Genomic DNA, 55,669 nt, shown 5'->3' with positions numbered 1-55,669 from the left:
CGAAGAATATGCAGGAAAGCAGATTCATCTGATCTGTGTTTTAAAAGGCGGCGTATTCTTTATGTGTGAATTGGCGAAGAGGATTACGGTGCCGGTTTCCATGGATTTCATGAGCGTCAGCAGTTATGGAGACGGAACATCTTCCAGCGGGGTTGTAAAGATTGCCAAAGACCTGGATGAATCTCTGGAGGGAAAAGATGTACTTGTGGTAGAGGATATCATTGATTCAGGAAGAACACTGTATTATCTGTTGGAGATCCTGGCAAAGAGACATCCGAACAGTATGAAATTATGCACGCTTCTTGACAAGCCTGACAGAAGAGTCAGAGATGTGAAGGTAGATTATGTGGGATTTGAGATCCCGGACGAATTCGTTGTGGGATATGGACTGGACTATGCACAAAAGTACAGGAATCTGCCATACATCGGGGTTGTAGAAGGTGTAGAGTAGAAAGGGGCTATAAACATTGAATGATAAGAGGGCTAGAGGATTAAGCGGAGTCACACTTTTGACATTTGTAATATTCTTATTTGCGGCGTTGTGGTTCACGAATCAACTTGACCAGAGAGAAGAAGAACTATCCTGGAAGGAATTCCAGAGTCTGATCGTGAGTGATGATGTAAAAGAAGTTGCGGTTACTCAGAATAAGAATGTTCCGACCGGAAGGGTAGAGATAGAACTGAAAGGAAAGGGTGACGAGCGGGGCGAAGTAAGAAGCCTGTATGTATCCGATGTCAACGAACTTCAGGACTACCTGAAGGAGAACGATATCGAGTATAGTATGTCAGATGTACCGCAGGATAACTGGTTTGCAACAACACTTCTGCCTACGATTATCATGCTTCTTGGCGTGATGTTCATCTTCATGATGATGAATCGGCAGGGGGGCGGAGCGAATGCGAAAGCGATGAACTTCGGGAAAAGCCGCGCGAAACTCAGTACGGGCAACGAGGCGAAGGTGACATTTGCCAAGGTTGCAGGTTTACAGGAAGAAAAAGAAGAATTAGAGGAGATCGTGGATTTCTTAAAATCTCCGAAGAAATATATCCAGGTGGGTGCAAGGATTCCGAAGGGAGTGCTGCTTGTGGGACCTCCGGGAACCGGTAAGACTCTGCTTGCCAAGGCGGTTGCCGGCGAGGCAGGAGTTCCGTTCTTCTCCATTTCAGGTTCAGACTTTGTGGAGATGTTCGTCGGCGTGGGCGCTTCCCGCGTACGAGATCTGTTTGAAGAGGCGAAGAAGAATGCGCCTTGTATTATATTTATTGATGAGATCGATGCTGTCGCAAGACGGCGTGGAACCGGAATGGGCGGCGGTCATGATGAGAGGGAGCAGACGTTGAATCAGTTGCTGGTAGAGATGGATGGCTTCGGTGTCAATGAAGGCATCATCGTGATGGCTGCGACGAACCGTGTGGATATTCTGGACCCGGCAATCTTGCGTCCGGGACGTTTTGACCGGAAGGTTATGGTCGGAAGACCGGACGTTCAGGGCAGGGAAGAGATTCTGAAGGTTCATGCGAAGGGAAAACCATTAAGTGAAGAGATTGATCTGAGACAGATCGCGCAGACGACGGCGGGATTTACAGGAGCGGATCTTGAGAACCTGCTGAATGAGGCTGCAATTCTGGCTGCAAGAGAAGACAGGGTATATCTGAAACAGGAAGATATTAAGAAGGCATTTGTTAAGGTAGGAATCGGTGCTGAGAAGAAGAGCCGCGTGATCTCTGAGAAAGAGAAGCGTATTACCGCATTCCATGAGGCGGGTCATGCCATTCTATTCCATGTTCTTCCGGATGTGGGACCGGTCTACAGTGTATCGATCATTCCAACCGGAGGGGCTGGCGGATATACGATGCCGCTGCCGGAGAATGATGAGATGTTCAACACGAAGGGCAAGATGCTGCAGGATATTACGGTTGCACTTGGCGGTCGTGTGGCGGAAGAAGAGGTGTTGGATGATATTACCACCGGCGCTTCCCAGGATATCAAGCAGGCAACCAGCATGGCGAAATCCATGGTTACTAAGTTCGGTATGTCTGAAGCAGTTGGTCTGATCAATTACGATAATGATAATGATGAAGTGTTCATTGGACGGGATCTTGCACATGCATCCCGTGGATATGGCGAGGGTGTTGCTACCGTGATCGATCAGGAAGTTAAGAGAATCATTGATGATTGTTATGAGAGAGCGAGACACATTATCCGGAAATACGATGATGTGCTCCATGCGTGTGCAGATTTGCTGTTGGAAAAAGAAAAAATATCCAGAGAAGAATTTGAATCATTGTTTACTGGAGAAGTATCTGAAGCATAATACGAAAATGATGAATTAGAGAGGGATTAAACAGCATGAAGGAACAAGCGTTATTTTGTGATGGAACCGCGAGTTATGTAATTCCGCAGGAACCACAGGAGAACGAGACTGTGAGGCTGCGTTTCCGTACCGCGAAGGATGACGTAGACAGAGTACGTCTGATGACTGCTGTCGGCGGATATGATATGGAGAAGGTCAGCACTACTGGCGAATTCGATTACTACGAAGTTACGTGGCGGCTGAATGAAGAGCCGTTCCGGTATTGCTTTGAGATCCAAGGTGGAGAAGAGGTCTGCTATTACAGCAGATGTGGCGTGTCAAAAGAGATTGTAGAGTTCTATGATTTTGTGATCGTACCGGGCTTTTCCACGCCGGATTGGGCGAAAGGTGCAGTCATGTACCAGATCTACACGGATCGTTTTTATAATGGCGATCAGTCGAATGACGTTGAGACGAATGAATATTATTATATCGGAGATTACAGCCAGAAAGTAACCGACTGGAATAAGTATCCGGCTACGATGGGAGTACGGGAATTCTACGGCGGAGATCTCCAGGGAGTTATTGACAAATTAGACTATCTGCAGGACCTTGGTGTAGAAGTTCTGTACTTTAATCCATTGTTTGTATCACCATCGAATCACAAGTATGATATTCAGGATTATGATTACATTGATCCTCATTATGGGGTGATCGTAGATGACGGCGGTGAAGTCCTGGCGCCGGGAGTTACAGATAACAGTCAGGCAACGAAATATCAGAAGAGGACGACAGGGATTAAGAATCTGGAGGCGAGCAACCAGTTGTTCATCAAACTTGTGGAGGAACTTCACAGGCGTGGCATGAAGATCATCCTGGATGGCGTGTTCAACCATTGCGGTTCGTTTAATAAGTGGATGGATCGAGAGAGAGTCTACGAGAATCAGGCAGATTATGCGCCGGGTGCGTATATTTCCCCGGACAGCCCGTATAAAAGTTATTTCCGATTCTATAAAGAAGGGCCGGAGAATTGGCCGTATAACCATAATTATGATGGCTGGTGGGGGCATGATACCCTGCCGAAACTGAACTATGAAGATTCGGTCAAATTAGAGAATTACATCTTATATATAGGAAGAAAATGGGTATCCCCACCATATAATGTGGATGGCTGGAGACTTGACGTAGCGGCAGACCTTGGAAGGAGCAATGATTATAATCATCAGTTCTGGAAGAAATTCCGTCGGGCGGTCAAGGATGCGAATCCGAATGCGCTGATTCTTGCAGAACATTATGGCGATCCAAGCGAGTGGCTGCAGGGAGATGAGTGGGATACCGTCATGAATTACGATGCTTTCATGGAGCCGCTTACCTGGTTTTTGACGGGTATGGAGAAGCATAGTGATGAAGCGAGAGAAGAACTGCTTGGCAATGCGGATAACTTCGTAAGTTCTATTTCTCATCATATGGCGAATATGCTGACACCGTCTCTTCAGGTGGCGATGAACGAGTTGTCGAACCATGATCATTCCCGTTTCCTGACCCGTACGAATCATATGGTGGGAAGAGTTGACCACTTGGGGCCTGAGGCTGCAAATGAGTATGTAAATGTTGCAGTGATGCGGGAAGCGGTTGTAATTCAGATGACATGGGTCGGCACACCTACCGTATATTATGGAGACGAGGCAGGTGTCTGCGGCTTCACAGATCCGGACAACAGACGTACGTATCCTTGGGGGCATGAGAATAAAGAATTGATTGCGTTCCATAGAGATATGATCCGGATTCACAAGGAACATCCGGCGCTTCGAACCGGATCGCTGAATATGCTGAACTGGGATGAGAATATCCTGTCGTATGGACGTTTCCTTGGGGATGATAAACTTGTAGTGATTATCAATAACCGCAGCGAACTGACGCAGGTGACGGTTCCGGTGTGGAAGGCAGAAGTACCGATGAAATGCAGAATGAAGAAACTGCTGTATTCTTACCAGGAAGGATATTCTACGGATTATGAGGAATATCTGGTCGTGGATGGAGAAGTGGTCGTGAATATGAATGGGCATTCGGCATTGGTGTTGGGAATGGTTGAGTAAGAATTCTTTTGGGGTTATATCAAAAATTTATACAGTGGACGCAGGTCCAAGAAAAAGCATATCCCACGTAAACGGGGCAACACTTCGGTGAACTAACGGTTAACTGTGACTAAGGCACTCAAGAATGCTTTCGTGCCTAAGTCTTCGTAAGCAGTGGATTTCACCTCCATTAAGGACGCCCCTGAATTGTTTGCTTAGGGATATGCTTTTTCTTGGACCTGCTGGTTACTGGATGAAATTCAGGATAGTAACTGTGGGGAGAATGGAGAGCGCTCTTGCGGTGTGTGATGGTATAATATAGCGGAGTTGACTTTTTTGGGCATGTCAAAGACTTTTGACAACGAAAAAGGGCGATAAACCGTGGATGTAAAATCCATTTGATAGACGGATTATCTTTTTTTAATTAAGATTTTTTTGAGGAGACAGAAGAGATGGAACTAGGGAAACAGATTAAGAGGTATCGAAAAGAAAGATCATTGTCCCAAGACGTTTTGGCTGAGAAGGTATATGTGTCCAGGCAGACGATCTCTAACTGGGAAAATGATAAAAGTTATCCTGATGTAAAGAGTCTTGTTTTGCTTAGTGAAGTTTTTGACGTCTCTTTAGATCAATTAATTAAAGGAGATGTGAAGATGATGAAAGAACAGATTAACAAAGAAGACCAGGAGGGATTCGGGCATTTGAGTTGGATTTTTACGGTAATGCTGCTGGCAACGATGCTTACGCCGGTTCCATTGGTACACTTTTTATCTTATGTAGGGGTTGGGATTTGGCTTGTTATTTTCGGTGTGGCCATGTATACGGCTGGATTGGTTGAGAAGGCGAAGAAAAGGTACGATATCCAGACCTACAGGGAAATCCTTGCATTCATGGAAGGTACGAATCTGGATGAGATCGAGAAAGCCAGGGAAGAAGGGAAACGGCTATATCAGACGATATTCATGGCTGCTGCCGCAGGCGTAATCACCTTGATTGTTTCGATTGTATTTATGTGGATTCTGGGCTTTTGAGAATGGTAATCTGAGCGGATGGAGGAATATGGATAGAAAGTTAATTGCACAGGAATATTTTGTGTTAGCAACGGATGTGAATGGAAACATGCCGGTCATGCGTAAAGACGAGTCGAATGCCGGGCGCGTGGCGGCGGGAGTTATGGATCTTCTGTTAAATGGCATTATTACAATGGAGAGAAAGAAGATTGCCGTACGGAAAGCGTTGCCGGGTGAATTTGGATGTATGATATCGCTGTACGAATATTTGAATGAAAAACCACGCACGATCAATAAACTGATGAGTGACTATCTGGTATCGACCAGCAGAAGAATCAACCAGTTGAAAACGGCGATAGGGGAATCTATATAGACAAAATACAGGAGGGAACTTTATTCGTTCGGATGATGCTCCCTCCTGTATTTTATACATTTGGCGGACAATTATCTGGTTAGAACTTCTACGCCTGTCTCGGTAATCAGTACCATATATTCAATCTGAGCAGAGAGACCGTCGTCGATGGTATATACGGTCCAGCCGTTGTCTTCGTCTATGAAGAAGTCTGGGCTTCCTTCGTTGATCATCGGCTCGATGGTGAACATCATCCCCGGAACCAGAACCATCTCGCTGCCCTTTGGTGTTACATAACTGACGAAAGGCTCCTCATGGAACTCAAGACCGATTCCGTGACCGCCGATTTCTTCTACGACAGAATAGCCATTTGCCTGGGCATGGGAATTGATCGCATAGGCGATATCTCCAAGGTGTCCCCAAGGTTTTGCGGCTTTCAGCCCGAGTTCCACACACTCCTTAGTGACCCGTACAATCTTCTCTGCCTCAGGAGAGATGTCCCCAATGGTAAACATACGGGAAGCATCAGAGAAATATCCGTCCAAAATGGTCGACACATCGACGTTAATGATATCCCCCTCTTCCAGAATCTCGTTCTCATCCGGGATTCCATGACAGATTACATTGTTAATAGAAGTACATACACTCTTCGGGAATCCTTCATAATTAAGCGGCGCCGGAATCCCGCCATGCTCCGTTGTAAAATCATAAACCAAACGGTCAATCTCAGCCGTACTCATACCTGCATGAATATGAGCAGCCACATGATCCAAAACCGCGGTGTTCAGCGCGGCACTTTTCTTAATAGCTTCAATCTGCTCCAGTGTCTTCAATAAGGAACGGTCAGGAACAATCTGCCCCTTCGCCGCCAAAGACCACAATCTTATATCTAACTTATCCACAACATTTACCTGCTTTCTATGTTAATACCTTCAATCTTCATTATAACACCCCTGTCAAGTGGGACTATTTTCGGGGGATTTCGTTAGGGTGGGATTCAGTCGCTGACTAGTGCACACAGCAGTTCTGAGATCCGGCATATATCTAAGCAAACAATTCAGGCGCGCTTTTAATGGAGGTGAAATCCACTACTTACGAAGACTTAGACGTGAAGGCTTTCCTGAACGTCTTAGTCGTAGTTAGTAGTTAGTTCACCGGAATGTTGCACCGTTTGCGTGGTATATGCCGGATCTCAGAACTGCGTCCACTGACCAGCAACCGAATTCCAGCATTTCAAATTCCCCCACCCCAAACTATTGTATGATAATAAAAAATGGGGTATAATTTCATTATATTGTGTGTTGCCAAAAGACATCACACCCAATCATAATGTACGAAAAAGATGTGAAAAAGAAAGGAGTAGCGTATGTTAAGAATAGGAATGCTTACAAGCGGAGGAGACTGTCAGGCACTAAATGCAGCGATGCGTGGTGTTGTAAAGGGGATTTGTTCTAAGAGAGATGATGTAGAGATCTACGGATTCCAGGAAGGATATAAGGGATTGATCTATTCGAACTTCAAGATGCTGACTTCCAGAGATTTCTCAGGAATCCTGACGGTAGGAGGAACAATCCTCGGAACTTCCAGACAGCCGTTCAAGTTGATGAGAGTGCCGGATGAGAATGGTCTGGACAAGGTTGAGGCGATGAAGCATACGTATCATAAGTTGAACCTGGACTGCCTGGTAGTGCTTGGCGGTAACGGTACACATAAGACGGCGAACCTGTTAAGAGAAGAGGGTTTGAATGTGATCACTCTTCCGAAGACAATTGATAACGACCTGTGGGGAACGGATATGACATTCGGATTCCAGAGTGCGGTTGATATTGCTACGGATACGATTGACAAGATCCACACAACAGCAACATCCCACAGCCGTGTATTCATCGTTGAGGTTATGGGACATAAGGTTGGCTGGGTAACCCTGCATGCAGGTATTGCCGGCGGCGCTGATATCATCCTGCTTCCTGAGATTCCATATGATATCAATGTGGTTGCAGAGGCAATCAATAAGAGAAAAGCAGCCGGAAAGAGATTCACGATCATTGCGGTTGCAGAAGGTGCGATTTCCAAAGAAGATGCGAAACTTTCTAAGAAAGAACTGAAAGAGAAGGCAGCAAAGAAGAAATATCCATCCGTAGCATACGAAGTGGCTGAGAGAATCCAGAAGAAGACGGATCAGGAAGTACGTATCACAGTTCCTGGACATACACAGCGAGGCGGATCTCCGTGTCCATATGACCGTGTACTTTCCACAAGACTCGGTGCAGCAGCCGCAGAGGCAATTTTGGATGGCGATTTTGGAAAGATGATGGCTGTTAAGAAGAACGATATTGTACGTGTTCCGTTGGCTGAAGTAGCAGGCAAGTTAAAATACGTAGATCCGAAGTCTGATATTATCAAAGAAGCAGAACTGACAGGTATCAGTTTCGGTGTAAAATAAGACGAAGTAGACAGGGAGTGTAAATAGATGTCATATACGGCATTATACCGGAAGTTCCGTCCTGATGAATTCGAGGATGTTAAAGGGCAGGACGCCATTGTAAAAACGTTAAAGAACCAGATTAAGGCTGAGCGTATCGGTCACGCCTATCTGTTCTGCGGAACGCGGGGGACGGGGAAGACCACCGTGGCGAAGATATTTGCAAAAGCAGTGAATTGTGAACATCCGGTAGATGGAAGTCCATGCGGCGAGTGTGCCATGTGTAAGGCGATTGCATCTGGTGCGTCCATGAATGTGATCGAGATTGATGCGGCATCGAATAACGGTGTGGATAATATCCGTGAGATTCGGGAAGAAGTGGCATACCGTCCCACAGAAGGGCGATATAAAGTCTATATCATAGATGAGGTTCATATGCTCTCCATAGGAGCGTTCAATGCACTGCTTAAGACACTGGAGGAGCCGCCGGAATACGTGATATTCATTCTGGCGACGACGGAAGCGCATAAGATTCCGATTACCATCTTAAGCAGGTGCCAGCGGTATGATTTCAAGAGGATTTCGATCGAAACCATTTCCGCAAGGCTTCGGGAACTGATTGAAAAAGAACAGTGGGATGTGGAGGAGAAGGCGGTCCGCTATATTGCGAAGATGGCGGACGGCTCCATGCGAGATTCCCTAAGTCTTCTGGATCAGTGTGTGGCGTTCTATATCGGTGAGAGACTGACTTACGATCATGTGTTAGAAGTCCTGGGAGCCGTGGATACGGAAGTGTTCAGCCGGCTCCTTCGGGAATTGATCTCTATGGATGTGCATAGAGTGATAGAGACGGTGGAAGAACTGGTGATGCAGGGGCGGGAGTTGTCCCAGATGGCGTCGGATTTTACCTGGTATCTCCGGAATCTTCTGCTGGTGAAAAGTTCAGATAATATGGAAGATGTATTGGATGTGTCGTCAGAGAATCTTGCGCAGTTAAAAGAAGAGGCGCAGATGATTGACAACGACACGTTAATCCGTTATATTAGAATCTTCTCAGACCTTACCAATCAACTAAAATACGCAACCCAGAAGCGGGTTCTGCTGGAGGTCACCATGATCAAATTGTGCAGGCCGGCGATGGATACGAACCAGGATGCGCTGCTTGACCGCATTCGTGCGATTGAGAAGCAATTAGAGGAAGGGCTTCCGGAAGTCTCTGCGCGGGAAAAGATCGTTTATGTAAATGGAGATCAGCCGCAGAAGGAGAAGAAGCCAAAACCGGAACTTCCTAAAGCGCTGAATGAAGATGTCAAAGCGGTTGCGAAGGATTTTCGGTCGATTGCAAATAACGCTTCTCCGCTTCTTAGAACGTATCTTAAGAAAGCGAGGCTCAGCGCCGGAGAAGGGAATCGTCTGCTGATTGTATTCCCGGACGAGGTGAGCGCAAGTTTCGTGGCGGCAGCGGAGCATAAAGCAGAGATTGAAAGCCTGATTGAAGAGAAGATTGGGAAGAAGGTTGAGACGGAGATCCGGCAGTTGGAAGAAGGCCGGAGATTTGAAGATAATTTTGTAGATCTTGAGAATCTTGGAGATCTGATCCATATGGAGATAACAGTAGAAGATTAGGAGGATATGAATTATGGCAAAAAGAGGTGGATTCCCAGGCGGAGGAATGCCGGGAAATATGGCGAATCTGATGAAACAGGCGCAGAAGATGCAGCGTCAGATGGAAGAACAGGCAAAAGAGATGGAGACGAAGGAGTTCAGCGCAACTGCAGGCGGCGGCGCGGTAGAAGTGACGGTCTCCGGAACGAAGCAGTTGCTGAAAGTGAAGCTGGATGAAGAAGTAGTAGATCCGGATGATGTTGAGATGTTAGAAGACCTGATCGTGGCAGCCGTCAATGAGGCGCTTGGCAAAGTAGACGAAGCATCCGCGTCCGCAATGTCCAAATTCACAGGCGGAATGGGCGGCCAGATGCCTGGATTATTCTAACAGGGAGTTAAGATACATGGATTACTACAGTAACCAGATAAGCAGATTAATTGAAGAATTATCATGCCTCCCGGGCATAGGATCAAAGTCAGCGGCAAGGCTGGCTTTTCACTTGATACATATGCCTTTGGAGGATGTAAAAAGGCTTGCTAATACGATGGTAGAAGCCAAAGAGAATGTTAGATATTGCTCCGAATGCTATACCCTTACGGACCAGGAACTGTGCCCGATCTGCAGAAATGAGAACCGGGATCACAAGACCATCATGGTGGTAGAGAATACGAGAGACTTGGCAGCATACGAGAAGACCGGGAAATATGGTGGTGTATACCACGTACTCCACGGGGCGATCTCCCCGATGCTTGGCATCGGACCGGAAGACATTAAGCTAAAGGAGTTGATCGAACGTCTGCAAGGAGATGTGGATGAAGTGATCATTGCGACCAACTCAAGTCTCGAGGGAGAGACCACTGCAATGTATATCAGCAAATTGATTAAGCCTACGGGAATTAAAGTCAGCAGAATTGCCAGCGGAGTTCCTGTGGGAGGGGATCTGGAGTATATAGATGAAGTAACATTGCTTCGGGCGCTCGAAGGTCGTACACAGTTATAAATTGGGGACGGGGGTTTTTGCAATTTCCCCCGTCCCCAATTGAAATAGCCGTGTCCCTTTTTGAATTTGCCCTGTCCCCAATTGAGGTAAATATAAAATGAAAAAGAAGAAAATTACATCTACAGATATTGCGAGAGCAGCCGGTGTCTCCCAATCAACTGTCTCCATGATCCTGAATAAGAAGTACAACGTCTCCTTTTCCAAAGATACCATAGAGAAAGTGGAAAAAGCAGCGAAAGATTTAGGCTACGTTCCGCCCAGGCGCAAGACCAGGAAAGGCTCGAAAAAAGAGAAACTATTGGTAGTGTTCTGCTCGAACCTGACGAATCCATATTATGTCATGCTGCTGCAGGGAATTGAATCCCGCGCCAAGGAGCAAGGCTTCGGTCTGTTCGTCTGCAATACGCAAAGGGACTTGAAGATGGAGGAGCGCTATCTCAAGATGATGTGGGAACTGAAACCTCTGGGCATTATCTATACCTGCAATCCCAGCCACTGCTTTATGGATCTGGTGCAGGAACTGTCGCAGAAGATACCGGTGGCGATTATTAATAACCAGAATGAGAAGATGGATGTAGACGCGGTGGAATTGGATAATTCCAAACTCGGCAGGATCATGGCGCGCCATCTACTGGAACTGGGTCACCGTAAAGTGGCATATATAGCACCGCCTCTTACTGCACGCCAGAAGCAGCGTTCTAAGAGAGTGGAAGGCTTCTTAAAAGAGTATGAAAAAGTAGGGATGAAAGATCAGGTAGTGATTAAGGCGGCGAAAGAAGAGATAGATCTGGATATTGCCAATATAGATTCCGAATATAAGATCGGATACGACCTGACGCGTGAATTATTGCAGGAAGAGAAAAATATCACCGCAATTGTAGGCTTGAATGATATGATCGCATTCGGCATTCTGGATGCACTTCATGAAGCAAAGATTAAAGTGCCGTCAGAGATGTCCGTTATGGGATGCGACAACACCTTATTTGCTCGGATGCACAAGGTGGATCTTACGACGATAGAGCACTTTGTCATCTTTAAAGGCAGAGATGCATGTGACATTATTATGAAGAAAATAGCGTCCCACCATACACCATATTCTGAGATCGAGCCAATCAGCACATATCATGTAGAATATGAGCCGAAACTCATTATAAGAGGAACAACATCTTATGCCAAAGAGCCAAGAAAAAGAGGAATAAAAAATAAAAATTAATGTATTTCTTAAAATTATTATTAATAAAAATGAATTCTGAGAAATACAGAAACGTCTAAAACACGGCGATAAAAAAATAGTCAATTAAAATTTGAAAAAAATATAACAATCTTGTGTTGATAAAATAGAATTATTAACAAAAGAAATTATTAATAAAAATCAGGCGCTATTGACCAACCTTCCCCCTATAAGTTATAATCCAATCATGAAGCAAACAGCGCAAGGTGAATCGGTTCACCGAATCAAAAGGAGGAAGAAAAATGAGATTTTTCATCGACACAGCCAAAGTAGAAGACATTAAGAAAGCAAATGACATGGGGGTCATCTGCGGAGTAACAACCAACCCATCTCTGATCGCAAAAGAAGGAAGAGTATTTGAAGAAGTTATCGCAGAGATCGCATCTATCGTAGACGGACCAATCAGCGGAGAAGTGAAAGCAACAACTGTTGATGCAGAAGGCATGATCGCAGAAGGAAGAGAGATTGCTAAGATCCACCCGAATATGGTAGTAAAGATCCCAATGACAGTAGAAGGCTTAAAAGCATGCAAGCAGTTAACTGCTGAAGGAATCAAGACAAACGTAACACTAATCTTCACAGCGAACCAGGCATTATTAGCAGCAAGAGCAGGCGCTACTTACGTATCTCCATTCCTGGGTCGTCTGGACGATATCTCCGTAAGAGGTACAGACCTGATCGCAGAGATTGCAGAGATCTTCAAGACAGCAGGCATCACAACACAGATCATCGCAGCAAGCGTACGTCACCCAATGCACGTAACAGACTGCGCATTAGCAGGTGCTGATATCGCAACAGTTCCATATTCTGTAATCGAGCAGATGACAAAGCATCCATTAACAGACGCAGGAATCGCAAAATTCCAGGCAGACTACAAGGCAGTGTTCGGCGAGTAAAATCATAGATTAGGAGGAACATCATGAACAAATTGGAGTTAATGAAGACAGCAAATGAGGTCCGCAAGGGCATCGTTACTGCGGTACACAGCGCCAAATCCGGACATCCGGGCGGTTCTCTGTCCGCAGCAGACATCTACACATATCTGTTTTTCGAAGAGATGAATATCGATCCGGCAGATCCGAAGAAAGCAGACCGCGACCGTTTTGTATTATCCAAGGGGCATACAGCACCAGGATACTACTCTACACTGGCACATAGAGGATTCTTCCCGGTAGAAGACCTTACCACACTTCGTAAAGTAGGTTCTTATCTGCAGGGACATCCGGATATGAAGCATATCCCAGGCGTAGATATGTCAAGTGGTTCTCTCGGACAGGGAATCTCAGCAGCAGTGGGTATGGCAATCTCAGCCAAATTATCTGGCGACGACTACAGAGTATATACCCTGCTTGGCGACGGCGAGATCCAGGAAGGTCAGGTATGGGAGGCATCCATGCTGGCAGCACACAGAAAACTGGACAATCTCGTTGTAATTGTAGATAACAACAACCTTCAGATCGATGGAGCAATCGATGAAGTCAACTCTCCATATCCAATCGATCAGAAGTTTGAAGCATTTAATTTCCATGTAATCAATATTGATGGAAATGATTTCGATCAGATCGATGCTGCATTCAAAGAGGCAAAAGAGACTAAGGGACAGCCGACAGCAATCATTGCTAAGACTGTAAAGGGCAAAGGTGTTTCCTTCATGGAGAATCAGGCTTCCTGGCATGGAGTGGCTCCAAATGATGATCAGTATGCAGTAGCAATGGCAGATTTAGAGAAAGTAGGTGAAGCATTATGTCAGAAGTAAAGAAGATCGCAACAAGAGAAAGCTACGGTAATGCTTTGGCTGAGTTGGGCAAAGAACATGAAGATGTAGTAGTACTGGATGCAGACCTGGCAGGGGCTACGAAGACAGGCATATTCAAAAAGGCATTTCCGGAACGTCATATTGACTGCGGAATTGCAGAGGGCAATATGATGAGTGTTGCAGCAGGAATCGCGACAACAGGAAAAGTACCATTCGCAAGTTCATTTGCAATGTTCGCAGCGGGACGTGCATTCGAGCAGGTACGTAACTCCATCGGATACCCGAAATTGAATGTTAAGATTGGCGCAACACATGCCGGAATCTCTGTAGGAGAAGATGGAGCGACCCATCAGTGTAATGAAGATATTGCCCTGATGAGAACCATCCCGGGAATGGTTGTTATCAATCCTTCTGATGATGTAGAGGCAAAAGCGGCAGTAAAGGCAGCTTATGAACATGTAGGACCTGTGTACCTTCGTTTTGGAAGGCTTGCAGTTCCGGTGATTAACGATAACGAAGATTATAAGTTCGAACTTGGCAAGGCAATCACTCTGCGTGAAGGAACGGACGTTGCGATTATCGCAACCGGTCTTCCGGTATCTGAGTCCCTGGCAGCAGCAGAGAAACTGGCAGCAGATGGAATCAGTGCAGAAGTAATTAATATTCATACTATCAAGCCACTGGATGAGGAAGCAATCATCGCAGCAGCGGCTAAGACGGGCAAGATCGTAACGGTAGAAGAGCACTCCGTAATCGGTGGACTTGGAAGTGCTGTATGCGATGTGGTTGCAGAGAAAGCACCTGCTAAAGTACTGAAGATTGGTGTGAACGACGTATTTGGCGAGTCAGGCCCGGCAGTACAGTTGATTAAGAAATACGGATTAGATGCAGACAGTATCTATGAGAAAGTAAAAGCATTTGTATAAGAAAATGTTTTGATATGAGAGCGGCGTTTTGCGGATGAGGGATCATTCGCAGAACGCCTTTTTGAACTTCGTGGATAATGTGAATGTGGGAAGAAGGTAGGACAATGAAACAAAGGCTTAGAAGAAAACATCGTGAAAAAGAGAGGTTCTATGAGGCAATCAAAGATATTGCCGCGCACCCTGTCGTGCTGCGCATGAAACTCTATCCACATCATGGAACCACCAACTGTTACCAGCACTGTATGAATGTTGCTTATAACAACTACAGGCTATGCCGATTTCTGCATCTGGATGCCCGTTCGGCGGCAAGAGCCGGGATGCTTCATGACCTTTTCCTATATGACTGGCATACCCATGCGGCGCGGACGGGTAAGCATTTCCATGGTCTGACGCATCCTGTGGAGGCTTATCAGAATGCGAAGAAGTTCTTTGCGCTTAATAAAATAGAAAAAGATATCATCTTGAATCATATGTGGCCGGTTACGTTTTACCGACTTCCGAGAACCAAAGAAGGCTGGATTACGACGCTTACAGACAAGTATTGTGGAGTGTGTGAGACAAGCCGTCGAAAACGACCGTAACATGCCGGAAATTTCCTGGGACAAGTCCCACCGATTGATAAAATACGCAGATTCCATATGCTATCATTAGCAAAAATATAACAAGATGAGGTGAGAGTATATGGAAAGACAATTTCCCAAAAATGTAAGACAGATAGGAAACGTAAGCGATGAGCCTAAGATATACGTAGAAGATTATGTGGATATCTATCTGAACCAGTTAAAACAGCAGGCGAAAGAAGAGCCTGCAGGCGTTGTGCTGATCGGTGAATTATTGACGCAGGAAGGACAGGCTGTGGTATATGTCTCCGGCGCGATACAACTGAAGGATGTTCAGGCTGGCGGCTCGGAGGTTGTAGTAAAAGAAGAGATATTAAAAGAAGCAGAAGAAGAGAGAAAGAAATATTTCCCATCCGGAGATGTGATTGGATGGTGTCTGATTGAAAGCGGACATCCTATGGGACAGAATCGGGAGATTACAAAGATCCATAGCAGGTCATTTCCAAAAGAGCATACACTGTTCGTCTGGAAGGATGCCCAGGAGAATGAAGAGATCTACTATGCCTATAAATACGGAGAACTCATGCAGATGGGTGGGCATTACATCTATTATGAGAAGAACCCTGCCATGCAGAATTATATGATCTCCACACGCAAGAAGAATGGCGTGACTCCCAGCGAAATGGTTGAGGATCGAGCTGCAAAGGATTTTCGTAGTGTCGTAAGAGAGAAGATGGAAGACAAGGAGCAGCGGCAGAATTCGAGGCTTGTGTATCTGACAAGCGTGCTGCTGGTTGTAGTGGTGCTTGCAATCGGTATCTCAACCGTTAATAATTTCGATAAGATGGAGGCTGTCCAGAATTCTCTGGAATCGTTGTCCCAGTCGGTGAACCGGACGGAGAGTCAGACCGGAACAGTCAGTGAAGAAGGAGATGCCATAGAGGCGAACGGAACCGTTGAAAATGTGGATACAGCAGATGCCGGCAGCGGAGGAGCAGTCCCGGAGACATCCACCATTCAGGAGCAATTAAGCGAGGATGATTTCTATATGGTACAGAAAGGTGATACATTGGATAGCATCAGCGTGAAACTATATGGAGATACATCTCATGTAGATGCCATTTGCAAGATGAATGGTCTTACAGACGGCAATCTCATCTACATAGGACAAAAATTACTATTACCTTAGGGGAAATTGTGGTATAATCAGCACAAATGAAAAACAACAAAGGGGAGACGGATGATACAGCGAAAGAATAAAAACCTTCATGTTGTCAGAGACCAGAAAGACTTAACGGACAAGATCGTAGAAGATATTATCAAAGAATTGAATAGTGAAGATGGTACAGCGAATGACCTGGAGGAGCAGATCAAGAAGCATAAGGCTGAGCGAAGGCGCAGAATTGTGATTATCACGGCAGTGGTGCTTGCGGCTGCAATTGGTGTATATCTTCTGGTTAATCTCCAGACCTATAGCCAGGCGAGGACGACAGAGGTGTATGCCAGCGAAGGCGCAGCGAATAATAACTACGCTCAATTCGCGAAAGGCGTGTTAAAATACAGTCGTGATGGCATTTCCTATCTAGATCAGAAGGGAGAGGAGAGGTGGAACCACTCTTACCAGATTAAGAATCCTTTTGTGGATGTGAGAGAAACATGCGCGGCAGTCGCAGATAAAGGTGGCAATGACATCCTGGTGTTTCAGGAGGATGGGATAAAAGGTGAGATTCACACCACGATGCCGATAGAGAAGATCAGTGTGTCGGAACAGGGAATTGTAAGTGCGATTCTGAAAAATGATTCCTCTGCGAAGATTATGTGTTATGATACTGCGGGCAATATCCTTGTCGAGCACAAGACCTCCCTGACTGGGACGGGCTATCCGCTGGATGTGGCTTTGTCTGAGGATGGCGAGATGATGCAGGTGCTTTACCTCTATACACAGGAAGGCAAGATTACTTCCAGAATCGCTTATTATAATTTCGGTGAGGCAGGAGAAGAAGAGACAGATCATCAGGTTGTCGGCAAGGACTGTGAAAATACCATTATGGCATCAGGTTTCTTCCTTAATAAGTCTACTTCCGCGGCGGTCGGTGATGACTGTCTCGTCATATACCGGGGGGACAAGAAGCCGGAGGAAGTAACAACGATCACGATTGAAAAACAGATTAAGAGTCTGTTCCATAGTGATCGGTATATTGGCATGGTTTTGCAAAATGAAGGAAAAGAAGGATATGAATTGCGACTTTATAGTGCCAGCGGCAAGGTGGCTATGTCTGAAGATTTTACAGGCGACTACGATAATGTAAAGATCTGTGGTCAGCAAGTGATCATGTATGATGGCAAGAAGTGCAGTATCTTCATGCGAAGCGGCATACAGAAATTTGACGGGGAGATGAACAACAATATATTAGAGATATTCCCGATAGCAGGAGTGAATAAATACATTGTGATGAGTGCAAACGGAATGGAGAAAGTCCGGCTTGTAAAATAAGGAGAACATATGAATTGGTTATTAATAACGGTTGGCGTGATCTTTCTGATATGTATTGTGGTAGGAATTATTAGGGGAGCAATTAAGATAACGGTGTCTTTGGCAACAACACTGGTTACACTTGTGCTGGTGTTCTTTCTGACGCCATATGTAGCTGATGCAATCGCGAAATTCACGCCGCTGGATGACATGATTAAGAGTCAGGTGGTCAGCACGATGGCGAATGCAGCCGTGGGTCAGGTCACTGGAAACGAAGGCGGGATGTCCGCAGAAGGCGTGAGAAAGGCTCTGAACGCGGCAGGTGTCAGCGAAGAATTATTAGCGCAGTATGGAATTACAATAGATGATATAGTAAATGGCAATATCAGTAAGGACGATCTGGCGCAGTATGGAATATCCGGAAGTGTGTTGGATGGCGTAGGTGCCAGCCAGCAGCAGAGCATAGAAGATGTGATAGAGGGAGCGGATATTCCAAGAGATCTGCAGATAGCAGCGATCCAGAATGCTGATCTGCCGGAAGTATTCAAGAATCTTCTGTCTGTTAATAATAACAGTGAAGTCTACCAACAGTTGGGAGTGGAGACATTCGCGCAATATGTGGGACATTACCTGGCGAAACTGATTGTGAATATTGTGGCATTCCTATGCACATTCGTGCTCATTACTATTATCATAAGAGCAATTGTATTTGCATTGGATATTGTATCGGCACTGCCGGGAGTAGGATTCCTCAACCGTCTTGCCGGGGGAATTATGGGAATGGCAGGGGCGCTGATTATTGTCTGGACGCTGTATATTATTATCACATTATTATATACAACCTCTATTGGAAAAGAGATGTTCCAGATGATACAGTCGGACAAAATTCTAAGTACATTATACGAATATAATCCTATTATGAAACTGGCGACAATTTTTCGATAAAATGTGAGGAAATCCCTTGACACATAAAATAAAAGATGATATTATAAAAATCCACCGCGGAAACGTGGTGGATTTTTAGGCGGAGAAACTTAAGGACAAGTTGAACTGCTTGAAAAAATAAAATGGATAGATAAGTTTTAAAATTAAATGCGACAAGAGGTAATAAGCCTCTGCCGCATTTATTTTTTTACCAGAAATAATAGTAAAAGCAAGGTGCGGTAGAGTGTAAAAAGCTCTATCGCACTATTTTTTTATCCAAAAATCAGAAAGGAGAGCGGGAACATGGCACGAAAGTACAAACGGTTAAGCTATGAGGACAGAAAGACTATAGAGGCTATGTGCCGAGCTGGGAAGAAAGCAGAAGAAATAGCAGCAGCCATGGATGTACACAGAGCAACGATTTACCACGAACTGCAAAGAGGCGGCGCTGGCGGTGGAAACAGGCAGCAATATAGTGCAGAGCTGGCGCAGAGAGCGATTTAACACGAGGATAACCATGGAAAACAAAGAAAACAATGCAATAGAGTTACTTAATATGCTTTGCGGTAATAGTGGTTGTGTAATTTCAGACAGCGGCGGAAAAGACAGTAGTGTATTAAAGCATATTGCAATGAAGACGCGAGAGAAATACAATTTTAATTTTTCAATACAGCATAATCACACCACAGTAGACGCGCCGGAAACTGTATATTTTGTAAGAGACGAAAAAAGAAAATACGAAGCGGCAGGAATAAAATACAACATACTATATCCGCAGCGTAGCATATGGCAGTTGATTGTAGACCATTGCACACCACCAACGAGGCTTATGAGGTATTGCTGCGCTGATTTAAAAGAATATAGCGGACATGGAGAAAAGTTGGTAACAGGCGTGCGGAAATCGGAAAGCAAAAATAGAAAAGATAATCAAAGCATAGTTACTTTTCCAAAACCAAAACAAAAAATAAAAGAAGAGGCAAAAAGCAATAAAGACCTATCAGTGAATAAACAAGGTGGAGTTATAGTTTTAAATTTAGACAACGCAGAAACAAGGCAGCTTGTAGAAAATTGCTATAGAACAACAAAAACCTTAATTAACCCATTGATAGACTGGGAAGATGATTACCTTTGGTGGTATATACGGAAAGAAAACATAGAGCTTAACCCGCTTTATAGCTGTGGACAATGTAGGATAGGTTGCATTGGATGCCCAATAGCAGGGGATAAAAGGTGGGCAGAGTTTGAACGTTACCCAAAATACAAAGAGGCATATATAAGAGCTTTTGACAAAATGCTAAAAGAAAGAAAGCGCAAAGGATTACAAATTTTTGATAAGTGGGCGACAGCACAAAAAGTATTTAAGTGATGGATGCAGGACGATAATTGCGACGGACAATTACGTATGGACGAGTGGGGCAATATATACGAAGAATATACATAGGCGGCAACGCCGCCAGTAAGCGCCTTTAGCTCACTGGTTAGAGCGCCAGCCTTATAAGCTGGGCGTGGCGGGTTCGATTCCCGCAAGGCGTATTTGGTAGCAAGAATGGCGACTTGCAGCAGGGGCAGCAGGCTAATAGCTGACTACTGTATACCGCGAGAAAATAGCGGCGATCATACCAGCCAGAGAGTATGTGGACGGTCAACAGGTTTTCAGCGCTTTTTAATGTGAAAAGAGCCGACGCGGTAAAAATACGCCAGAGCAGGAGTGGGGCTGCCATGAGGATAAGAGCACCACCAAAGGAAGAGAGGCACACAATGAGAGTAATTTGCACCAATTTAGAAGACGCATACCAGCAGGGCTATGCAGATGCTATGGAAAGTGTAAGAAAAAAACGCAGGAAGCAGCAGGAAAAGAAAGCCCGCCGCCAGTATTACATAAAGCAAAAGCTGCATGGCGTAGCAATGCTGATTTTTACCGCGTTGGTAATACCCTTGCTGGACGGGGACGCGACAATAGCGCTATTAACAGTGCCCATGGGTTTAATACTGATTTTCAGTAAAGAAATGCTAATAGTAAATAAATACTATTGGGAAAACCAAAGAGAGGATTAAGGAAATGATTACAGTAGGCAAAAATAATTTGGATTTAAAGCAGATCGCAGAAAGCGGGCAGTGTTTTAGGTGGCAGAAGTTGGACAAAGCCGGGAATAAATACAGCATAGTTGCAAACGGGCTTTATTTGGAAGTGGAACAAATAGGAGAGTATACCTTTAATTTTTATTGTAGCGAGCAGGAGTTTACAAATTATTGGCATGACTACTTCGACATGGGCACAAACTATGCCGGGTTCTTAAGCACAGCCGAAAACGATAAGGGACTAATAAAAGCAGCTTCTAAAGCAGGCAGCGGTATAAGAATACTGCGGCAGCAGACATGGGAAATGCTTATAACATTCCTTACAGCCCAAAACCTTAACATAGACAGAGTAACACTGCTAATAGAGCGCCTTTGCAATGAGTACGGCAGTCTGCGAACGGCAGAAAACGGCACAGAGTACAGAACATTTCCAACAGCGGAGCAGCTGGCGCAAGTGAAGCCAGAAGAACTGCGGCGGCTGGGATTCGGGTATAGGGACAAGCAGATTATAAATGCAGCTAAAATAGCTGCCTGCAAAGCGGTGGATATTGAGCGACTACGGGCAGCAGATCACGATACAGCAAAGCTGGTACTTACTAATATTTTTGGAGTGGGCGAAAAGGTAGCAGAGTGTATATGCCTTTTCGGATTGCATAAGCTGGAAAGTTACCCGGTAGACACATGGGTTAAAAAGATAGAGGCGTATTTAGGCGGCGGATATATACAAAGCAGATACCCCGAATGTGCTGGAATTGTGCAGCAATACTTATTTGCATACGTGCGGCGGTTTGGCTTGCCGGAAAGCGAGGAAGAATATGGCAATATATAGAGAAGTAGAGACAGATGTATATTGCGACGTTTGCGGAGAGCACGTAATAGGTTGGCGAAGCGCAGGGCAGGGAGTGAGTAGATCATGGGCTGCTTATTATGCGCGGAAAAAGGGATGCACAACGGGCAAAAGAATTGTTTGCAAGAAATGCAGGATAGAACAAAGAAAAAGACAGTGTAGCTTAATAAAGAGATACGGACACCCACCAATAGAAAAGACTGGGGAGTGCTTGGGGTTTTCAAATGAAAAAGACGACGAGCCAATAGAAAAATGCAAGCGCTGTATTGCATGTAGTTCTTTTGACTGGGAAGAGGAAAGGAAAAGATTAAGCGTATGAAAAGAACGACAAAAAACCAGCGGCGCAGAGAAAACAAGCTTATCAAAGCATTAGTGCATATTGCGGTAATTATAGCGGTAAGCATTGTAGCTTTACTACTGCTTATTTGGTGCAGGACGCAGGCGCAGCCGCCCCGGACGGACGAGGAATTAGCGGCAGCGGGGCAGCAGGAAAAGCCGTTATCTATTGAAATGACAGAGCCGAAAACAGAGGGCAGCATAACGATATATACGCCGGACGGCGCGGTATATGGGTATTTTGGAAAAATCAACATAATAAACGACGGAACAGACGGACACCAGATAGAAATAGAGCTTAACGGTTGGTTGGTAGGCGAGTGCCAGCATGGAGAACCTGCCTACACCGAAGAAAGTGAGGTAAAGAAAAATGAGTAACGTTTATATCCGCAGCCAGAACAGAGAAAAACTGTATGTTTTCGGCATTTTATTTAATGCCATAGAGTACAGAGAACGGACAGTTAGCAAGCGAGGGAAAGAGGGAGAAATACGCCATATAATTTGCATTTCAGACGGCTGCTTAGAAGAGCTGGCAGAGTACCCAACAAAAGAAAGATGCTTAGAAGTGCTGGACGAGATACAGAAAAAGTGCGGGGAATACCTTTACGCAGCAGGCAGTATGGGATATTTAAAAGGCAGTACACCTATGCCGCCTTTTGCAGCAGCTATACCAAGATTATACGAAATGCCAAAAGAGTAAGAGAAAGAAGTGGCGGCTAATGACAGTTGAGGACTTTCTTAAAGTTATAAAAAATTCAGACAGGCTACGCATTATTGAAGACGGAAAAGAAGTTTTTACCGGGTACGTAGCCACATTATCCGCAGATCATACGCTAACGTACGAAGCCTATAAAGGCAAAGACGTAAAGGAATTTAGGGCAGTGCCGGAAATCCGGCATAAACGCTGGCAGGAGTTGGGGCTTATGCAACCGTTAGAGCCGGACAAGCTGCCGGAATACAGTTTTAACGATCTGCAAATGACACCATATTACACCATTCTTATTTAGAGAGGCAAATATGGAAAAAGATAATAAAGGAAAGCTGCTTGGAAAGTTGAGAGCGGCAAAGAATGACGTGCAGGAAAGCAACAGCTTTAAAATGTGGCACATGGTAACTATTATGGAAGCGCTTATATACATAGTGCGGAGATTATAAGAAAAGGAGTAGAAGACATGGAAGTAAGAAAAAGAGTAACAGAGCGGTTAACTTGGAAACAGGTAGGAGAGGCACTGGAAATCGGAAAAGCAAAGGAACTTTTAAAGGTGGGCGACCAGATCACAGTACAGCACAAAGATTTAGGGGCTGTAGTTTTCGACGTTCTGGACTTTGACAAGGAAGAGCTGATAGGCGATCAGAAGCACAGCATTACACTACAAATGCACAAGTTACTTTTGCCGGAAATGCCATTTGACGAAGCAGGGCGCAATAAGTGGGAAAAGTCCACGATCAGAGAAAAGTTTGCAAAGCAGGAGTTTATTAACGGTTTTGAGGCAGGATTTAGAGAACTGCTGGCAGCAGCACTTAAAAAGAATGACGACCGGGAGAAAACGGCAGATATTTTCTTTTTACTTTCCGTAGAAGAAATGACAGAAATAGACGAACGTTACGCATTTTACGACGACCGGGCAAATATGTGTAAGCAGAATGAGGACGGTTACGGAGATTGGTATTGGACTCGTAGTGCGAATCGCGGCAGCGGTTCCATTACGTGGTTTGTGTACTCGAGCGGCTACGTCTACGGCAACAACGCGAACAGCGATTATCGCTGCGCCCCGGCTTGTGTCATTGCAAAATAATATAAAAATGAGCGCCGCACGCATGGGGCGCTCGTAAGCAAAGAAAGGGTAAAAGAAGACATGGAAAGAGACAACGTAGTAGCGTTAATAGGAGTACTAAAGAGCGAAGAATACGTAGAAACAGTTAATGGAATGAGATTTAAGGGGGAAAGGCTGCTGGTAGAAACCGAACGGAAAAGCGGAGCAAAAGACGAAGCTATAGTACTGGCAGAAACCGAGACAGTAAGAGAGGCGTTAAGAGTAGGGGAAGCGGTAGTTATAGTAGGAGCTATGCAGACTTACAAAAACGGACAGACGGGCAAAGTGCTGGTTTACGTGCTTGCCGAGGAAGTGCGCCCGATCGAGGGGGAAAACTGGGAATACGAAAACGAAGTAAGGCTTATAGGAAGTTTAGGGCAGGGCATTACATACCGGGAGACACCTTACGGAAAACATATTACAGATATGTTTATTAAGGTGGATTGTATTAAGAAGCCAGTAAAATGCTTCATCCCATGTATTAGCTGGGGGCGTTATGCGAAAGTAGCGGCAAATATGGTAGAGGGCGACGAAATAGCCATAAAGGGAAGATTACAGAGCCGGGAGTATATTAAAACGCTGCCGGACGGAACAAAAGAAACGCGTAAGTGCTATGAGGTATCAGCTTACGAAATCGAAGAATAGAGGGAAAGCATGAGAAAATTACAGAGGCAGATACAGCGCCAGCAGAAACAGAAAACGAAAAGAGTCGCTACAGCAAGTGCGCTACTCATGCAGCACAAGATTAAGGCGGCACAGCAGGATAGAGAATTGGAGACGGCTTTCAGAGCTGCAAAAGAAAGAAAATGAAAAGAGACATAGAAAAAGCCCCTACAGTCCAAGGAACCGTAGGGGCTAAGCTATACAGCCATTATTAAACACAAGATAATTATACGGCATGGCATAGCTACAGTCAATGGTAACGCGAAGAAAGGCGCGTGTTGAGACTTGATAAAAGTATTAACTTACCGACAGGAACAGAAGAATAGGGGAAGATATTATGCCGTATGTCAAAAGGATAACCAAGGCAGGAAAGACAGTAGAGGTAGAATATTACTACACGTCCCGGTACAACAAAAAGGGCGGGAGTAGATCAGATAAAGTAAAGCCAACAAAAGAGCAGCAGAAAAAAATAAATACAAGACAGGCAGAAAGAAAATTACGACTTTTAATAAATAATAATTTTGGATTTGGTGATTACCATGTAGTGCTTGACTATATACGAGAAAAAGGGAAACCCGATAGAGCAAAAGACGAAATGAAGAAAGACATACAGGTTTTTCTAAGAGAGTGCCGGAAACTCTACAAAAAGCAGGGGCTAGAGTTCAAATACATACACGTTATGGAGATTGGGAAGAGGGGAGCGAGGCACCACCACTTAGTAGTAAACCATATAGACGTTAAGGTATTGCAGCAAGCATGGTATAAGGCTTACGAGGGGCACAACAGAGTAAAGGTGTTTCCGCTGGATGATACAGGACAGTACGCAGATTTAGCAGCATATTTTATAAAATATTCAGATGCACATTTGAAAGACGACAAGGAAGAGCGGCTGCAAGGGAAACGCTGGGCAGCAAGCAAGAATTTAGCAAAGCCAGAGCCAGTATACGAGATCGTAACACATAGGAGCTGGTACAGGTGCGAGCCTAAAGCTAAGAAAGGCTATTACATAGACAAAAAGAGAACTGAAAAAGGGATTACAAGCCCGGAGTATTACGGGTACGGGTATTTCAAGTACACCATGGTACAGCTCGAATAGAAAGGGGTGAGAAAATGAAGATTGCAGTAATAGCGCTGATCGCGTTTATACTGGGCGAAATTGCAGGAGTAATTATTGTGAGTCTAGCAGCGGTGGCGAAAGAGTCAGACGAGATAAGAGAACGGGAAGCAGAAGAAAGGGGAAAGTGATGTATAAAGCAAGAGACGGGATTTATTACAAAAACTTTTTGTATAGAGTGCTGGGGATTGCGTCACCAAGTTTAAACATGGCACATGGCGGAATGTGGGCAATAAGGCAGAAAGCGTGCACAAAAGCAGAGAGAAAAGCGCGAAATGTGGAAAAGTGGGAAATCCGAAGAATGAGACGAAACAAGGAAAACGTAAGGTATATGGGAACCGCAGAGCGCAAGGGCATAAAGTATGCAGTATATGAGTGCCAAGGAAAATATTACAAAACAGAAAGGGCAGAGTAAATGGCAAGAAATGTAAGAATAGACTACGAGAGCGGAGCACAGGAAACGCTATTTAACTGGATAGAATGGCAGTTAGAAAAATATCCAGAGTTAGAGCTTGCTTTTCACATACCGAATGGCGGGAAAAGAAATGCAAGAGAAGCAGCAAACCTTAAGAGGCAAGGCGTTAAAGCTGGCGTGCCGGATATTTGCTTACCTGTAGCGAGAGGCGGCTACCATGGACTGTACATAGAGTTAAAAGTGGGAAACAATAAACCGACAGAAAAGCAAAAGGAATGGCAGAAAAAACTTAACAAGCAAGGCTATTTATCCGTAGTTCGTTATGGCTGGCAGCAGGCAGCGCAGACATTGACGGAGTATTTAGACATGGGAACACTGAAAAATGCAGGAAGAGAGTTTGCACCAAATTTGGAAGAGGGCGTAATGATGCCGTTAGCATAAAAGTTAACGATAAGCCAGACTCAACGGAGAGAAAGAGAGGCAGAACATGAAAGTAATAAGCGTAATAAATTTAAAAGGCGGAGTAGGAAAAACATTTACAGCCTATAACATGGCATACGAACTGGACAAGCGGAGCTATAAAGTGCTTGTGCTTGATAATGACAAGCAGGGGAATATAAGCAAAGCCCTTGGAGTTTATGAAGAAGCCGGAATGTGTGCCGCTGCACGATTGTTAAGCGGGAAATGGCAGAAGCCGGAAGAAATCATACAGAGAACAGACACAAGGTACGGCGGTATAGATATTATAGCGGCGAATATGTCACTATTGGCAGCTACATACCAGATTACGGAAGACCAGACCATAGAACAGCATACGAGATATAAAGCGTTGCTGGAAGCACAAGTGGAATATTACGGGAATTGCAGCGTATGGGGAAAATACGACTATATGATTATAGACAATCCGCCGGACATAGCATTAAACGTGGTAAATGCGCTTGCGATTACAGACGAGGTTATTGTGCCAGTGAAAATAGACGAGTGGGCGCTAGAGGGGCTGGACATTATAGCAGATCAGATAGAAGAGGCAAAGAGGATTAAGCCGGATATTAAATTACTGGGCGCGCTTGTGACTATGTACAGGAATAACGACACGAATATAGCAGGGCTGGAATGGCTGGAGAAGAAAAGCCCGGTAAAACTGCTTGCAAAAATCAGATATACAGACAAGGCAGCAGAAAGTACATTTTTCGGAAAGCCAGTATATGAGTATAGCCCACGCTGCGGAGCTGCGCAGGACTACAAAAATTTTATAACAGAGTACTTAGAGAGAAAGAGAGGTAAATAACATGGCAGCAGGCAAATTTAGCTTTACGGATATTATGAACGCAAAGAGCAGAACGGCAGCAGGAGCAGGCACAGTGGACAACTATACAGAAATTTACCTAAACCCATACGACGTAAAAGAGAGCAAAAGCAATTTTTACAGCATGGAGAACATACAGGAATTAGCGGACACATTCTTAGCAGTTGGACAGCAGCAGCCGACAGTATTAGCAAGAATAGACGGGGAATACAGAATTATAAGCGGACATAGACGAAACCTTGCAAATAAATTGCTGATTGAGAAAGGGCACAACGAGTACAAGAGTGTGCGTTACCTGTATAAAGACATGACAGAGGCAACGTTTGAGTTAAGCTTGCTGGTGGGCAACGCCTATAACAGAGAATTGACAGCCTACGAAAAGACAGAACAGGCGGCGAGGCTGAAAAAGGCAATTATGAGAGCGAGAAAAGAAGACGGTTTAGAGCTTCCGGGTACTCTGCGAGAGGCTATAGCCGATCTGCTGGGAGAAAGCAAAACAAACATAGCGAGAATGGACAAAATAAACGCAAGTTTGGGAGAAGAGGCAAAGGAAGAGTTTAAAAAGGGCAATTTAGGAATAACAGCGGCATACGAGACAAGTAAGCTGCCAGAGGAAGAGCAGAAAGAAATAGCGGCAGCAGCGGCAGCAGGCGGAGAAGTCAGAGCACAAGAGATAGCAAAGAGAGTACAGGAACGAAAAGCCGGGGACGATTACAAAGACCCACACCCGGAAAGCATAACAAGCCTATGCTATTCATGCCTTAACTATTCGGAGTGCAACGTAAAGACGGGGACGTGCCAAAAGTGCGACGCTTATATAAATAAGGCGGATGCGGAGAAAACAGACGAGCAACGCTACGACGAGGAACAAGAGGCAATAGACAAGGAAACACGCAGAAAATTACGGGAGTGGATGCAGGCAGAAAAAATGGAGCACCTGCCAAGTAATGCAATAGAGAAAAAGTATACCAGAGTTTCAAGACAAACATTTAACGCAGTATGCGGTAAAGTCTTGCCGTATTTGATTTTGAAGAATGAAGAGTATAAGGCAGGGCAGTTTATCGTTATACAGGAGTTTGTAACGGGGAAAGCAACGGGAAATACAAAAGAGTTATATATATCATGCGTGGACACAGAAAGCACACATACGGCAATTACAGAGGGGTACTGCGTGCTGGGAATTTGCGAAAAAGAGATTGCCGTAGAGAGAGGCTGGCTTAAAGAAGTGTCCGAAACGGACACAGGAAAGGCGGAAAATGAATAAACGGCAGAAGAAAAAGAGAAATGAAAGGCAGCAGTTAACGATTATTTTAAGCTGCAATACCATGTTTAGGGCAGAGGGATACGAGAAAATACGCAAAAACATTGAGCAACAGGTAAGAGCGGGCAGCGTTGTAGTGCTGCCTGCCTATCTACGCGTAGAGGCGATTATACAGCAGGACGGCAGCAGGCGTATTGAGATTAAACACGAAAGCGAGGTAGTATATGAAAAATGATGTACAGAACTGGATATACAGGGAAGTGCCGGAGCCATATAACGATTTTTTCAAACAGATAGAGGCAGCATTAGGATTTAAATTGTTTATATGGCAAAAGACATTTATAATGCGAGGCGTGTTTAGACAGTACGGGGAAACAACAGCAAAAATATTAAGGGAATTGTTGCAGACTACAGCAAAGCCACTGGACTATACACGACCACCACACAGCAAAAGAGAAGAGATTTATAGACGGGAACTAAGAAACATACAGCAAAAATTAAACAATGCAGGGATAAAGACAAGAGTAGTATTTTATTGCAAACAGGACAAAAGGGCGTATAAGGAAACAGCAGACGAATTGAGAGCAGAGGAAGCATTTACGGAAGAGGGGGCGTATATAAATGTTTGACTTTATGGACGAGATAGTAGAGGCAGTAGAAGATTTTGGAAACGAGGCAGTAGAAATAGCCGCAACAGCTATATTGTTTCTGCTTAAAGCTGTCATTTTGATAACAGCACCAATATGGATATTGCCATACAAGATATTGGGAAGACCGAAAGGGGATTAACTGGCATGGAAGACAAGATAAAAATATGCAAGTACTGCGGGAAAGAATTTAAAACAAACAGGGAACTGCAAAAGTACTGCTGCACTGCTTGCAGAAGACAAGACCAAAAGCGAACAAAAAAGAGTAGCGCGAAAAAGGACGCTAAAGAAAGAATGGAGCAGGGGCTAATTAAAGATGCCATGGAAGCCAAGAAGCGGGGAATGACATACGGGCAATACAAAGGTTGGCAATATTGCGAAAGGCAGATTAGAGAAAGAGGGCGGAAGAAATGAACATAGTAGCATTAACGGGCAGGCTTACAAGGGAGCCGGAAGTAAAACGAGTAGGACAAGATAAAGACTTGGCACAAGCGCGGTTTACGCTGGCAGTAGACGATTATAAAAGCACAGACTTTATTAACATACGTTGCTTAGGAAAGCAGGCAGAATGGGTAGAGAAGTGGACAGGGAAAGGAACAAAGGTAGAGATAACAGGAAAGATAAAAGCGGGAAGCTATCAAGATCAAGACGGACGTAAGGTATATTACACAGAAGTATTGGCGAATAGCGTAAGCTTTGGAGAGAGTAAGGCAGAAGCAGAAGCGCGGCAGCAGGCAGCGGGGCAGCAGGAGCAACAGGGAAGCAGACAGGCAGATATAGCAGGAGACGACGGACTTATGAATATCCCGGACGGGATAGACGAAGAATTACCATTTAGTTAATTGCGCGCGCACATTTGCTATGATATAATTACAACGTGCTAAAGAGCGAATAGAAAGCAGCTATACCAAGCGGCTTACTACTCGCTCTTTTTCTGTATGTATGCAGAGGGACAAAGCATACATGGCATAACACGAACCTCCGCCCAGCGCATGAAACTTAGGGCGCTGGGAAAAGAAGAGAGGAAAGAGGCGGGCAAAGTGAAAGAGTGGGCGAGAGGATTCTATGCGAGTAAGGCGTGGGACGAAACGCGCAAGGCTTACATGATAGCGCAGCATGGACTATGTGAGCGTTGCGGAGAGCCTGCCAAGATCGTGCATCACAAGCGGCACATAACACAAAAGAATATAAATAATACAGACATTACTTTAAACTGGGATAATTTAGAGGCATTATGCCAAGATTGCCACAACAAAGAACATCATGCAGGGGAAAGGCAGAAGCGTTATATGTTTGATGAAGCAGGAAACGTCATAAAACCGCCCCCATTGTTTGAAAAAAATTGAAGCCCGACTACACCGAGTGCAAACTCTAATTTTACTCTGCGGGCGCGCGTATACGTGGTGTAGAGGGGGTGGGGTGTATTGGAAAGGGTGTAGATATGGCAACTAAGAAAGAATACACGAAAGAAGAGAGGATAGAAAAAGAGAAACGCCGACTTAAAGGAATTTTTAAAGAGTTAGAGGACGGCAAGAAAAAACTTGTTACTCCACTGATCGAAAAGGCGGCTTTTATGTCTATCGAACTAGACGAACTGGAAGCATTTCTGGAAGATAACGGCTGGACAAGTGAATACCAAAACGGTGCGAATCAGTTCGGCACAAAGCGAAGCCCAGAAGCAGACACGTACATAGCACTAAGCAAGAACTACGCCGCGATAATTAAGCAGTTAGTGGAACTTGTACCAGCGCAGAAGCGGAAGAAATCGAAGCTGGAAGCGCTGCGGGAAGAGTAAGCTACGATACCGTATAAAAATTATATTTACGAGTACTACGCTAAGATAAAAAGCGGCGAGATCATAGCGGGACTTTGGATTATTGCAATATACAAAATAATCGTAGACGGACTCGAAAAACAAGAGTTTTTCTACAATGCAAAAAAAGCAAATAAAGCTATAAAGTTTATAGAAAATTTCTGCCACCACAGCAAAGGAAGAAACGATTTATTAAAGATGGAACTATGGCAAAAAGCTATAATTTGCTGCATGTTTGGCATAGTTGACGCAGAAAATATTAGGATTTTTCGCGAAATTTTTATAGTTATTGGCAGAAAAAACGGTAAGTCTCTTTTTGCGAGTGCGATTATAGCATACATGGCATATCTGGAGCCGGAATACGGACAAGAGATATATTGCTTAGCACCAAAATTAGACCAAGCAGCGCTTGTATATGACGGATTTTATAAAATGGTTCAAGCAGAAGAGGAACTAAGCGAGCTTACCAAAAAGAGACGTAGCGATATATACCTTGAAGAGACAAATACAGTAATTAAGCCGATTGCGTTTAATGCGAAGAAGTCAGACGGATTTAACCCGCAACTTGTAGTATGTGATGAATTGGCAGCATGGAGCGGGGACGGTGGATTAAAGCAGTATGAGGTTATGAAGTCGGCTTTAGGAGCAAGATTGCAGCCAATGATTTTAAGTATAAGCACTGCCGGATATATCAACGACAGTATATACGACGAACTTATGAAGAGAGCAACAAGTTTCCTAAAAGGCAACAGCAAAGAGCGCAGGCTTTTACCATTCCTGTATATCATAGACGATATAGAAAAATGGAATGACATAAACGAGCTAAAGAAAGCTAACCCGAACATGGGAGTTAGTGTTAAAGAAAGCTTTTTCTTAGACGAAATAGCGATAGCAGAGGCAAGCCCAAGCAAAAAGGCAGAATTTTTAACAAAATATTGCAACATAAAGCAGAACAGTTCTGTAGCGTGGCTGGAATATGCGACCGTAGAAAATGCGGGAGTAGAAAAAACATTGGAAGACTTTAGAGACTGCTACGCGGTAGGCGGAATTGACTTAAGCCAGACAACAGACTTAACAGCAGCTAGCGTGATAATTGAAAAAGACGGAAAGTTATATGCGTTTGCTCAATTCTTTATGCCGCGCAATAAATTGGAGAAGTTACAAGCTTCGGACGGAGTGCCTTACGATATTTTCGTGAAAAAAGGAATAATAACGCTTTCCGGGGATAATTACGTAGACTACAAAGACGTGTTTAACTGGTACGTTGAACTATTGGAAGTATACGGAATACGTACGCTACAGATCGGTTACGACAGGTATAGCGCGCAATATCTCATTGATGATTTAAAACAGTACGGCTTCCACGTAGACGACGTATACCAAGGGGAAAATCTTACACCTATTATACGAGAGTTTGAGGGAATTATACAGGACGGAAACTTTAAAATAGCAAGCAACAATCTGCTTAAGTCTCACTTCCTTAACGTTGCCCTTAAACACAACATGGAAACAAGGAAGTTTAGACCGATAAAAATAGAGCAGAGAGCGCATATAGACGGCTTTGTATCTGTAATAGATGCAATGACCGTAAGACAAAAATACAATGCAGAATTAGGCGAATTATTGAGAAACGCAGCATAGAAAGGGGTGAGCATTACGGGGCTTTTGGATTATGTTTTTAAAAAGAAAAATGAGCAGATCATAGGCGAATATTTTAAAATGCTTGACGGCTATAGCCCGGTATTTACGTCATATTCTGGCGGCGTTTATGAAATGGACTTAACACGAACAGCTATTAACAGCTTTGCAACGCATTGCAGTAAATTAAAGCCGGAAGTAACAGGGACAGCCAAGAAAAGGCTGGAAAAAATACTGCAATTTAAGCCCAATAGCTTTATGGACACATCAAAATTTATAGCGAGAGTAGCGACAATATTAGAGTGTGAACATACAGCATTTATTATACCGATTGAGGACGCCGCAGGAGAATTGGCAGGGTATTACCCGTTACTTCCGCAACACTGCGAGCTTATAGAATGGCATGGCGAACTATATTTACGTTATACATTTGCAAACGGAGAAAAAGCCTGTATAGAGTTTGAACGTGTAGGCGTGCTTACGACGCATCAGTACAAAGACGACCTCTTTGGAGAGAGTAACGACACAATGAAGCCGACTATGCAGCTCATACAGACAACAAACGAGGGTATTATTAACGCGGTAAAGAACTCTGCAAATATAAGATTTATCGCAAAAATAGCAAATATGCTAAAGCCGGAAGACATACAAAAAGAGCGGCAGAGGTTCACAGAAGAAAACTTAAGCGCCGAGAACAAAAGCGGCATGATTATTTACGATAATAAATTTACCGACTTAAAACAGGTAGAAAGCAAAGCATATACGCCGAACGCTTTACAGATGCAGCAAATACAAGAAAATGTATGTACACACTTTGGTACAAACATGGATATTTTGCAAAATAAGTTCGACGAGAATAAATGGAACGCTTATTACGAGGGGAAAATAGAACCATTTGCCCTGCAATTATCACTTGCAATGTCAAACATGACATACACGCCGAGAGAGCTTACACATGGGAACATGATAACATTTAGTGCAAACAGATTGCAGTATGCAAGTAACACAACAAAATTACAGGTAAGCACACAGCTGTTTGATAGAGGACTTATAAACCGTAATGGAGTTATGGATATATGGAATATGCCACACGTAGAGGGCGGAGATAAGTACTACATAAGAAAAGAGTATACAGAAGTGGGTAAACTGGACGAGCCAGAAGACTATAAGGAACCAGAAGAACCTAAAGAGCCGGAAGAGCCTGTAGAACCGACGCCGGAAGAATAGAAAGGGGTGCACAAATGCCAGTAGTTAAAACAAGGGAATACAGACAACTAGCAGCGCCGCTTACGGCGCAGGCAGCAGGAAAAAGAATAGACAGCGAATGTTACGTAGAGGGTTATGCTACTACGTTCAATGACCCATACGTGCTTTATGAGTTTGAAGACGGGACGAAATATTACGAAGTTATAGACAGGAACGCGTTAGACGGCGCGGACATGAGCGACGTTATAATGCAATACGATCACCAAGGCAGGGTATTTGCTAGAAATAGTAATAAAACACTACAGTTAATACCAGATCATAAAGGGCTATTGATTGCGGCAGACCTTAGCAAAACAGATTTAGCTAGGGGACTGTACCAAGATATAGAGGCGGGAATGATAAATAAAATGTCATGGGCGTTTACAGTCGAAGAGGAGCGCTACGACAAAGCGACCAGAACCCGCACAATACTAAAGATTAAAAAAGTATATGATGTGTCAGCGGTAAGCATACCCGCAAATGACGACACAAGCATAGCAGCGCGAAATTTTGCGACCGGGAGACGGGAAGCAGAACAGCTGGAGCAGCTGGAGCGCAGAAAAATTGCACTACGGATTAAAGCGAATTTATAAAGTAAAGGAGAAAAATAATGGGAAGATTACAGGAAATTGAGCAGAGACTTGCAGAAATTAGAACAGAATTAAATACGCCGGACATTACAGCGGAGAGACTTACAGCACTGGAAACAGAAGTAAACAACTTGCAGGAAGAAAGAACCGCCTTAATTGAGCAGCAGGAAAGAAGAACAAATTTACTTAACCAGCTGGCGACAAGAGGGGCGGTTGTAGATCAGAACGGAAACCCGACACCAGCAAGAGTGGTTAGAAGCTTTGAGGGAGCAGACGGCGCAGGAGAGCAGGAGCCGGAAGACAAATACGCAACAATGGAGTACAGACGTGCTTTTATGAATTATGTTATTAGAGGCGCAGAGATTCCAGCAGAATACAGAGCAAACGCAGTAAGCAAAACAACAGACGTAGGGGCAGTTATCCCGACAAACGTACTTAATCAGATCGTACAGAAGCTTGAAAGTACAGGAATGATTTTAGCCCTTGTAACAAGAACTGCATACAAGGGCGGCGTATCTATCCCGGTATCTACTGTAAAGCCAACGGCAACATGGGTAGCAGAGGGAGCAGGAAGCGATAAGCAGAAACACGACGCAAAAAAAGACGGTATGATTACTTTTGCATACCACAAACTGCGCTGCGCAGTGGCGGTATCTTTGGAAGTAGATACTATGGCAATGCCAGCCTTTGAAAGCTTGATTATTAACAACATTGTAGAGGCAATGACAAAAGCACTGGAGCAGGCTATTATTTCTGGAAGCGGCACAGGACAGCCAAAAGGTATTATTACAGAAACCCCGGTAACAGATCAGGCTATTGATGTAAAAGCGCAGGCGTACGCTGATTTGATTGCAGCAGAAGCAGCGTTGCCGATTGCATACGAAAAAGGGGCGCAGTGGTGCATGAGTAAAAAAACATTCATGGGCTACTATGGACTCACAGATACCAACGGACAGCCGATTGGTAGAGTTAATTACGGAATTGCCGGAAAACCAGAGTATACGCTACTTGGAAGACCTGTAGTAGTGTGCGATTACTTGCCAAGTTTTGCGGCGCAGACAACAGGAAAAGTATTTGCGTTCCTTTTCAACTTCAAAGATTATGTGCTTAACACTAATTACGCTATGGGCGTTAAGAAGTATGAGGACAACGATACAGACGACATGGTAACAAAGGGCATTATGCTGGCAGACGGAAAAGTAGTAGATAAAAACAGCCTTGTAGTACTGAAAAAATTAGTAAGTGGTTAATTGGTATGGCAGCTGGTGTATAACACTGGCTGCCTACAGGGTAGTGTAAAGTAGCCTATGAAAAATTGGAGCTGAAAAAATGGCTCCATTGGAACCTTGAAAATTGCAGATATGTTAGTTTTCGGCAGTGTACGCCACCCTTGACGGCACACCTTTTTGAGCTTTTATCGGTTTCACGGCTTTGCCATAACGGAGCAGGTAGTATTCGTTCCAGAGTCTCCAGTCTTGTTTGATGAAGGGTTTGATGACAGGAAGCTTATCAGTGAGGAATTTCTGGTACTTAGGACTGTGGATTTCATCATGAGCCCATTGTTTCAAAGGAATATATCTGCAGATAAAGAGAATAAGCCAGCAGATTTGCTGATATTGTTCTTGAATGATGTTAAGTAAATAGAGTATAATGTTATCCATAGCAATGATTTACCTTTCGTATTTTGTTGAGTTTGGTAGCCTACATTATACACGAAAAAGGGGGTCATTGCTTTTTTATATGCAAAAAGTGGTGAAGTCCTTGAAAATATAAGGTTTTAAAGAAAAATAGGACTGTAAAACTTTACAGTACCGCCTACAGAAAGAGAGGCAGAATATGAAAGGTAAATTAGCAGAGAGCCAGTTTAGTAACTGGAAAAAAGCAGAAGTCATGGACTTAGCAAACAAAATGGGCGTAAGCGCAGAGGGAACCGTTAAGGAGATCGTGGCAAGAATCTGCGAAGTAGAAGTAGAAGTGCCGGAAGAGTCAGAACTTACCCCGGAAGAGATCAGAGAAATTAGGGCAGCAGAAGCGGAAGAGGAAGCAAAAAGAGAAGCGAAAAAGGCAGAAGAAGAGGCAGCCGGGAAAGTAGGCGTAAGATGCCGCGTAAGGTTCCATGATTTAGAAACAAGTACAATCAGAGAAGTAGGCGAAGAGTGGAACGTAGCAGAGAAACGCGCAGAAGAGCTGATTAAAAAAGAACTTGTAGAACTTATTTAAGAAAAGAGGCTACGTATGGCAGTAGGAAATAAGCTCGTAGATAGGGCAAAAGCAGCTTTAAGAATATCAAGCAATAACGAGGCTATCGTAGGAGAAATAAAAGATATACTGGAAGCTTTTAAGGAAGATTTGCGGCTGGTAGGCGTACACAGGATAAGCGAGGAAGACCCACTGGTTATACGGGCGGCTGTACTATACGTAAAAAGTCAGTTCGGATATATGGATAAGGCGGAGCAGTACCAAAAAAGCTACGATATGCTAAAAATGTCGCTTGCTTTGGCAGGAGATTATAACGAACCAATTACAGACGAAGATTTTGCAGTAGGAAAACAGGTTATAGTAACGGGGACAATTTACCCGGAGCCAGAGAACGAAGATAAAAGCATAACGAAAGCAGGAGCTATTATGCGCGTGGTAGAATTGCTGGACAAGCAGCAGTATAAACAATATATAGGTGTAGCAGCGGAAAAAGAAGAGCCACCACAAGGCTACGCAGCGCCGGAAATCTTGCAGATTTACAAGTAAAGGAGCGCGCAGTATGTACGGGGAAATAACGCTGATAGAACCTATTAACGAGAAAGAAACAGAGGAAAAACAGGTATTTGCAGAAGTGTACAGTATTACGCAGAGCGAATACGTGGCAGCAGGACAGAAAGACATTAAACCAGCGTATAAGTTTGAAATATGGAACTTTGAGTATGACGGACAGACGGACATAGTATACAACGGAATGAGGCTTACCGTATACAGGACATACCCAAGACCAGACGATAAAATAGAGTTATACACAGAAGAAAGGAGCGGCAGGCGGTGGCAGACATAGCTAATATTAACAATATGGCAACTAAGTTGGCACAAGCCTTAACAGAATACGACCAAGACGTAGCGGACGCTGTGAAAGAGATCGTAGACGAACAAGCCGACGAAACGGTAAAAGAGTTAGAAAGCGAATCACCGAGAAAAACAGGAGCATACGCAAAAGGCTGGCGGAAAAAGAAAGTATATGAAACCAGACACAAAAGGCAGAATACGGTATATAACTCTAAAAAGCATCAGCTTACGCATTTGCTGGAAAAAGGACACACAAGAAAGAATACAGACAGGGCAGGAGTAGTACATACGTCAAAAGTACGAAGAACAGCGCCGAGAGTGCATATAGCGCCTGTAGAAAAAAGAGCCATTCAAAACCTTGAAGAAAAAGTGAAAGAGGCGGTAGGCAAGTAATGAGGGTAGAAGAAATCATTAAAAGAGCGGAAGCTTTAGGGCTGCCGATCGCAGAGAATGAATTTATAAAAACAAAAGAAAAGCCGTTACCAGAGCCGCCGTACTTAATATGGTATGACGACGAAACAAACGGAGACGGTGGGGACGGCGTAGTACTATTTAAACGAAGAAAAATTGTACTAGAACTCTACACAGACAAGGTGGGAGACACAGAGATAGAGAGGCGAATAGAAAAAGAAGTATTGTACGACGTGAAGTACAATAAGTACCAAGCACCAGTAGAGAGCGAGGACTTAGTACAAACTGCGTACGACTTCGTGGTAGTTGAAAAAATACCGAAAGGAGAAAGAAAGTATGGATAAAACAAGTATTGTACTTGGAAGTGGAAAGCTGTACGTAACAGAGTTTGAGGACGGGGCAGAAATCCCGGAAAATAAAACAGTAGAGGTAGACGACAACTTACTTGGATATATTTCCGGCGGAGCTACAGTAGAATACACACCAGAATTTTATACAGCAAAAGACGATTTAGGAAAAAAATCTAAGTCAATCCTCACAGAAGAGGAAGCTATCTTAAAGTCCGGGGTAATTACTTGGTGCGGAGAAACGCTGGAGAAGATTTGCAGCACAGCAAGAGTAACAACAGCCGGAAACGTAAGAACTGTTAAAATCGGTGGAGTAGGAAACCAGAACAATAAAAAGTATTACATCCACTTTGTACATGAAGATAAAGAGGACGGCGATATTAGGGTATCTATCGTAGGGAAAAATGAGGCTGGATTTAGCTTTGCATTTGCGAAAGACGAAGCAACTACGGTAGACGTAGAATTTAAGGCACAGCCTATGGACGACGAGGGAACGCTTATTTGCTACGAAGAGATCATCGACCCGGCAACAATAAGCGCATAAAAGAAAAAGAGAATAACTAACCGTACACTAAAGAGGCAAGCGTTTTAACCGACGCTATGCCTCTTTTTCAGTAAAAGGAGAGGGAACATGGCAAACGGATTTAACTTTAACAAAGTACAGAGAAGATATTTTAACGTCACACTGAAAAACGGAAAGACATATTTAGTAGCAATGCCGGAAAAGGCGACCTTTGAAACGCTGGTAGCGCTTAAGTCAGCAGCAGTAGAAGACGTGATAGAAGATCTGTACGAATGTGTTGCAAAGATTATCAGCAATAACAAGCAGGGCTACAAAGTAAAAATGGAAGACATTAAAGCATATAGCTTTGACGAAATCATGCAGTTTATCGGAGCGTACACAGACTTTATACAGGGATTAAAGAACGAAAAAAACTAAAGATTCCTTATTATCCGGGCGGCGTAGGCGGAGATAAGGAGAAAATACCATACGAGTTAAATACCGTAGGGGAAAAATATGTTATGGATTACCTGCGTATAGACATTTTTCAAGTACAAAAGTTGCCAATAGATATTTATTTATATTTCTTACGAGAGGCATACATAACAAACTTGAAGAGCACGAAAGAGGGGAAAGAGTATTTACATAACTGCTGGCGAATCGAACAGACAGAACCAGAAAGACAAAAAATACGGGAGAACTTAACGAAAAGGGGGTAAGGCTTTATGGCTTCCAACATAAAAGGAATAACCATAGAAATAGGCGGAGACACCACAGAGCTAAGCAAAGCCTTAACCGGGGTAAATGGAACCAGCAGGGCGTTACAGTCAGAGCTTAAACAGGTGGACAAGCTGCTAAAGTTCGATAGTGGAAATATAACATTATGCGAGCAAAAGCAGGAACTGCTTACAGAGGCAGTGGCAGCAACAGAAGAAAAGCTGCGAGTGTTGGAAGAAGCAGAAAGACAAGTACAGGAACAATTTGAAAAAGGCGAAGTATCCAAAGAACAATACAGAGCCTTGCAAAGAGAGATCGAAAAAACAAAAAACGATTTAGGAAAGTACGAAACAGAATTAGATCAGGCTAAGCAGTCGTCCAATGATTTAGAGAAAGGCGCAAATGACTTGGGCGAAGAAATGGACGACTTAGCCGAGGATGTAAAAGAAGCTGGGGACAGCGCAGACGACGCAGCGGGCGGATTTACTGTTATGAAAGGTGCACTTGCTGATATGGCAGCAGACGGCATAGAGGCAGCAGGGGAGGCACTAAAAGATATGGTAGGTATGCAGCAGCAGGCGTCTAACCAGTTTCAAGCAGCTACAGGCATAGCTACAGAATCCATGGGCAAGTACAACGAAGCCATGGAAGCGATCTATAAAAATAATTTCGGAGAGTCATTGCAGGACGTTGCAGAAAAAATGGCTTTAGTAAAGCAGGCAACAGGCGAATTAGACCCGACGAAATTACAGACAATGACAGAAAACCTCTATACATTAGAGGACACATTTGGCATGGATTTTTCGGAAACCATGCGAGGCGTACAGTCGTTAATGGATCATTTCGGGCTGTCAGCAGACGAAGCGTTTAACCTTATGGCGACAGGAGCGCAAAACGGACTTAACTACACAGACGAGCTGGGCGACAACGTTTCGGAGTACGCGGGGAAATTTGCAGAAGCCGGATATAGTGCGGACGAGTATTTTATGCTGCTTCAGAACGGAGCGGACGGCGGCGCCTACAATTTGGACAAGGTAAACGACGCTATTAACGAGGTAACTACGAGGTTAGCGGACGGAACTATAGCGGACGGAATAGGCGGATTTTCTACAAAGACACAGGAGCTTTTTAAAGCTTGGCAGAATGGCGGAGCAACACAAAAAGAAGTAATAGACTCCATTGTAGCAGATATACAGAACACTACGAACGAACAAGAAAAAATGAACCTTGCAGCGTTGGCGTTTGGAACCATGGCGGAAGATGGCGGAACGAAGTTTATACAGTCGCTTAGCAGCGTGGGCGGAGCTTACGACGACGTGAAAGGCAAAATGGAAGAGATAAAGCAGATAAAGTACGACGACGTTATGAGCGAACTGGCAGGAGTAGGACGTACGGTGCAAATGGATGTTATAGCGCCGTTAGTTGACTCTTTAATGCCGATCATAAAAGAAGTTGTGGACTTTATAAGTGCTAATCTACCGACTATCACAGCGCTGGTAGGCGGATTTATGGCAGCGTTCGTGGTAACTAAGGTAGCCGGGATATTATCCGGGTTAATAGGCACGATTAGTACGGTAATAACGCTTGTTCAGTCGGGCATACCGATTATGACGGCGCTTAACGGCGTGCTAATGGCTAATCCCATTGTACTTATAGTGGCGGCGATAGCGGGGCTTGTAGTTGCTTTCGTGACGCTATGGAACACGTCGGAGAGCTTCCGACAATTCTGGATAAATTTGTGGGAAACCGTAAAAACTGCCTGCTTAACAGCATGGGAAGCAATTAAGAATTTTTTCTTAGTAACTGTGCCGGAAATTATAAACAACGTAATTACGTGGTTCCAAGAATTACCGGGCAAAATAAGCGCGTTTTTCTCGCAGATTCTCACAGATTTAATTACGTGGGGCAGCAATATGCTTGCCAATGCGACAGCAGCGGTAACGAATTTGGTAACAAGTATTACTACATGGTTTAGCCAGCTTCCGGGAAATATATGGAATTTCTTGCTTACGATCATAAACAATATTGTAACGTGGGGAAGCAACATTGTTTCGAGCGCGACAGCAGCAGCGACGAATTTGGTAACGAATGTTACCACATGGATTAGCCAATTACCGGGGAAAATTTGGAGCTTTTTACTCACGATCATAAATAATGTGATTACATGGGGCGCAAATATCGTAAGCAATGCCAAAAGCGCAGCAAGTAATATGCTTAACGGAGTGATAAGCTTCATATCACAGTTGCCGGGCAGAATAATGACATTTTTAAGCAACGTAATTTCTAATGTCGTTTCGTGGGGCAGCAATTTAGTAAGCAATGCCAAAAGTGCAGCAAGTAATATGCTTAATTCAGTGGTTAGCGGTATTGCGAGTATGCCGGGGCGCGTAGCCTCTAAACTTGGCGAAGTTATTTCAAGCGTTGTTTCATGGGGCGGGAATATGGTAAGCCAATTTAGCAGCATTGGGCGTAACGTAATTTCCGGCTTAATTAACGGTATTACAGGAATGGTAGGAAGCCTTTACAGTAGCATCAAAAATGCGCTGGGCGGACTGGTAGATAAAGCAAAAAGCGCCCTTGGAATACATAGCCCGTCAAAAGTATTTGAGGAAGAAGTGGGTAAGTTTATCCCGCCGGGAATTGGTCAAGGCGTAGAAAAGAATATGCCGGAATTGATGAAAGACACAGACGAAGCGTTGGGAGATTACGCTAAGCAAGTGGCGAATAACACAAAAATTAAGTTGGGCGTAGAGGAAGACGACGTTAGCAGCATGGTAAGTGGCAGAAGAATTGTAGCAAGCCAAGATTTAAAGTCAAGCACAAGCAATAAAACGCAGAAACAGGCAGCAGGGAATAGTTTTACACAGAATGTAAATATAACGTCGAACAGAGAATTAAGCCCGTCAGAAACGGCAAGACAGACAAGGAACGCAACTAGACAAATGATTTTAGCATTACAAAGGGGGTAGAGTATGGCAAAGAAAATAACGTGTACGAACGAGCGGGGCGTATCGGTATATTTTGACTATACTTTTACCCCGTTTTTCTTACTAAGCTGCGACGGACTGTATAAGGTTTCAAACAATGTAAACAGCAGTGACAACACAAATACAGACGGAAGCACTTACCAAGGAAGCAACACGCAGGAAAGAAACATAGTAATAACCGCGCAAATGTGCGAGAACTACCAACAGAACCGGGATATTTTATATAAGTGTTTTCGACCAAAGACAAAAGGAACGTTGGTACACGAAGAGCAAGACAAAAGGCGGCAGATTGAGTATTACGTGGAAAGCGTGGACATAGGAGAAAAAGGCGTAGTACGGGATATAGTAATATCTCTGATCGCAAATGACCCATTTTTTACAGATGTAGATTACACAGTGCAGCTTATGGCAAGCTGGGTAGCCGGGTTTGAGTTTGGGCATGAGTTTAAGGCAGCAGGAGAAGAAATAGGCTACAGAACCATGGAGCTTATTAAGGAATTTGCAAATGAGAGCACGACAGATAGAACGGGCGTAATTATTAAGCTGGAAGCGCTGGCAGCAGTCAAAACACCGACTGTAAGAAATCTTACAACAGGGGAATTTATAAAAGTAAATACAGATTTAAAGTACGGGGATGTGCTGGAAATCTGCACAGAAACAAATAAAAAGAATGTTTATTTAATCCGGGACGGGGAAAGAAAAAGTATAAATGGCTACATAGACGAGGATAGCGAATATATCCAGCTAGAAGCAGGGCTTAATACATTGCAGTACGAAGCAGAGAGCGGAACGGAAAGCCTTAACGTGAGCGTGGAGTACAGGCATAGATATTTAGGAGTATAGGTATGGAAATAAGAGTATATAGCCCAAGCATGGAGTTTTTGGGAGTAATTGAAGACTTTAAAAGCCTGCTATGGTGCAGAAAATATTACGAGCCGGGCAACTTCCAGCTGTATGCACCGGGAACGGATAGAAATATAGAATTACTACAGACAGGGAACATAATCACAAAGCGCGGGAGTGTAGAAGCTGGAATTATAGGCGGGCACACAGACGAAGAGGGAAGCAAGAGTAACCAGATAACAAGAAGCGGGAACTTTTTAAGCATACTTACAGCGCGCAGGATTATAAAGAATACGATAAATTTCAGCGGGACACAAGAGGACGCTATGCGCTATATGGTTGGACAGGTAACACCAATACCGCTATTAGAACTGGGAGAGCGCAAAGGATATGCCGGAGACGTTACTTTTCAAGCAACATGGAAAAACCTACAGACATATTTAACAAAAATGGCAAAAAGTTCGGGGCTGGGTTACAGGATAAGACCAGACTTCCGGGCAAAGAAAATGTATTTTGAAGTTTACAAAGGTGTAGATCACAGCGTGCTACAGACAGAAAACCCTAGAGTTATATTTTCAAGAGAACTTGGAAACCTTAACGACATTACATATACGTACGACGACACAAAATATAGAAATGTCTTTTATATAGGCGGACAGGGAGAGGGAGACGAAAGAAAAATAGTAATATTGGGAGATACCGAAGCCGAAGACATTAGGGAAGTATTCATAGATGCAAAAGACTTAAAGCAAGGCGATTTGACAGACACAGAATACGAAGAAGCATTATTACAGCGCGGGCGAGAAAAGAAAGAAGACTATAACATTAAAGAGAGCATAGAAGCAGAAGTGCAAAGCACAAACTTTGAGTATAAAAAAGACTGGGATTTAGGCGACATAGTAACGACTAAAAAAAGAGAATGGAATATAACACTAAACCAACGTGTAACAGAAGTACAGGAAAGCTACGAAAACGGCGGAACGAAAATAGAGCCAACATTTGGGGATGCGCTGCCGGAGACGTTAGATTTAAGCGAGGATTAAAAAATGAGTGATAACGCATATTTTTATAACTCTATAGCCGGGGACAGAAAATACGACGCTGATAGCTTTAGCGACTGGCTAAAGCAGTTCTTCACAGACGGAATTTTAAGCGGCGGCTTACAGGTTATAGCCAATGGAGACATGACATTAACGGTAAATACGGGAACTGCCTTAATAGGTGGGAAAGTAAAAGTATTTGAAGAAAAAAAGGTACTACGATTATCAACGGCAAGCGGAACGCTTAACAGGGTTGACAATATTGTAGTACGAAGAGACGACGACGCAAGAGACTTTACAATAGAGATCGTTAAAGGAAATGCAGCAGTAACACCAGTTGCGCCGGAATTAACGAGAAGTGGGAATATATACGAGCTTAAGCTTGCGGAAGTAAGAGTTAACAAAGGTGTAGTAGTAGTTACGCAGGCGTCCGTTTCGGACACAAGGGCTAATAGGGAAGTTTGCGGGTGGATAATTGGAAATACGGAAACGATACCAGCAGAGCAGCTGCTTAGACAAATGGACGTAGCATTTAATGAGTGGTTTACCGGGATGAAAAACCAGTTAACGACGGATGCCGCCGGGAATTTGCAAACGCAGATAAATGTATTGAAAAATAAGATTAAATACGGAACAAAGCTGCCGGAAACAGCACAAGAGGGGGACGTATTTATACTCGTAGAAAGCTAGGTGGTAACGCATGAATACGAGCGCAACAATTAACGGAAAATACTATAGCCAGCGAACAAGCTTTACGGCCAGAACCAATTTTACAGGAAAGGCAGCCAGCGACGGGACTGGGGCTAATAGTACGGTAACAGTAGGAACAACGTACACATTTCTTTATTATAATCCGGGTTCAAGATACCCGTATGCTATCGGCTTACCGGGATATGGAAACCAAGTGCGTTGCTGGGTACAAGCTTCGGTATTTCCGTACGCTACATATTCAGTAAAATACAACGCCAACGGTGGAAGCGGAGCACCGGGAGCGCAGACAAAAACTTGGAATAGTAATTTAAAGCTAAGCGGGACAAAACCAACTAAGACAGGTTACACGTTCCAAGGCTGGGCGACAAGTGCAAGCGGCGGAGCTGTATACGCTGCGGGCGGTATCTATACAGCCAATGCAGCAATAACACTGTACGCGGTATGGAAAATAAATACGTATGGAGTAAATTACAACGCCAACGGTGGAAGCGGAGCGCCGGGAAAACAGACAAAAACATACGGCGAAAATCTTGTATTAAGTAGCACAAAGCCGACAAGGACGGGATATACGTTTTTGGGCTGGGCGACAAGCGCAAGCGGTGGCGTCGTATATAAGCCGGGAGCGACCTATACGGGAAATGCTCAACTTAATTTATATGCGGTATGGCAGATCAATACATATACGGTAGCTTACAACGCCAATGGCGGAAGCGGAGCGCCGGGGAATCAGACGAAAACATATGGCAAAAATCTTGTATTAAGTAGCACAAAGCCGACAAAGACAGGTTATACATTTATAGGCTGGGCAGTAAGCAGCACTGGAAGTGTAGCATATTCGGCAGGGGCTACTTACACAGCCAATGCAGCAATAACGCTGTATGCGGTATGGCAAGCTAATACATATACGGTACGTTTTAATGCCAATGGCGGAAGCGGGAATATGGGAAGCCAGACGTATACGTATGGAGTAACAAAAGACCTTAACGCAAATCTATTTACAAAGATAGGGCGCACGTTTAAAGGCTGGGCAACAACACCGGGCGGAATAAAGGTATATGACGACGGGGCAAAAGTAAAGAACCTCACAAGCGCGCAAGGCGGCGTAGTAGATTTATACGCAGTATGGCAAGCAAACACATATACAATTACGTTTAATGCCTCAAAGAACGGCGGAACCGGGGACACAACGCAGAAGAAAACGCACGGTACAAAATTAGGAACGTTGCCGACAGCAACGAAAAAATACTATGTTTTCCAAGGCTGGTATACGGCAGCAGTAGGCGGCGTTAAGATCACTGAAAATACTATTGTAGAGAAAGACATAACAGTATATGCGCAGTACATTATAGACGCATCTGTATATATAAAAGCAGGCGGGGTAACTAAGCCGGGCTTCCCGTATATTTGGCATAATGGCAGCTGGAAAAAAGGCTATACGTATGTATGGACAAGAGACGGCTGGAAGCAGGGATTAAGCGAATAGAAAGGAGTGAAAACCATGAAAATAGAAGAGGGATATATTGCGCTGGAAAATTACACCATGTACGCGAATTATTCAGACGATCATATATACGAAATCGGAGAAGACCGCAGCGTGCCGGACATTACGCAGATCACAATGAAAGGCGACACAAACAGCCAGTATATTACGTTCCAGATGCCGCGTTATTATGACGGTATAGACCTTACAACAAAGCAGATTATTGTACGCTGGTATAACGAAGAGAACGCAGACAAAGGCGGAAGCTATAGCGATATTTGCGACGTGCGGTATAACGAAGAGTTTATACGCTTTGCATGGCTTTTGGACTTCGGAGTAACAGAGTACGACGGAGTGGTAGCATTTGCGTTTGAAAATATCGGTACAAATGAAGTAGATAAGAGCTATGTATGGAAGACTGCATTAGGAAAGCTGGAGATTACAGACAATGTAGATAACGGAGCAGGGGGAGATGAACCAAGCGAGGACTGGTTTACAAACCTTATGGCACGTATCGACGAAATGTATAAAGCAGCAGAGACAGCAGAGAATATGGCAGACACAGCAGAACAGGCAGCGGGAGCAGCGACAGAAGCAGCAGGAGCAGCGAATGCGGCAGCAGAAGCAGCCAATACAGCGACAGGAAAGGCAAATGCGGCGACAACAGCGGCAAACGCAGCAGCCGGAAACGCGAATACAGCAGCAGGAGCAGCGAACGAGGCAGCAGAGGCAGCAAATACAGCAGCAGAGAGCGTATTTACGGATAAGAATTTTTTCTTGCTGCGGAATGAAGACGGAACGCTAAAACTTGTATATAACGAAGAGCAGGCGTAGAAAGGAGTAAAAATGGGAGTAGTTGGTACAGTAGATTTAGTAAGCGACACAACAGCAAAAGAAATGGTAGAGCAGTTAAAATATGCAAATGCTTTAAGAGCAGCAGAGGCAGCGGAAAGTTTGGCGGTATTAAAAGCAGACTTAAAGGGTATTCAGAGTTTGGTAAGAAAAAGGCTTGCTTCACAGATATTTGAGGTAGGCGATCAGATTGTAGTACCTTGGACAGACAAAGACGCAACTAAGACATATCAAGTGCCTATGGATATTGTGCATTTCGGAGATGTGACACTTAAGGACGGGGAAGTAGTGCCGGGAATGTTCTTACAGTGGCATTATGCGACTCCATACGGCGTTATGTTCGACGCATACGAAGCTTTTTATTATGCAGAGGAAGAGCTTCCGGCAGGAACTTACTATATTACAGTAGGGGATAATTGGGGTACATATTGTAAGAAGAATGAAACTTACAGCTTTACATTAACAAGTCCAGTACCAACAGGCGGGCAGTTAAGCGGATTTAAAGGTATGCCAGATCAAGCACCGACGAGCTGGAAAGTATACAGCTGGGCAAGCAAAGAGGCAGCGGAACCGATAGAAACGGTATCAGTAACGGCAGGGGCAAACGGGACAAGCTTAGGAACGTTGCAGGCAGCCGGAAACGAACAGTTAAATAGCCTGCATAGAACAGCATACGGCTATAACCGCTGGAGCCAGAGCGCAATTAGGCAGTACCTTAATTCTGCGAAAGAAAAAGGGGAATGGTGGAAACCACAGAACAATTACGACAGGATGCCAGATCAGTTAAGCACAAAAACGGGATTTTTGGCAGGCTTCGAGAAAGACTTTTTAGACGTGATCGGGGAAGTAAAAGTAACGACTGCGCTTAATACGGTAACGGACGCAAGCGTAGGGGCGCAGGAAGATACTTATGACAAAATCTTTTTACCGTCACTTGAGCAGCTATACTTAGTACCGCAGTTAAAAGGAGCAGAGGGCGACTACTGGGAGTACTGGAAGAGAGCAACAGGAGCGACAGAGCCGCAGGCGACAGGAAAGACATATCCAGAACGTATTACTTATGCGATTGAGGCGCGGACAAGTGCGCAGATTGTCCGCTTGCGTAGTGAGTATCGCGGCACCGGTTACAATACGTGGAGTGTGCTCACGAGCGGCAACGTCAGCAACTACTACGCGGGCTACGCTCATCGCTGCGCCCCGGCTTGTGTCATTTGCTAATCTGAAATAATCCGCGGGCAACGCCTTGCCTGCGGATAGCTAAACTATGAAGGAGTAAGACGTGGCAGTACCAGAAACACAGAGGGGTGTAGGAAAATTCGACGTATTGATTAAGGCGAATGATTTAGCAGTATATACTATGAGGATTACAAAGAACCCCAAGAATTTTGCACCAGAATATCAGACGGCACTTACAGACGATATTATTAGGACAGCTAAAGACATTTTTATAAAATGCTGGACGGCAAACAATATAAGAGTAGGGGACGACCCGGAAAATTGGAGAGCGAGAAAAAGACTACAGGAAGAGGCGGCGCGGGATTGCAATAATTTACTGGCGCTAATTCAAATGGCAAAACCGTTATTCCATTTAGAAACAAAGCGGGTAAAATACTGGGGCAAAAAGACAATAGAGGTAAGGAACCGTATAAGGGACTGGAAAGACGGAGATAGTAAGCGCTACAACAATTTATTGAAGTAGCTTTGCTATATATGGGCTGTAGGCTGAAAGCGCAGAATGTCCGCTTGCGTAGTGAGAATCGCGGCAACGGTAACAATACGTGGAATGTGAACACGAGCGGCAACGTCAACAACAACAACGCGAACAACGCTAATCGCTGCGCCCCGGATTGTGTTAGACACAATAGGCATACGGCTGCTACATAGTGGCGGCGCCCTATAAAAAGAATTGACACAAGGAGCCGAGTGACCCAGCCGGAAACGGCAAAACAACACCGAGGCGATACAGTCAGCTTTTTATAGAAGCTGGTACTGTTATACACGTCGCGGAAACTAAAAATATGAATGACGCGGAAACAGTCGCGGAGAATGTAATAGGGTTCGAGGCTTTATGGGACTCTATGTATAAATGCAAGAAAGGAGTAGTGTGGAAAGACTCTGTAGCGCATTACTACCTTAATGGGATTGAAGAAACACTAAAATTAGAAGAACAGTTAAAGATAGGAAAATACAAAGCAAGAAAACCAGTATGTTTTAAAGTAACGCATCCGAAAGAAAGAGATATTGTAAGCATTGCTTTTAGAGATCGTGTTTACCAAAGGAGCCTTAACGATAATTCTATATATCCGCAAATGAGCAAAAGCTTTATTTACGATAATATGGCTTGCCAGAAAGGAAAAGGAACAGATAAGGCGAGGGAGAGACTGAAAGCGCAGCTGCAAAGGCATTACAGGAAACATGGAACAAAAGGAGCGGTGCTGCAATGCGATATAAAAGGGTATTATCCCAATATGAAACACGAAGTAGCGCTTAATAAGTTTAAGCGAGGGCTTGACCCATGGACATACGAAAGAACAAAAGCGGTACTGGAAGAACAATACGAGGGAGACACAGGATATAATCCGGGCAGCCAAATGGTACAAATAGCTGGTATTTCGGTACTGGACGACTTAGACCATTACATAAAGGAGAAGCTACATATAAAAGAATACGAAAGATATATGGACGACTTCATACTAATACATGAAGACGAAGAATACTTAGAATACTGCAAAGAGATTATAAGAGGAAAACTGGCAGAAATTGGATTTTCATTGAACGAGAAAAAGACAAAGGTATACGGCCTACGAAAAGGCATAACCTTTTTAGGGTTTAACTTTAGGCTTACGGAAACCGGGAAAGTTATTATGACAATAAAGCCGGAAAACGTAAAGCAGGAAAGGAAGAAACTATACAGGCTGGTACAGCTGGCAAAGCGCGGGGAGATCACAAAAGCAAAGGCGGACGAATGTTACGCGGGCTGGAGAAATCACGCGGCAAAAGGAGACAGCACAAAATTGCTACAGAGAATGGATAAATACTATAAAGACCTATGGAAAGGGGAGCGGGCTAATGTCAATGTTTATACAGAAGCTTAAGAGAAGCATTGCAGAACAGAGAGCAGAAGAAAGAACAAAAGCAGAGGTAGAAAAACAGGGCGCGCTGTTAGAGTACGTGGCTATTATGGCAGACGTGGAGCTGCCGGAAGAAGAAAGCGAGGGCTTTAATCGTGGAGAAATCTAAGAATTTTGAAAAATACAAGAAATATTACGAAGCAGGCTGGTATACAGCAGAAATGCTGGAAAATCTTGTAACGAAAGAAAAACTTACACAGGAAGAGTACGAAGAAATAATTACAGCAGGAGAGACGGAATAAACGAAAAGAGGTACTTTTAAATGGACTTAATGGGAATAGTGGCAGAATTATTAACGGTAATACTCACGCCGTTAATGGGCTATATTGCTTGGCTGCTTAAACAACAAAAGAAAGACAGAGATGCAAACAGTAAAGGAACCATGTTACTGCTTAGAGTGCAGCTTATCGAATATCACGAAAAATGGACAAAAAGGGGGTATATAACAAGGCATGGGCTACAGAATTTCATAGAAATGTATGACGCTTATCACGCTTTAGGCGGCAACGGAATGGTAACACATTTGCTGGAAGAGGTAAGGGAGTTGCAAATTGAGACATAGGAGCAGAGACATGGTTAAAAAACGAAGAGAAGAACCAAAGAAAGAAGCACCTATATTGTGGCTGTGGGAGTTCAGTAAAAAAGTGGTAAGCACAGCTTTCTTATTATACATACTTGCGGTGATATATGCTTTATTCATGGCTAACAAGGCGATCATGTTAACCATGGACACTACGGCATTGAGCACTTTTATTACAGAAATGAATGAGACATTTAGGGTAGTAGTTGGCGGATATATGCTTAAGGCTGCTGGGGAGAATGTAGTAAAAATCACAACGACGTACTTAGATGGGAAAAATAAGAAAGTAAAAGAAACACAGCTAGAGCAGGACGAAGAGGAACAAGAAACAGAAATAGGATTAGGATAAGGAGAAAAAAGATATGGAAAAGTATGTAATGTATGTGGCGGTGCTACTTATTGCGGTGCTGGCATTAACTGTATGGACAAACTTAGTAGTGCAGGTAACAAAGAAAGTAGTAGCGTGGGACAAGTTCCCAGTGCAGGCGTATGTAGCTATTGTAGCCATTGTGTCTACGGTAGTGGCGGCGGCTGTGGCGATCACATATTTTAAGCTAACTATGCACTGGTATTATGCAGTCGCAGCGGTTGTAGTTGGGCTATTAGTGTGCTATGCGGCTATGTACGGTTACGACAACTTATATAAGCAGTTCGCAGAAATGCTACAGACAATTAAAAAGATACTGGCAGGGAACTACGAAACAAAAGACAAAGTAGACACAAAATAATTTTGACAGTACGAAAGTACAGAAAGTGAGGACAATATGGGATATACAAATAGTTCTTTGGTTAATTGTACAGTTAAAAGCCCGAACCATAGCGGAAGACGTACACACAGCATTGATAGAATTACGCCGCATTGCGTAGTAGGGCAGTTATCCGCCGAGGGTATCGGTAGCTGCTTCCCGGCTGGAAGAGAGGCAAGTTGCAATTACGGAATTGGAAAAGACGGTAGAGTATGCTTGATCGTTGACGAAGCAAATAGAAGCTGGTGCACATCCAGCAACGCGAACGATCAGAGAGCGGTAACGATTGAGTGCGCGAGCGATACTACAGACCCATATACCATGACAAATGCGGTATACGAAAAGTTAATTAAGTTGTGCGTGGATATTTGTAAACGAAATGGCAAGAAAAAGCTTCTTTGGTTCGCTGATAAAAACAAGTCTTTAAATTACAGTCCAAAGGCTGACGAAATGGTACTGACCGTACATAGGTGGTTTGCAAATAAGAGTTGTCCGGGAGATTGGCTGTATTCAAGATTAGGAGACGTAGCGAAGAGAGTAACGGCGCAGCTTGGCGGCGGAACCTCTACAGGCGGAAACGGTGGAACAACAGGCAAACTTTACAGAGTAAGAAAAACATGGGCGGATGCAAAAAGCCAGAAAGGTGCTTTTTCAAGTCTGGAAAATGCTAAACGCTGCGCAGATCAGTATAAGCTTACTGTGTTTGACGAGTCCGGGAACGCGGTATATAATGCTGGGAATAACTCTACAGACGTGCCATTTAAAGTAAAAATTACAGCAAAAGACTTGCGTATTAGAAAAGGCGCTGGAGATAATACGGAATGGACGAAAGAATATACAGGAGCGGGGGTATTTACAATAGTAGAAGTGAAGCCGGGGCATGGTTCCGTAAAAGGTTGGGGAAAACTCAAAAGCGGCGCGGGCTGGGTAAGCTTAGACTATTGTACAAGATTATAGTATGATAGCTGTAGAAGAATTAGAAGCGCAGATTATTGTAATGGCACACGCGGCTTGTAGCATTGTGGACGGCTGCGAATTGTGCCCGCTATACCGGGAAGAATTAGAAACAACGAGGCAGCAGGGAATATGCCAAGAAAAAATAGGGCTGGAAAACGTGAGAAATGCGTTAATTACGCTTCGGGGAAATAAGAGATAAAGTAAGGCGTGTCGTTAATAACGGCGCGCCTTTAGCATTGAGAAAAACTATATAAAAATGTAAATAAACATTGACAATATACCCAAATGGGTATATAATAAAAACATCAAAGGAGAACAGTAAGAAACAATAAGCGCAAGGCGCAGAAAGGGGAAACGGCAATAAATGGGAAAGAAACAAAAGAAAAAGCCTATCAAATGGCAAGAGCTGGTAACAAATGCACTGATAGACTTAATCGTAGGAACGATACTTATAATAATTGATAAGTTATTAAATTAAGCATCCAGTGGGCGAAAGCCCACCGCCTATATAAAATATAACATAAACCCAAAGCCGAGTAAAGAGCATGATTTTTAAGTTAGGAGTTTTTTTAGTAGCGGTAGGAGCTGTAAAAGTATGTGTAGCTTTATACATGAGAGCGAAAGAAAAGAGAGGTAAATAATGGCTATAGGCGAAAATATTAAGAAAGCAAGAAAAGCGGCGGGCATTTCTCAAAAAGAGCTTGCAGATCGGCTTCAAGTATATCAAAAAGATATAAGCCGCTGGGAGAATGGAGAGCGCGCGCCGTCTATAGAAGTATTTGCAAGAATATGCAGGGAGCTTAGCGTTTCGGCGGATGAAATTTTAGAATTAAAGTAAAAAACGGAAGAGAGGGCGTAATATGATAGTAATAAGAATAGTTTTATATGTGATTGGCGCATTTTTTGGATTAAGTGGTATCGTGGCTATACCAGCTGGAGAAGTGACAGGCGGCGTAATTTGCGTGGGAATCGGGGCACTGTGTATACTGCTTGGTACGAAATGCAAAAGAGGCAAAAAAGAAGTACGGGCAGAAAAGAAAACAGTGCAGGCGGTTGCTGCACGTACACCTAGCATTAAGATCGCAGAAACAATAAGGACGAAATTAGTAGGCGTTACGTTTGACAATGAGGACGGAGAAAACAGGCAGGACATACTTAAGAGTATGACGGGAAACGAAAACATTACAGTAGAGAAGTATACGTTTAATGGAGAGCCTGCCGCTTATGTAAAATGGGGTAATAAGATACTTGGAAATCTTGCGGCAGATTTAGCTAAGAGTTTAGAAAGAAAATATCCGGGAGCGAGATACAGCGCAGAAATACTCGAAATTTCAAGGGGGGGGGTACAAACGTTCGGGTGCAATATTGAACTGGACGTTATAATAGAAAATAAGAGCAAAGAAGCAGAGAAAAAAAGAGAACCGATTGTATACGTAGAGAATAACAGCAAAAAATACCATATTGACCCAAATTGTTCGGGAATGAAAAAACCAAAGAGTATACCGTTAAGCGAAGCAAAGAAGAAGTATACAGCTTGTAAAAAATGTTGCAAATAAAGGTAAAGAAATAAGCCGCAGACCAGTAGGAATGTCTGCGGATTTTCGTCGTATTTAGATTATATACAAAAGAGAGGTAGCACAATGGCTGGGGAAAAAGGCTTTAAGCATCTGACAAAGGCAGACAGAATAAAAATAGAAGCGTTAACAAAAGCGGGACATAGCGTAGCAGAGATAGCAGCACAGTTACACGTACACCGCAGTACAATTTATAGGGAGCTGAAAAGAGGAACTTATACGGCGCTTAATTCTGATTTGACGACAGAAGAAAGATATAGCCCGGACATTGCGGACGATAAATATAGGGAAAATCTGAAAAGCAAAGGCGGAGTACTTAAAATAGGGAACGACATAAAATTAGCAAATTATATAGAAAACAAGATTATAAACGAGGACTACAGCCCGGCAGCAGTACTAGGGGAACTTAAGGCGCAGGGGAAAGAGAGCGACTTTACAGTAACAATATGCGTAACTACACTCTACAGTTATATTGATAAGGGGATTTTCTTAAAATTAACAAATAAGAACTTGCCAGTAAAAAAGAACAAGAAGAGGGATTACAAAAAGGTTAAGCGGCAGCAGACAAGAGCGACAGCAGGCGAGAGTATAGAGAAACGCCCGGACGAAGTAAACACCCGACAGGAGTTCGGTAATTGGGAAATGGACACAGTAAAAGGAAAGCGTGGAAAATCAAAAAACAGCTTACTTGTACTGACAGAGAGAAAGACAAGGGACGAAATTATATTTAAGCTGCCAGCACATACAGCAGAGGCGGTAGTGGATGCACTGGACAGATTAGAGCGAAAATGGGGCAGTATGTTTAAAAAGGTATTCAAGACTATAACCGTAGACAATGGCAGCGAGTTTGCATATTGTGACGAGATAGAACGATCTATACTGGGAGAGGGGAAAAGGACAAAAATATATTACTGCCACCCGTATAGTAGCTGGGAACGTGGTACAAATGAAGTAACAAATAAAATGGTAAGGCGAAAAATACCAAAAGGCACAAACTTTGACGGAAAGACAGACGAAGAGATAGAGACAATAGAAAACTGGATAAACAATTATCCGCGGCGCATACATGGCTACAGATCAGCAGGGGAATTGTTCAAAGAAGAGGTACGAAAAATAAGCTAGAAAAAAATTAAAAAAGTGTCGCATTTAATATTGACATTTTTAAAAATAAAATGGATATCAAAAAAGTGTTGACAAAGATAGAAACATGTGATATTCTATAAAAGTTGTCGCTGGAGTGACAAAAACACTTGAGAACAACGAAAAAATAAATAAAAAAAGTTGTTGACAAACGACAAAAGATATGGTAATCTAATATGGCTGTCGAAAATGGCAACAACAAA

The 55,669-nt window shown here is 43.8% G+C and carries 72 protein-coding genes, 1 tRNA gene and 1 pseudogene (1 of these 74 cut by a window edge); 72 read left to right on the top strand and 2 right to left on the bottom strand.

The features are described 5' to 3' along the window. The 5 genes from hpt to ACQRBN_RS06795 all read left to right on the top strand — a co-directional run. Window positions 1–451, top strand: partial view of a hypoxanthine phosphoribosyltransferase gene (gene hpt / locus ACQRBN_RS06815; protein ID WP_427738241.1) — the 3' portion only. Its footprint begins 77 nt before the window's first position; only the last 451 of its 528 coding nucleotides appear in the window; its start codon lies off the left edge, out of view; the stop codon is at window positions 449–451. A gap of 16 nt (window positions 452–467) precedes the next feature. Continuing rightward, on the top strand, window positions 468–2,315 hold the full coding sequence (ftsH, locus tag ACQRBN_RS06810; RefSeq protein WP_427738240.1) for an ATP-dependent zinc metalloprotease FtsH: 1,848 nt from the start codon (window positions 468–470) through the stop codon (window positions 2,313–2,315). A 35-nt stretch (window positions 2,316–2,350) separates the two neighbouring features. Further along, on the top strand, window positions 2,351–4,390 hold the full coding sequence (locus ACQRBN_RS06805) for an alpha amylase N-terminal ig-like domain-containing protein (RefSeq protein ID WP_427738239.1): 2,040 nt from the start codon (window positions 2,351–2,353) through the stop codon (window positions 4,388–4,390). Between the two features lie 431 nt (window positions 4,391–4,821). After that, on the top strand, window positions 4,822–5,400 hold the full coding sequence (locus ACQRBN_RS06800) for a helix-turn-helix domain-containing protein (protein WP_427738238.1): 579 nt from the start codon (window positions 4,822–4,824) through the stop codon (window positions 5,398–5,400). A gap of 28 nt (window positions 5,401–5,428) precedes the next feature. Then, window positions 5,429–5,752 (top strand): hypothetical protein, encoded by a 324-nt coding sequence (locus tag ACQRBN_RS06795; protein ID WP_427738237.1) that lies wholly within the window; start codon window positions 5,429–5,431, stop codon window positions 5,750–5,752. 71 nt (window positions 5,753–5,823) lie between these two features. On the opposite strand, the gene map is transcribed toward ACQRBN_RS06795, so the two are convergent. Then, window positions 5,824–6,633 (bottom strand): type I methionyl aminopeptidase, encoded by an 810-nt coding sequence (gene map / locus ACQRBN_RS06790; protein WP_427738236.1) that lies wholly within the window; start codon window positions 6,631–6,633, stop codon window positions 5,824–5,826. A 464-nt stretch (window positions 6,634–7,097) separates the two neighbouring features. On the opposite strand from map, the gene ACQRBN_RS06785 reads away from it, so the two are divergent. The 41 genes from ACQRBN_RS06785 (at window position 7,098) to ACQRBN_RS06585 (ending at window position 35,647) form a co-directional block, all read left to right on the top strand. Beyond that, window positions 7,098–8,174: a 6-phosphofructokinase gene (locus ACQRBN_RS06785; protein WP_427738235.1), complete on the top strand. Its 1,077-nt coding sequence runs from the start codon at window positions 7,098–7,100 to the stop codon at window positions 8,172–8,174. A 27-nt stretch (window positions 8,175–8,201) separates the two neighbouring features. After that, complete coding sequence (dnaX, locus tag ACQRBN_RS06780; protein ID WP_427738234.1) at window positions 8,202–9,779, top strand: DNA polymerase III subunit gamma/tau; 1,578 nt, start codon at window positions 8,202–8,204, stop codon at window positions 9,777–9,779. 13 nt (window positions 9,780–9,792) lie between these two features. Next, window positions 9,793–10,146 carry a YbaB/EbfC family nucleoid-associated protein gene (locus tag ACQRBN_RS06775; protein ID WP_427738233.1) on the top strand — a complete coding sequence of 118 codons (354 nt, stop codon included), beginning with the start codon at window positions 9,793–9,795 and terminating at the stop codon, window positions 10,144–10,146. A gap of 16 nt (window positions 10,147–10,162) precedes the next feature. Beyond that, entirely contained in the window at window positions 10,163–10,759 is a 597-nt protein-coding gene (gene recR / locus ACQRBN_RS06770; RefSeq protein ID WP_427738232.1) for a recombination mediator RecR, read from the top strand. 97 nt (window positions 10,760–10,856) lie between these two features. After that, the gene (locus ACQRBN_RS06765; protein WP_427738231.1) at window positions 10,857–11,972 is read left to right on the top strand and encodes a LacI family DNA-binding transcriptional regulator; all 1,116 of its coding nucleotides are present in this window, start codon (window positions 10,857–10,859) and stop codon (window positions 11,970–11,972) included. 260 nt (window positions 11,973–12,232) lie between these two features. Continuing rightward, window positions 12,233–12,886 (top strand): fructose-6-phosphate aldolase, encoded by a 654-nt coding sequence (gene fsa, locus ACQRBN_RS06760; RefSeq protein WP_427738230.1) that lies wholly within the window; start codon window positions 12,233–12,235, stop codon window positions 12,884–12,886. Between the two features lie 23 nt (window positions 12,887–12,909). Then, a complete protein-coding gene (locus tag ACQRBN_RS06755) occupies window positions 12,910–13,746 on the top strand; it encodes a transketolase (RefSeq protein WP_427738229.1) in 837 nt (278 codons plus the stop codon). Further along, window positions 13,734–14,672, top strand: a complete 939-nt coding sequence (locus tag ACQRBN_RS06750) for a transketolase family protein (protein ID WP_427738228.1) — start codon at window positions 13,734–13,736, stop codon at window positions 14,670–14,672. Before ACQRBN_RS06755 ends, ACQRBN_RS06750 begins: the two co-directional genes overlap by 13 nt. 104 nt (window positions 14,673–14,776) lie before the next feature. After that, window positions 14,777–15,253 (top strand): HD domain-containing protein, encoded by a 477-nt coding sequence (locus tag ACQRBN_RS06745; protein ID WP_427738227.1) that lies wholly within the window; start codon window positions 14,777–14,779, stop codon window positions 15,251–15,253. 100 nt (window positions 15,254–15,353) lie between these two features. Next, window positions 15,354–16,421 (top strand): LysM peptidoglycan-binding domain-containing protein, encoded by a 1,068-nt coding sequence (locus ACQRBN_RS06740; RefSeq protein ID WP_427738226.1) that lies wholly within the window; start codon window positions 15,354–15,356, stop codon window positions 16,419–16,421. A gap of 51 nt (window positions 16,422–16,472) precedes the next feature. Next, on the top strand, window positions 16,473–17,726 hold the full coding sequence (locus ACQRBN_RS06735; RefSeq protein ID WP_427738225.1) for a DUF5711 family protein: 1,254 nt from the start codon (window positions 16,473–16,475) through the stop codon (window positions 17,724–17,726). Window positions 17,727–17,735: 9 nt separating this feature from the next. Next, entirely contained in the window at window positions 17,736–18,650 is a 915-nt protein-coding gene (locus ACQRBN_RS06730; protein WP_427738224.1) for a CvpA family protein, read from the top strand. A gap of 282 nt (window positions 18,651–18,932) precedes the next feature. After that, window positions 18,933–19,133, top strand: coding sequence for a helix-turn-helix domain-containing protein (locus ACQRBN_RS06725; protein ID WP_427738223.1), 201 nt, complete (start codon window positions 18,933–18,935; stop codon window positions 19,131–19,133). A gap of 13 nt (window positions 19,134–19,146) precedes the next feature. Next, window positions 19,147–19,995, top strand: coding sequence for a phosphoadenosine phosphosulfate reductase family protein (locus ACQRBN_RS06720; RefSeq protein ID WP_427738222.1), 849 nt, complete (start codon window positions 19,147–19,149; stop codon window positions 19,993–19,995). Window positions 19,996–20,089: 94 nt separating this feature from the next. After that, window positions 20,090–20,162, top strand: a tRNA-Ile gene (locus ACQRBN_RS06715). 186 nt (window positions 20,163–20,348) lie between these two features. Further along, window positions 20,349–20,684: a hypothetical protein gene (locus ACQRBN_RS06710; RefSeq protein WP_427738221.1), complete on the top strand. Its 336-nt coding sequence runs from the start codon at window positions 20,349–20,351 to the stop codon at window positions 20,682–20,684. Between the two features lie 4 nt (window positions 20,685–20,688). Then, window positions 20,689–21,537, top strand: a complete 849-nt coding sequence (locus ACQRBN_RS06705; RefSeq protein ID WP_427738220.1) for a DNA glycosylase — start codon at window positions 20,689–20,691, stop codon at window positions 21,535–21,537. Beyond that, window positions 21,524–21,874 carry a hypothetical protein gene (locus tag ACQRBN_RS06700; RefSeq protein WP_427738219.1) on the top strand — a complete coding sequence of 117 codons (351 nt, stop codon included), beginning with the start codon at window positions 21,524–21,526 and terminating at the stop codon, window positions 21,872–21,874. The genes ACQRBN_RS06705 and ACQRBN_RS06700 overlap by 14 nt, the downstream gene beginning before the upstream one ends. After that, the gene (locus ACQRBN_RS06695) at window positions 21,871–22,269 is read left to right on the top strand and encodes a hypothetical protein (RefSeq protein WP_427738218.1); all 399 of its coding nucleotides are present in this window, start codon (window positions 21,871–21,873) and stop codon (window positions 22,267–22,269) included. The genes ACQRBN_RS06700 and ACQRBN_RS06695 overlap by 4 nt, the downstream gene beginning before the upstream one ends. Beyond that, the gene (locus tag ACQRBN_RS06690) at window positions 22,262–22,591 is read left to right on the top strand and encodes a long-chain fatty acid--CoA ligase (protein ID WP_427738217.1); all 330 of its coding nucleotides are present in this window, start codon (window positions 22,262–22,264) and stop codon (window positions 22,589–22,591) included. The genes ACQRBN_RS06695 and ACQRBN_RS06690 overlap by 8 nt, the downstream gene beginning before the upstream one ends. Before the next feature lie 19 nt (window positions 22,592–22,610). Further along, window positions 22,611–22,898: a hypothetical protein gene (locus tag ACQRBN_RS06685; RefSeq protein ID WP_427738216.1), complete on the top strand. Its 288-nt coding sequence runs from the start codon at window positions 22,611–22,613 to the stop codon at window positions 22,896–22,898. A gap of 93 nt (window positions 22,899–22,991) precedes the next feature. After that, complete coding sequence (locus ACQRBN_RS06680; protein WP_427738215.1) at window positions 22,992–23,687, top strand: DUF6273 domain-containing protein; 696 nt, start codon at window positions 22,992–22,994, stop codon at window positions 23,685–23,687. Between the two features lie 60 nt (window positions 23,688–23,747). Further along, window positions 23,748–24,350 (top strand): single-stranded DNA-binding protein, encoded by a 603-nt coding sequence (locus ACQRBN_RS06675; protein ID WP_427738214.1) that lies wholly within the window; start codon window positions 23,748–23,750, stop codon window positions 24,348–24,350. 9 nt (window positions 24,351–24,359) lie between these two features. Continuing rightward, window positions 24,360–24,515 (top strand): hypothetical protein, encoded by a 156-nt coding sequence (locus ACQRBN_RS06670; RefSeq protein ID WP_427738213.1) that lies wholly within the window; start codon window positions 24,360–24,362, stop codon window positions 24,513–24,515. Window positions 24,516–24,705: 190 nt separating this feature from the next. Further along, a complete protein-coding gene (locus ACQRBN_RS06665) occupies window positions 24,706–25,464 on the top strand; it encodes a rolling circle replication-associated protein (RefSeq protein ID WP_427738212.1) in 759 nt (252 codons plus the stop codon). Window positions 25,465–25,478: 14 nt separating this feature from the next. Beyond that, the gene (locus ACQRBN_RS06660; RefSeq protein ID WP_427738211.1) at window positions 25,479–25,613 is read left to right on the top strand and encodes a hypothetical protein; all 135 of its coding nucleotides are present in this window, start codon (window positions 25,479–25,481) and stop codon (window positions 25,611–25,613) included. Then, a complete protein-coding gene (locus tag ACQRBN_RS06655) occupies window positions 25,613–25,897 on the top strand; it encodes a hypothetical protein (protein WP_427738210.1) in 285 nt (94 codons plus the stop codon). The genes ACQRBN_RS06660 and ACQRBN_RS06655 overlap by 1 nt, the downstream gene beginning before the upstream one ends. Then, a complete protein-coding gene (locus ACQRBN_RS06650; protein ID WP_427738209.1) occupies window positions 25,898–26,338 on the top strand; it encodes a VRR-NUC domain-containing protein in 441 nt (146 codons plus the stop codon). Window positions 26,339–26,384: 46 nt separating this feature from the next. Beyond that, a complete protein-coding gene (locus ACQRBN_RS06645) occupies window positions 26,385–27,185 on the top strand; it encodes a ParA family protein (protein ID WP_427738208.1) in 801 nt (266 codons plus the stop codon). Between the two features lies 1 nt (window position 27,186). Then, entirely contained in the window at window positions 27,187–28,467 is a 1,281-nt protein-coding gene (locus tag ACQRBN_RS06640) for a ParB/RepB/Spo0J family partition protein (protein ID WP_427738207.1), read from the top strand. Next, on the top strand, window positions 28,460–28,699 hold the full coding sequence (locus tag ACQRBN_RS06635; protein ID WP_427738206.1) for a hypothetical protein: 240 nt from the start codon (window positions 28,460–28,462) through the stop codon (window positions 28,697–28,699). Before ACQRBN_RS06640 ends, ACQRBN_RS06635 begins: the two co-directional genes overlap by 8 nt. Next, the gene (locus tag ACQRBN_RS06630; protein ID WP_427738205.1) at window positions 28,689–29,093 is read left to right on the top strand and encodes a hypothetical protein; all 405 of its coding nucleotides are present in this window, start codon (window positions 28,689–28,691) and stop codon (window positions 29,091–29,093) included. The genes ACQRBN_RS06635 and ACQRBN_RS06630 overlap by 11 nt, the downstream gene beginning before the upstream one ends. Beyond that, window positions 29,086–29,253 carry a hypothetical protein gene (locus ACQRBN_RS06625; protein ID WP_427738204.1) on the top strand — a complete coding sequence of 56 codons (168 nt, stop codon included), beginning with the start codon at window positions 29,086–29,088 and terminating at the stop codon, window positions 29,251–29,253. The genes ACQRBN_RS06630 and ACQRBN_RS06625 overlap by 8 nt, the downstream gene beginning before the upstream one ends. Window positions 29,254–29,258: 5 nt before the next feature. Beyond that, complete coding sequence (locus ACQRBN_RS06620) at window positions 29,259–29,525, top strand: hypothetical protein (RefSeq protein WP_427738203.1); 267 nt, start codon at window positions 29,259–29,261, stop codon at window positions 29,523–29,525. Continuing rightward, complete coding sequence (locus tag ACQRBN_RS06615; protein WP_427738202.1) at window positions 29,522–29,953, top strand: single-stranded DNA-binding protein; 432 nt, start codon at window positions 29,522–29,524, stop codon at window positions 29,951–29,953. The genes ACQRBN_RS06620 and ACQRBN_RS06615 overlap by 4 nt, the downstream gene beginning before the upstream one ends. Window positions 29,954–30,151: 198 nt before the next feature. Beyond that, complete coding sequence (locus tag ACQRBN_RS06610; RefSeq protein WP_427738201.1) at window positions 30,152–30,457, top strand: HNH endonuclease; 306 nt, start codon at window positions 30,152–30,154, stop codon at window positions 30,455–30,457. Window positions 30,458–30,552: 95 nt separating this feature from the next. Next, a complete protein-coding gene (locus ACQRBN_RS06605; protein ID WP_427738200.1) occupies window positions 30,553–30,906 on the top strand; it encodes a hypothetical protein in 354 nt (117 codons plus the stop codon). 216 nt (window positions 30,907–31,122) lie between these two features. After that, window positions 31,123–32,565, top strand: coding sequence for a terminase large subunit (locus ACQRBN_RS06600; RefSeq protein ID WP_427738199.1), 1,443 nt, complete (start codon window positions 31,123–31,125; stop codon window positions 32,563–32,565). Between the two features lie 6 nt (window positions 32,566–32,571). Continuing rightward, a complete protein-coding gene (locus tag ACQRBN_RS06595; RefSeq protein WP_427738198.1) occupies window positions 32,572–33,789 on the top strand; it encodes a phage portal protein in 1,218 nt (405 codons plus the stop codon). Between the two features lie 14 nt (window positions 33,790–33,803). Further along, window positions 33,804–34,400, top strand: a complete 597-nt coding sequence (locus tag ACQRBN_RS06590; protein ID WP_427738197.1) for an HK97 family phage prohead protease — start codon at window positions 33,804–33,806, stop codon at window positions 34,398–34,400. Between the two features lie 17 nt (window positions 34,401–34,417). Then, window positions 34,418–35,647 carry a phage major capsid protein gene (locus ACQRBN_RS06585; protein WP_427738196.1) on the top strand — a complete coding sequence of 410 codons (1,230 nt, stop codon included), beginning with the start codon at window positions 34,418–34,420 and terminating at the stop codon, window positions 35,645–35,647. A gap of 150 nt (window positions 35,648–35,797) precedes the next feature. Here the strand turns inward: ACQRBN_RS06585 and ACQRBN_RS06580 are convergent. After that, window positions 35,798–36,058: pseudogene (locus ACQRBN_RS06580) on the bottom strand (transposase); the annotation flags it as partial. A gap of 175 nt (window positions 36,059–36,233) precedes the next feature. On the opposite strand from ACQRBN_RS06580, the gene ACQRBN_RS06575 reads away from it, so the two are divergent. The 26 genes from ACQRBN_RS06575 (at window position 36,234) to ACQRBN_RS06450 (ending at window position 55,448) form a co-directional block, all read left to right on the top strand. Further along, window positions 36,234–36,617, top strand: a complete 384-nt coding sequence (locus ACQRBN_RS06575) for a hypothetical protein (RefSeq protein ID WP_427738195.1) — start codon at window positions 36,234–36,236, stop codon at window positions 36,615–36,617. A gap of 15 nt (window positions 36,618–36,632) precedes the next feature. Then, complete coding sequence (locus ACQRBN_RS06570) at window positions 36,633–37,142, top strand: phage head-tail connector protein (RefSeq protein ID WP_427738194.1); 510 nt, start codon at window positions 36,633–36,635, stop codon at window positions 37,140–37,142. Between the two features lie 13 nt (window positions 37,143–37,155). After that, complete coding sequence (locus ACQRBN_RS06565; protein ID WP_427738193.1) at window positions 37,156–37,440, top strand: hypothetical protein; 285 nt, start codon at window positions 37,156–37,158, stop codon at window positions 37,438–37,440. Further along, entirely contained in the window at window positions 37,428–37,841 is a 414-nt protein-coding gene (locus ACQRBN_RS06560; RefSeq protein ID WP_427738192.1) for an HK97 gp10 family phage protein, read from the top strand. The genes ACQRBN_RS06565 and ACQRBN_RS06560 overlap by 13 nt, the downstream gene beginning before the upstream one ends. Next, complete coding sequence (locus ACQRBN_RS06555) at window positions 37,841–38,203, top strand: hypothetical protein (RefSeq protein WP_427738191.1); 363 nt, start codon at window positions 37,841–37,843, stop codon at window positions 38,201–38,203. Before ACQRBN_RS06560 ends, ACQRBN_RS06555 begins: the two co-directional genes overlap by 1 nt. Further along, window positions 38,196–38,750, top strand: coding sequence for a hypothetical protein (locus ACQRBN_RS06550; RefSeq protein WP_427738190.1), 555 nt, complete (start codon window positions 38,196–38,198; stop codon window positions 38,748–38,750). The genes ACQRBN_RS06555 and ACQRBN_RS06550 overlap by 8 nt, the downstream gene beginning before the upstream one ends. An 87-nt stretch (window positions 38,751–38,837) precedes the next feature. Beyond that, window positions 38,838–39,146, top strand: a complete 309-nt coding sequence (locus ACQRBN_RS06545) for a hypothetical protein (protein WP_427738189.1) — start codon at window positions 38,838–38,840, stop codon at window positions 39,144–39,146. A gap of 287 nt (window positions 39,147–39,433) precedes the next feature. After that, complete coding sequence (locus ACQRBN_RS06540; RefSeq protein ID WP_427738188.1) at window positions 39,434–42,394, top strand: phage tail tape measure protein; 2,961 nt, start codon at window positions 39,434–39,436, stop codon at window positions 42,392–42,394. 3 nt (window positions 42,395–42,397) lie between these two features. Then, entirely contained in the window at window positions 42,398–43,255 is an 858-nt protein-coding gene (locus ACQRBN_RS06535; RefSeq protein ID WP_427738187.1) for a phage distal tail protein, read from the top strand. A 2-nt stretch (window positions 43,256–43,257) separates the two neighbouring features. Next, window positions 43,258–44,298, top strand: a complete 1,041-nt coding sequence (locus ACQRBN_RS06530; RefSeq protein WP_427738186.1) for a siphovirus ReqiPepy6 Gp37-like family protein — start codon at window positions 43,258–43,260, stop codon at window positions 44,296–44,298. 3 nt (window positions 44,299–44,301) lie between these two features. After that, window positions 44,302–44,985: a hypothetical protein gene (locus ACQRBN_RS06525; protein WP_427738185.1), complete on the top strand. Its 684-nt coding sequence runs from the start codon at window positions 44,302–44,304 to the stop codon at window positions 44,983–44,985. A gap of 10 nt (window positions 44,986–44,995) precedes the next feature. Then, window positions 44,996–46,489, top strand: a complete 1,494-nt coding sequence (locus ACQRBN_RS06520; RefSeq protein WP_427738184.1) for an InlB B-repeat-containing protein — start codon at window positions 44,996–44,998, stop codon at window positions 46,487–46,489. Window positions 46,490–46,504: 15 nt separating this feature from the next. Beyond that, window positions 46,505–47,320: a hypothetical protein gene (locus ACQRBN_RS06515; protein WP_427738183.1), complete on the top strand. Its 816-nt coding sequence runs from the start codon at window positions 46,505–46,507 to the stop codon at window positions 47,318–47,320. Window positions 47,321–47,332: 12 nt separating this feature from the next. Further along, window positions 47,333–48,556 (top strand): DUF6273 domain-containing protein, encoded by a 1,224-nt coding sequence (locus tag ACQRBN_RS06510; RefSeq protein ID WP_427738182.1) that lies wholly within the window; start codon window positions 47,333–47,335, stop codon window positions 48,554–48,556. 61 nt (window positions 48,557–48,617) lie between these two features. Next, window positions 48,618–49,037, top strand: a complete 420-nt coding sequence (locus ACQRBN_RS06505) for a hypothetical protein (protein ID WP_427738181.1) — start codon at window positions 48,618–48,620, stop codon at window positions 49,035–49,037. Window positions 49,038–49,356: 319 nt separating this feature from the next. After that, window positions 49,357–50,433: a reverse transcriptase domain-containing protein gene (locus ACQRBN_RS06500; RefSeq protein ID WP_427738180.1), complete on the top strand. Its 1,077-nt coding sequence runs from the start codon at window positions 49,357–49,359 to the stop codon at window positions 50,431–50,433. Continuing rightward, window positions 50,408–50,578 (top strand): hypothetical protein, encoded by a 171-nt coding sequence (locus ACQRBN_RS06495; RefSeq protein WP_427738179.1) that lies wholly within the window; start codon window positions 50,408–50,410, stop codon window positions 50,576–50,578. The genes ACQRBN_RS06500 and ACQRBN_RS06495 overlap by 26 nt, the downstream gene beginning before the upstream one ends. Then, window positions 50,565–50,711: an XkdX family protein gene (locus ACQRBN_RS06490; RefSeq protein WP_427738178.1), complete on the top strand. Its 147-nt coding sequence runs from the start codon at window positions 50,565–50,567 to the stop codon at window positions 50,709–50,711. The genes ACQRBN_RS06495 and ACQRBN_RS06490 overlap by 14 nt, the downstream gene beginning before the upstream one ends. Window positions 50,712–50,731: 20 nt before the next feature. Then, entirely contained in the window at window positions 50,732–51,031 is a 300-nt protein-coding gene (locus tag ACQRBN_RS06485; RefSeq protein ID WP_427738177.1) for a hypothetical protein, read from the top strand. 10 nt (window positions 51,032–51,041) lie between these two features. After that, entirely contained in the window at window positions 51,042–51,398 is a 357-nt protein-coding gene (locus ACQRBN_RS06480) for a hypothetical protein (RefSeq protein ID WP_427738176.1), read from the top strand. Window positions 51,399–51,411: 13 nt separating this feature from the next. Continuing rightward, window positions 51,412–51,777: a hypothetical protein gene (locus ACQRBN_RS06475; RefSeq protein ID WP_427738175.1), complete on the top strand. Its 366-nt coding sequence runs from the start codon at window positions 51,412–51,414 to the stop codon at window positions 51,775–51,777. Window positions 51,778–51,813: 36 nt separating this feature from the next. After that, complete coding sequence (locus tag ACQRBN_RS06470; RefSeq protein ID WP_427738174.1) at window positions 51,814–52,752, top strand: peptidoglycan recognition protein family protein; 939 nt, start codon at window positions 51,814–51,816, stop codon at window positions 52,750–52,752. 1 nt (window position 52,753) lies between these two features. Next, entirely contained in the window at window positions 52,754–52,951 is a 198-nt protein-coding gene (locus ACQRBN_RS06465; protein WP_427738173.1) for a hypothetical protein, read from the top strand. Window positions 52,952–53,392: 441 nt separating this feature from the next. After that, window positions 53,393–53,590 carry a helix-turn-helix domain-containing protein gene (locus ACQRBN_RS06460; protein ID WP_427738172.1) on the top strand — a complete coding sequence of 66 codons (198 nt, stop codon included), beginning with the start codon at window positions 53,393–53,395 and terminating at the stop codon, window positions 53,588–53,590. A gap of 22 nt (window positions 53,591–53,612) precedes the next feature. Next, on the top strand, window positions 53,613–54,308 hold the full coding sequence (locus ACQRBN_RS06455; RefSeq protein ID WP_427738171.1) for a hypothetical protein: 696 nt from the start codon (window positions 53,613–53,615) through the stop codon (window positions 54,306–54,308). 84 nt (window positions 54,309–54,392) lie between these two features. After that, on the top strand, window positions 54,393–55,448 hold the full coding sequence (locus tag ACQRBN_RS06450) for an IS30 family transposase (protein WP_427738170.1): 1,056 nt from the start codon (window positions 54,393–54,395) through the stop codon (window positions 55,446–55,448). Window positions 55,449–55,669 lie beyond the last annotated feature (221 nt).

The sequence above is a fragment of the Bariatricus sp. SGI.154 genome (assembly GCF_050313795.1).
Taxonomy (GTDB): domain Bacteria; phylum Bacillota; class Clostridia; order Lachnospirales; family Lachnospiraceae; genus CAMBRQ01.
The sequence above is the reverse complement of the archived record's forward strand: the minus strand, read 5'-3'. Positions and strand labels throughout refer to the sequence as shown.

Bases quoted from the DNA above. Each gene is read 5' to 3' on its own strand.
- ACQRBN_RS06805 (WP_427738239.1), top strand. From the start codon at position 2,351: ATGAAGGAACAAGCGTTATTTTGTGATGGAACCGCGAGTTATGTAATT.
- ACQRBN_RS06800 (WP_427738238.1), top strand. From the start codon at position 4,822: ATGGAACTAGGGAAACAGATTAAGAGGTATCGAAAAGAAAGATCATTG.
- ACQRBN_RS06795 (WP_427738237.1), top strand. From the start codon at position 5,429: ATGGATAGAAAGTTAATTGCACAGGAATATTTTGTGTTAGCAACGGAT.
- ACQRBN_RS06785 (WP_427738235.1), top strand. From the start codon at position 7,098: ATGTTAAGAATAGGAATGCTTACAAGCGGAGGAGACTGTCAGGCACTA.
- dnaX (WP_427738234.1), top strand. From the start codon at position 8,202: ATGTCATATACGGCATTATACCGGAAGTTCCGTCCTGATGAATTCGAG.
- ACQRBN_RS06775 (WP_427738233.1), top strand. From the start codon at position 9,793: ATGGCAAAAAGAGGTGGATTCCCAGGCGGAGGAATGCCGGGAAATATG.
- recR (WP_427738232.1), top strand. From the start codon at position 10,163: ATGGATTACTACAGTAACCAGATAAGCAGATTAATTGAAGAATTATCA.
- ACQRBN_RS06765 (WP_427738231.1), top strand. From the start codon at position 10,857: ATGAAAAAGAAGAAAATTACATCTACAGATATTGCGAGAGCAGCCGGT.
- fsa (WP_427738230.1), top strand. From the start codon at position 12,233: ATGAGATTTTTCATCGACACAGCCAAAGTAGAAGACATTAAGAAAGCA.
- ACQRBN_RS06755 (WP_427738229.1), top strand. From the start codon at position 12,910: ATGAACAAATTGGAGTTAATGAAGACAGCAAATGAGGTCCGCAAGGGC.
- ACQRBN_RS06750 (WP_427738228.1), top strand. From the start codon at position 13,734: ATGTCAGAAGTAAAGAAGATCGCAACAAGAGAAAGCTACGGTAATGCT.
- ACQRBN_RS06745 (WP_427738227.1), top strand. From the start codon at position 14,777: ATGAAACAAAGGCTTAGAAGAAAACATCGTGAAAAAGAGAGGTTCTAT.
- ACQRBN_RS06740 (WP_427738226.1), top strand. From the start codon at position 15,354: ATGGAAAGACAATTTCCCAAAAATGTAAGACAGATAGGAAACGTAAGC.
- ACQRBN_RS06735 (WP_427738225.1), top strand. From the start codon at position 16,473: ATGATACAGCGAAAGAATAAAAACCTTCATGTTGTCAGAGACCAGAAA.
- ACQRBN_RS06730 (WP_427738224.1), top strand. From the start codon at position 17,736: ATGAATTGGTTATTAATAACGGTTGGCGTGATCTTTCTGATATGTATT.
- ACQRBN_RS06725 (WP_427738223.1), top strand. From the start codon at position 18,933: ATGGCACGAAAGTACAAACGGTTAAGCTATGAGGACAGAAAGACTATA.
- ACQRBN_RS06720 (WP_427738222.1), top strand. From the start codon at position 19,147: ATGGAAAACAAAGAAAACAATGCAATAGAGTTACTTAATATGCTTTGC.
- ACQRBN_RS06710 (WP_427738221.1), top strand. From the start codon at position 20,349: ATGAGGATAAGAGCACCACCAAAGGAAGAGAGGCACACAATGAGAGTA.
- ACQRBN_RS06705 (WP_427738220.1), top strand. From the start codon at position 20,689: ATGATTACAGTAGGCAAAAATAATTTGGATTTAAAGCAGATCGCAGAA.
- ACQRBN_RS06700 (WP_427738219.1), top strand. From the start codon at position 21,524: ATGGCAATATATAGAGAAGTAGAGACAGATGTATATTGCGACGTTTGC.
- ACQRBN_RS06695 (WP_427738218.1), top strand. From the start codon at position 21,871: ATGAAAAGAACGACAAAAAACCAGCGGCGCAGAGAAAACAAGCTTATC.
- ACQRBN_RS06690 (WP_427738217.1), top strand. From the start codon at position 22,262: ATGAGTAACGTTTATATCCGCAGCCAGAACAGAGAAAAACTGTATGTT.
- ACQRBN_RS06685 (WP_427738216.1), top strand. From the start codon at position 22,611: ATGACAGTTGAGGACTTTCTTAAAGTTATAAAAAATTCAGACAGGCTA.
- ACQRBN_RS06675 (WP_427738214.1), top strand. From the start codon at position 23,748: ATGGAAAGAGACAACGTAGTAGCGTTAATAGGAGTACTAAAGAGCGAA.
- ACQRBN_RS06670 (WP_427738213.1), top strand. From the start codon at position 24,360: ATGAGAAAATTACAGAGGCAGATACAGCGCCAGCAGAAACAGAAAACG.
- ACQRBN_RS06665 (WP_427738212.1), top strand. From the start codon at position 24,706: ATGCCGTATGTCAAAAGGATAACCAAGGCAGGAAAGACAGTAGAGGTA.
- ACQRBN_RS06660 (WP_427738211.1), top strand. From the start codon at position 25,479: ATGAAGATTGCAGTAATAGCGCTGATCGCGTTTATACTGGGCGAAATT.
- ACQRBN_RS06655 (WP_427738210.1), top strand. From the start codon at position 25,613: ATGTATAAAGCAAGAGACGGGATTTATTACAAAAACTTTTTGTATAGA.
- ACQRBN_RS06650 (WP_427738209.1), top strand. From the start codon at position 25,898: ATGGCAAGAAATGTAAGAATAGACTACGAGAGCGGAGCACAGGAAACG.
- ACQRBN_RS06645 (WP_427738208.1), top strand. From the start codon at position 26,385: ATGAAAGTAATAAGCGTAATAAATTTAAAAGGCGGAGTAGGAAAAACA.
- ACQRBN_RS06640 (WP_427738207.1), top strand. From the start codon at position 27,187: ATGGCAGCAGGCAAATTTAGCTTTACGGATATTATGAACGCAAAGAGC.
- ACQRBN_RS06635 (WP_427738206.1), top strand. From the start codon at position 28,460: ATGAATAAACGGCAGAAGAAAAAGAGAAATGAAAGGCAGCAGTTAACG.
- ACQRBN_RS06630 (WP_427738205.1), top strand. From the start codon at position 28,689: ATGAAAAATGATGTACAGAACTGGATATACAGGGAAGTGCCGGAGCCA.
- ACQRBN_RS06625 (WP_427738204.1), top strand. From the start codon at position 29,086: ATGTTTGACTTTATGGACGAGATAGTAGAGGCAGTAGAAGATTTTGGA.
- ACQRBN_RS06620 (WP_427738203.1), top strand. From the start codon at position 29,259: ATGGAAGACAAGATAAAAATATGCAAGTACTGCGGGAAAGAATTTAAA.
- ACQRBN_RS06615 (WP_427738202.1), top strand. From the start codon at position 29,522: ATGAACATAGTAGCATTAACGGGCAGGCTTACAAGGGAGCCGGAAGTA.
- ACQRBN_RS06605 (WP_427738200.1), top strand. From the start codon at position 30,553: ATGGCAACTAAGAAAGAATACACGAAAGAAGAGAGGATAGAAAAAGAG.
- ACQRBN_RS06600 (WP_427738199.1), top strand. From the start codon at position 31,123: ATGGAACTATGGCAAAAAGCTATAATTTGCTGCATGTTTGGCATAGTT.
- ACQRBN_RS06590 (WP_427738197.1), top strand. From the start codon at position 33,804: ATGCCAGTAGTTAAAACAAGGGAATACAGACAACTAGCAGCGCCGCTT.
- ACQRBN_RS06585 (WP_427738196.1), top strand. From the start codon at position 34,418: ATGGGAAGATTACAGGAAATTGAGCAGAGACTTGCAGAAATTAGAACA.
- ACQRBN_RS06575 (WP_427738195.1), top strand. From the start codon at position 36,234: ATGAAAGGTAAATTAGCAGAGAGCCAGTTTAGTAACTGGAAAAAAGCA.
- ACQRBN_RS06570 (WP_427738194.1), top strand. From the start codon at position 36,633: ATGGCAGTAGGAAATAAGCTCGTAGATAGGGCAAAAGCAGCTTTAAGA.
- ACQRBN_RS06565 (WP_427738193.1), top strand. From the start codon at position 37,156: ATGTACGGGGAAATAACGCTGATAGAACCTATTAACGAGAAAGAAACA.
- ACQRBN_RS06555 (WP_427738191.1), top strand. From the start codon at position 37,841: ATGAGGGTAGAAGAAATCATTAAAAGAGCGGAAGCTTTAGGGCTGCCG.
- ACQRBN_RS06550 (WP_427738190.1), top strand. From the start codon at position 38,196: ATGGATAAAACAAGTATTGTACTTGGAAGTGGAAAGCTGTACGTAACA.
- ACQRBN_RS06545 (WP_427738189.1), top strand. From the start codon at position 38,838: ATGGCAAACGGATTTAACTTTAACAAAGTACAGAGAAGATATTTTAAC.
- ACQRBN_RS06540 (WP_427738188.1), top strand. From the start codon at position 39,434: ATGGCTTCCAACATAAAAGGAATAACCATAGAAATAGGCGGAGACACC.
- ACQRBN_RS06535 (WP_427738187.1), top strand. From the start codon at position 42,398: ATGGCAAAGAAAATAACGTGTACGAACGAGCGGGGCGTATCGGTATAT.
- ACQRBN_RS06530 (WP_427738186.1), top strand. From the start codon at position 43,258: ATGGAAATAAGAGTATATAGCCCAAGCATGGAGTTTTTGGGAGTAATT.
- ACQRBN_RS06525 (WP_427738185.1), top strand. From the start codon at position 44,302: ATGAGTGATAACGCATATTTTTATAACTCTATAGCCGGGGACAGAAAA.
- ACQRBN_RS06520 (WP_427738184.1), top strand. From the start codon at position 44,996: ATGAATACGAGCGCAACAATTAACGGAAAATACTATAGCCAGCGAACA.
- ACQRBN_RS06515 (WP_427738183.1), top strand. From the start codon at position 46,505: ATGAAAATAGAAGAGGGATATATTGCGCTGGAAAATTACACCATGTAC.
- ACQRBN_RS06510 (WP_427738182.1), top strand. From the start codon at position 47,333: ATGGGAGTAGTTGGTACAGTAGATTTAGTAAGCGACACAACAGCAAAA.
- ACQRBN_RS06500 (WP_427738180.1), top strand. From the start codon at position 49,357: ATGAATGACGCGGAAACAGTCGCGGAGAATGTAATAGGGTTCGAGGCT.
- ACQRBN_RS06495 (WP_427738179.1), top strand. From the start codon at position 50,408: ATGTCAATGTTTATACAGAAGCTTAAGAGAAGCATTGCAGAACAGAGA.
- ACQRBN_RS06485 (WP_427738177.1), top strand. From the start codon at position 50,732: ATGGACTTAATGGGAATAGTGGCAGAATTATTAACGGTAATACTCACG.
- ACQRBN_RS06480 (WP_427738176.1), top strand. From the start codon at position 51,042: ATGGTTAAAAAACGAAGAGAAGAACCAAAGAAAGAAGCACCTATATTG.
- ACQRBN_RS06475 (WP_427738175.1), top strand. From the start codon at position 51,412: ATGGAAAAGTATGTAATGTATGTGGCGGTGCTACTTATTGCGGTGCTG.
- ACQRBN_RS06470 (WP_427738174.1), top strand. From the start codon at position 51,814: ATGGGATATACAAATAGTTCTTTGGTTAATTGTACAGTTAAAAGCCCG.
- ACQRBN_RS06465 (WP_427738173.1), top strand. From the start codon at position 52,754: ATGATAGCTGTAGAAGAATTAGAAGCGCAGATTATTGTAATGGCACAC.
- ACQRBN_RS06460 (WP_427738172.1), top strand. From the start codon at position 53,393: ATGGCTATAGGCGAAAATATTAAGAAAGCAAGAAAAGCGGCGGGCATT.
- ACQRBN_RS06455 (WP_427738171.1), top strand. From the start codon at position 53,613: ATGATAGTAATAAGAATAGTTTTATATGTGATTGGCGCATTTTTTGGA.
- ACQRBN_RS06450 (WP_427738170.1), top strand. From the start codon at position 54,393: ATGGCTGGGGAAAAAGGCTTTAAGCATCTGACAAAGGCAGACAGAATA.